The 56,312-nt window shown below is 38.8% G+C and carries 63 protein-coding genes (2 of these 63 running past the window's edge); 37 read left to right on the forward strand and 26 right to left on the reverse strand.

What is annotated here, in order from left to right; translation table 11 throughout:
- Positions 1–972 carry the 3' portion of an efflux transporter outer membrane subunit gene (locus FA584_RS05865; protein ID WP_167750511.1) on the forward strand. 453 nt of this gene lie to the left of the window's left edge, so only the last 972 of its 1,425 coding nucleotides appear in the window; its start codon lies beyond the left edge, outside the window; it ends in the stop codon at positions 970–972.
- A 419-nt stretch (positions 973–1,391) separates the two neighbouring features.
- Here the strand turns inward: FA584_RS05865 and FA584_RS05870 are convergent, their stop codons facing one another.
- The 5 genes from FA584_RS05870 to FA584_RS05890 all read right to left on the reverse strand — a co-directional run bounded on the left by FA584_RS05870 (position 1,392) and on the right by FA584_RS05890 (position 6,532).
- Positions 1,392–2,135: a TIGR03915 family putative DNA repair protein gene (locus FA584_RS05870; protein WP_167750709.1), complete on the reverse strand. Its 744-nt coding sequence runs from the start codon at positions 2,133–2,135 to the stop codon at positions 1,392–1,394.
- Positions 2,135–3,367 carry a putative DNA modification/repair radical SAM protein gene (locus FA584_RS05875; RefSeq protein WP_087438518.1) on the reverse strand — a complete coding sequence of 411 codons (1,233 nt, stop codon included), beginning with the start codon at positions 3,365–3,367 and terminating at the stop codon, positions 2,135–2,137. The genes FA584_RS05870 and FA584_RS05875 overlap by 1 nt, the downstream gene beginning before the upstream one ends.
- A gap of 153 nt (positions 3,368–3,520) precedes the next feature.
- Entirely contained in the window at positions 3,521–4,150 is a 630-nt protein-coding gene (locus FA584_RS05880) for an NAD(P)H-dependent oxidoreductase (RefSeq protein WP_167750512.1), read from the reverse strand.
- A gap of 82 nt (positions 4,151–4,232) precedes the next feature.
- Positions 4,233–5,582 (reverse strand): cryptochrome/photolyase family protein, encoded by a 1,350-nt coding sequence (locus FA584_RS05885; protein ID WP_167750513.1) that lies wholly within the window; start codon positions 5,580–5,582, stop codon positions 4,233–4,235.
- Positions 5,583–5,584: 2 nt separating this feature from the next.
- Positions 5,585–6,532, reverse strand: coding sequence for a YbgA family protein (locus FA584_RS05890; protein WP_167750514.1), 948 nt, complete (start codon positions 6,530–6,532; stop codon positions 5,585–5,587).
- Positions 6,533–6,663: 131 nt separating this feature from the next.
- Between FA584_RS05890 and FA584_RS05895 the strand changes: the two genes are divergently transcribed.
- The 3 genes from FA584_RS05895 to FA584_RS05905 all read left to right on the forward strand — a co-directional run bounded on the left by FA584_RS05895 (position 6,664) and on the right by FA584_RS05905 (position 8,917).
- The gene (locus tag FA584_RS05895; RefSeq protein WP_167750515.1) at positions 6,664–7,215 is read left to right on the forward strand and encodes a biosynthetic peptidoglycan transglycosylase; all 552 of its coding nucleotides are present in this window, start codon (positions 6,664–6,666) and stop codon (positions 7,213–7,215) included.
- A gap of 14 nt (positions 7,216–7,229) precedes the next feature.
- Positions 7,230–7,709, forward strand: a complete 480-nt coding sequence (locus FA584_RS05900; protein ID WP_167750516.1) for a hypothetical protein — start codon at positions 7,230–7,232, stop codon at positions 7,707–7,709.
- A gap of 212 nt (positions 7,710–7,921) precedes the next feature.
- Positions 7,922–8,917 (forward strand): virulence RhuM family protein/type II toxin-antitoxin system death-on-curing family toxin, encoded by a 996-nt coding sequence (locus tag FA584_RS05905; protein WP_167750517.1) that lies wholly within the window; start codon positions 7,922–7,924, stop codon positions 8,915–8,917.
- A 44-nt stretch (positions 8,918–8,961) separates the two neighbouring features.
- Here the strand turns inward: FA584_RS05905 and FA584_RS05910 are convergent, their stop codons facing one another.
- Genes FA584_RS05910 through FA584_RS05930 form a run of 5 tightly spaced genes read right to left on the reverse strand, consistent with a single transcriptional unit; the run spans position 8,962 to position 14,354 of the window.
- Complete coding sequence (locus FA584_RS05910; RefSeq protein WP_167750518.1) at positions 8,962–10,260, reverse strand: phenylacetate--CoA ligase family protein; 1,299 nt, start codon at positions 10,258–10,260, stop codon at positions 8,962–8,964.
- Positions 10,261–10,275: 15 nt separating this feature from the next.
- The gene (locus tag FA584_RS05915; RefSeq protein WP_167750519.1) at positions 10,276–10,710 is read right to left on the reverse strand and encodes an ACT domain-containing protein; all 435 of its coding nucleotides are present in this window, start codon (positions 10,708–10,710) and stop codon (positions 10,276–10,278) included.
- Positions 10,707–12,008: a phenylacetate--CoA ligase family protein gene (locus tag FA584_RS05920; RefSeq protein WP_191342089.1), complete on the reverse strand. Its 1,302-nt coding sequence runs from the start codon at positions 12,006–12,008 to the stop codon at positions 10,707–10,709. Before FA584_RS05920 ends, FA584_RS05915 begins: the two co-directional genes overlap by 4 nt.
- Positions 12,005–12,541 carry a 2-oxoacid:acceptor oxidoreductase family protein gene (locus FA584_RS05925; protein ID WP_167750520.1) on the reverse strand — a complete coding sequence of 179 codons (537 nt, stop codon included), beginning with the start codon at positions 12,539–12,541 and terminating at the stop codon, positions 12,005–12,007. The genes FA584_RS05920 and FA584_RS05925 overlap by 4 nt, the downstream gene beginning before the upstream one ends.
- A 1-nt stretch (position 12,542) precedes the next feature.
- The gene (locus FA584_RS05930) at positions 12,543–14,354 is read right to left on the reverse strand and encodes a thiamine pyrophosphate-dependent enzyme (RefSeq protein ID WP_167750521.1); all 1,812 of its coding nucleotides are present in this window, start codon (positions 14,352–14,354) and stop codon (positions 12,543–12,545) included.
- Between the two features lie 210 nt (positions 14,355–14,564).
- Between FA584_RS05930 and FA584_RS05935 the strand changes: the two genes are divergently transcribed.
- Positions 14,565–14,738 carry a symporter small accessory protein gene (locus FA584_RS05935; protein WP_167750522.1) on the forward strand — a complete coding sequence of 58 codons (174 nt, stop codon included), beginning with the start codon at positions 14,565–14,567 and terminating at the stop codon, positions 14,736–14,738.
- A complete protein-coding gene (locus FA584_RS05940; protein ID WP_228448602.1) occupies positions 14,738–16,360 on the forward strand; it encodes a sodium:solute symporter family protein in 1,623 nt (540 codons plus the stop codon). Before FA584_RS05935 ends, FA584_RS05940 begins: the two co-directional genes overlap by 1 nt.
- 42 nt (positions 16,361–16,402) lie before the next feature.
- On the opposite strand, the gene FA584_RS05945 is transcribed toward FA584_RS05940, so the two are convergent.
- Genes FA584_RS05945 through FA584_RS05960 form a run of 5 tightly spaced genes read right to left on the reverse strand, consistent with a single transcriptional unit; the run spans position 16,403 to position 19,131 of the window.
- Entirely contained in the window at positions 16,403–16,666 is a 264-nt protein-coding gene (locus FA584_RS05945; RefSeq protein WP_228448166.1) for a hypothetical protein, read from the reverse strand.
- Positions 16,641–17,018: a flagellar export chaperone FliS gene (gene fliS / locus FA584_RS05950; protein ID WP_167750523.1), complete on the reverse strand. Its 378-nt coding sequence runs from the start codon at positions 17,016–17,018 to the stop codon at positions 16,641–16,643. The genes FA584_RS05945 and fliS overlap by 26 nt, the downstream gene beginning before the upstream one ends.
- A 20-nt stretch (positions 17,019–17,038) precedes the next feature.
- Positions 17,039–18,268 (reverse strand): flagellar filament capping protein FliD, encoded by a 1,230-nt coding sequence (gene fliD / locus FA584_RS05955; RefSeq protein WP_228448603.1) that lies wholly within the window; start codon positions 18,266–18,268, stop codon positions 17,039–17,041.
- A 10-nt stretch (positions 18,269–18,278) separates the two neighbouring features.
- A complete protein-coding gene (locus FA584_RS14450; RefSeq protein WP_228448604.1) occupies positions 18,279–18,764 on the reverse strand; it encodes a flagellar cap protein FliD N-terminal domain-containing protein in 486 nt (161 codons plus the stop codon).
- A gap of 16 nt (positions 18,765–18,780) precedes the next feature.
- Positions 18,781–19,131, reverse strand: a complete 351-nt coding sequence (locus FA584_RS05960; RefSeq protein WP_228448605.1) for a flagellar protein FlaG — start codon at positions 19,129–19,131, stop codon at positions 18,781–18,783.
- Positions 19,132–19,250: 119 nt separating this feature from the next.
- Between FA584_RS05960 and FA584_RS05965 the strand changes: the two genes are divergently transcribed.
- From FA584_RS05965 to FA584_RS06055, 19 genes are all read left to right on the forward strand, one after another.
- On the forward strand, positions 19,251–19,613 hold the full coding sequence (locus FA584_RS05965; RefSeq protein ID WP_167750524.1) for a hypothetical protein: 363 nt from the start codon (positions 19,251–19,253) through the stop codon (positions 19,611–19,613).
- Positions 19,603–20,190 (forward strand): 16S rRNA (guanine(966)-N(2))-methyltransferase RsmD, encoded by a 588-nt coding sequence (gene rsmD, locus FA584_RS05970; protein ID WP_167750525.1) that lies wholly within the window; start codon positions 19,603–19,605, stop codon positions 20,188–20,190. The genes FA584_RS05965 and rsmD overlap by 11 nt, the downstream gene beginning before the upstream one ends.
- Positions 20,180–20,884 (forward strand): DUF1003 domain-containing protein, encoded by a 705-nt coding sequence (locus FA584_RS05975; protein WP_167750526.1) that lies wholly within the window; start codon positions 20,180–20,182, stop codon positions 20,882–20,884. Before rsmD ends, FA584_RS05975 begins: the two co-directional genes overlap by 11 nt.
- Positions 20,885–20,941: 57 nt before the next feature.
- Positions 20,942–21,994: a flagellar basal body P-ring protein FlgI gene (locus tag FA584_RS05980; protein ID WP_191342090.1), complete on the forward strand. Its 1,053-nt coding sequence runs from the start codon at positions 20,942–20,944 to the stop codon at positions 21,992–21,994.
- Positions 21,994–22,302 (forward strand): rod-binding protein, encoded by a 309-nt coding sequence (locus tag FA584_RS05985; RefSeq protein WP_167750527.1) that lies wholly within the window; start codon positions 21,994–21,996, stop codon positions 22,300–22,302. Before FA584_RS05980 ends, FA584_RS05985 begins: the two co-directional genes overlap by 1 nt.
- 61 nt (positions 22,303–22,363) lie before the next feature.
- Positions 22,364–22,564 (forward strand): flagellar biosynthesis anti-sigma factor FlgM, encoded by a 201-nt coding sequence (locus FA584_RS05990; protein ID WP_167750528.1) that lies wholly within the window; start codon positions 22,364–22,366, stop codon positions 22,562–22,564.
- Between the two features lie 26 nt (positions 22,565–22,590).
- On the forward strand, positions 22,591–23,019 hold the full coding sequence (locus tag FA584_RS05995) for a hypothetical protein (protein ID WP_087438538.1): 429 nt from the start codon (positions 22,591–22,593) through the stop codon (positions 23,017–23,019).
- A gap of 3 nt (positions 23,020–23,022) precedes the next feature.
- Positions 23,023–24,870: a flagellar hook-associated protein FlgK gene (gene flgK / locus FA584_RS06000; protein WP_167750529.1), complete on the forward strand. Its 1,848-nt coding sequence runs from the start codon at positions 23,023–23,025 to the stop codon at positions 24,868–24,870.
- Complete coding sequence (locus FA584_RS06005; RefSeq protein WP_167750530.1) at positions 24,870–25,682, forward strand: ABC transporter permease; 813 nt, start codon at positions 24,870–24,872, stop codon at positions 25,680–25,682. Before flgK ends, FA584_RS06005 begins: the two co-directional genes overlap by 1 nt.
- A complete protein-coding gene (locus tag FA584_RS06010) occupies positions 25,672–26,424 on the forward strand; it encodes a TIGR02757 family protein (RefSeq protein WP_167750531.1) in 753 nt (250 codons plus the stop codon). The genes FA584_RS06005 and FA584_RS06010 overlap by 11 nt, the downstream gene beginning before the upstream one ends.
- An 8-nt stretch (positions 26,425–26,432) precedes the next feature.
- Entirely contained in the window at positions 26,433–28,127 is a 1,695-nt protein-coding gene (locus FA584_RS06015) for a SulP family inorganic anion transporter (protein WP_167750532.1), read from the forward strand.
- 4 nt (positions 28,128–28,131) lie between these two features.
- On the forward strand, positions 28,132–28,338 hold the full coding sequence (locus FA584_RS06020) for a 2-hydroxymuconate tautomerase family protein (RefSeq protein ID WP_087438542.1): 207 nt from the start codon (positions 28,132–28,134) through the stop codon (positions 28,336–28,338).
- Between the two features lie 59 nt (positions 28,339–28,397).
- Positions 28,398–29,075, forward strand: a complete 678-nt coding sequence (locus FA584_RS06025) for a F0F1 ATP synthase subunit A (RefSeq protein WP_087438543.1) — start codon at positions 28,398–28,400, stop codon at positions 29,073–29,075.
- A gap of 14 nt (positions 29,076–29,089) precedes the next feature.
- On the forward strand, positions 29,090–29,368 hold the full coding sequence (locus FA584_RS06030; protein ID WP_228448606.1) for a hypothetical protein: 279 nt from the start codon (positions 29,090–29,092) through the stop codon (positions 29,366–29,368).
- Positions 29,343–29,900: a thiamine phosphate synthase gene (locus FA584_RS06035; protein ID WP_087438545.1), complete on the forward strand. Its 558-nt coding sequence runs from the start codon at positions 29,343–29,345 to the stop codon at positions 29,898–29,900. Before FA584_RS06030 ends, FA584_RS06035 begins: the two co-directional genes overlap by 26 nt.
- 15 nt (positions 29,901–29,915) lie before the next feature.
- Positions 29,916–31,346, forward strand: a complete 1,431-nt coding sequence (gene gatB, locus FA584_RS06040) for an Asp-tRNA(Asn)/Glu-tRNA(Gln) amidotransferase subunit GatB (protein WP_167750533.1) — start codon at positions 29,916–29,918, stop codon at positions 31,344–31,346.
- 12 nt (positions 31,347–31,358) lie between these two features.
- Positions 31,359–32,246 carry an NAD(P)H-dependent glycerol-3-phosphate dehydrogenase gene (locus tag FA584_RS06045; RefSeq protein ID WP_167750534.1) on the forward strand — a complete coding sequence of 296 codons (888 nt, stop codon included), beginning with the start codon at positions 31,359–31,361 and terminating at the stop codon, positions 32,244–32,246.
- Positions 32,246–33,343 (forward strand): glycoside hydrolase family 3 N-terminal domain-containing protein, encoded by a 1,098-nt coding sequence (locus FA584_RS06050; protein WP_228448607.1) that lies wholly within the window; start codon positions 32,246–32,248, stop codon positions 33,341–33,343. The genes FA584_RS06045 and FA584_RS06050 overlap by 1 nt, the downstream gene beginning before the upstream one ends.
- Positions 33,333–34,565 (forward strand): amidohydrolase family protein, encoded by a 1,233-nt coding sequence (locus FA584_RS06055; RefSeq protein WP_167750535.1) that lies wholly within the window; start codon positions 33,333–33,335, stop codon positions 34,563–34,565. The genes FA584_RS06050 and FA584_RS06055 overlap by 11 nt, the downstream gene beginning before the upstream one ends.
- Positions 34,566–34,584: 19 nt before the next feature.
- On the opposite strand, the gene truA is transcribed toward FA584_RS06055, so the two are convergent.
- From truA to glmU, 6 genes are read right to left on the reverse strand one after another with little or no spacing between them, the layout of a single operon-like run.
- Positions 34,585–35,319 (reverse strand): tRNA pseudouridine(38-40) synthase TruA, encoded by a 735-nt coding sequence (gene truA / locus FA584_RS06060; RefSeq protein WP_167750536.1) that lies wholly within the window; start codon positions 35,317–35,319, stop codon positions 34,585–34,587.
- 6 nt (positions 35,320–35,325) lie between these two features.
- A complete protein-coding gene (locus FA584_RS06065; RefSeq protein WP_167750537.1) occupies positions 35,326–36,351 on the reverse strand; it encodes an LptF/LptG family permease in 1,026 nt (341 codons plus the stop codon).
- The gene (locus tag FA584_RS06070; protein WP_167750538.1) at positions 36,344–37,072 is read right to left on the reverse strand and encodes a prepilin peptidase; all 729 of its coding nucleotides are present in this window, start codon (positions 37,070–37,072) and stop codon (positions 36,344–36,346) included. Before FA584_RS06070 ends, FA584_RS06065 begins: the two co-directional genes overlap by 8 nt.
- Positions 37,073–37,078: 6 nt before the next feature.
- Positions 37,079–37,801, reverse strand: a complete 723-nt coding sequence (locus tag FA584_RS06075) for a hypothetical protein (protein ID WP_167750539.1) — start codon at positions 37,799–37,801, stop codon at positions 37,079–37,081.
- Entirely contained in the window at positions 37,798–39,009 is a 1,212-nt protein-coding gene (gene coaBC, locus FA584_RS06080; RefSeq protein ID WP_167750540.1) for a bifunctional phosphopantothenoylcysteine decarboxylase/phosphopantothenate--cysteine ligase CoaBC, read from the reverse strand. The genes FA584_RS06075 and coaBC overlap by 4 nt, the downstream gene beginning before the upstream one ends.
- Positions 38,999–40,303, reverse strand: a complete 1,305-nt coding sequence (gene glmU / locus FA584_RS06085; RefSeq protein WP_167750541.1) for a bifunctional UDP-N-acetylglucosamine diphosphorylase/glucosamine-1-phosphate N-acetyltransferase GlmU — start codon at positions 40,301–40,303, stop codon at positions 38,999–39,001. Before glmU ends, coaBC begins: the two co-directional genes overlap by 11 nt.
- A gap of 123 nt (positions 40,304–40,426) precedes the next feature.
- Here glmU and fliP point away from each other — a divergent pair, with 123 nt between their 5' ends.
- The 3 genes from fliP to FA584_RS06100 all read left to right on the forward strand — a co-directional run bounded on the left by fliP (position 40,427) and on the right by FA584_RS06100 (position 42,667).
- On the forward strand, positions 40,427–41,161 hold the full coding sequence (fliP, locus tag FA584_RS06090; protein WP_096047813.1) for a flagellar type III secretion system pore protein FliP: 735 nt from the start codon (positions 40,427–40,429) through the stop codon (positions 41,159–41,161).
- Complete coding sequence (locus tag FA584_RS06095) at positions 41,115–41,969, forward strand: D-hexose-6-phosphate mutarotase (RefSeq protein WP_096046565.1); 855 nt, start codon at positions 41,115–41,117, stop codon at positions 41,967–41,969. Before fliP ends, FA584_RS06095 begins: the two co-directional genes overlap by 47 nt.
- Before the next feature lie 107 nt (positions 41,970–42,076).
- On the forward strand, positions 42,077–42,667 hold the full coding sequence (locus FA584_RS06100) for an NAD(P)H-dependent oxidoreductase (protein WP_096046566.1): 591 nt from the start codon (positions 42,077–42,079) through the stop codon (positions 42,665–42,667).
- Positions 42,668–42,703: 36 nt separating this feature from the next.
- On the opposite strand, the gene FA584_RS06105 is transcribed toward FA584_RS06100, so the two are convergent.
- Genes FA584_RS06105 through FA584_RS06120 form a run of 4 tightly spaced genes read right to left on the reverse strand, consistent with a single transcriptional unit; the run spans position 42,704 to position 46,611 of the window.
- The gene (locus FA584_RS06105; protein WP_096046567.1) at positions 42,704–43,222 is read right to left on the reverse strand and encodes a diacylglycerol kinase; all 519 of its coding nucleotides are present in this window, start codon (positions 43,220–43,222) and stop codon (positions 42,704–42,706) included.
- Positions 43,223–43,273: 51 nt separating this feature from the next.
- Complete coding sequence (locus FA584_RS06110; RefSeq protein WP_096046568.1) at positions 43,274–43,585, reverse strand: thiamine-binding protein; 312 nt, start codon at positions 43,583–43,585, stop codon at positions 43,274–43,276.
- A gap of 21 nt (positions 43,586–43,606) precedes the next feature.
- On the reverse strand, positions 43,607–44,854 hold the full coding sequence (locus FA584_RS06115) for an MgtC/SapB family protein (protein ID WP_096046569.1): 1,248 nt from the start codon (positions 44,852–44,854) through the stop codon (positions 43,607–43,609).
- A gap of 41 nt (positions 44,855–44,895) precedes the next feature.
- The gene (locus FA584_RS06120; protein ID WP_096046570.1) at positions 44,896–46,611 is read right to left on the reverse strand and encodes a YgiQ family radical SAM protein; all 1,716 of its coding nucleotides are present in this window, start codon (positions 46,609–46,611) and stop codon (positions 44,896–44,898) included.
- A gap of 115 nt (positions 46,612–46,726) precedes the next feature.
- On the opposite strand from FA584_RS06120, the gene FA584_RS06125 reads away from it, so the two are divergent.
- Complete coding sequence (locus FA584_RS06125) at positions 46,727–47,992, forward strand: glucose-6-phosphate isomerase (protein ID WP_096046571.1); 1,266 nt, start codon at positions 46,727–46,729, stop codon at positions 47,990–47,992.
- A gap of 28 nt (positions 47,993–48,020) precedes the next feature.
- On the opposite strand, the gene FA584_RS06130 is transcribed toward FA584_RS06125, so the two are convergent.
- Positions 48,021–48,410, reverse strand: a complete 390-nt coding sequence (locus tag FA584_RS06130; RefSeq protein WP_226372290.1) for a tellurite resistance TerB family protein — start codon at positions 48,408–48,410, stop codon at positions 48,021–48,023.
- 115 nt (positions 48,411–48,525) lie between these two features.
- Here FA584_RS06130 and FA584_RS06135 point away from each other — a divergent pair, with 115 nt between their 5' ends.
- From FA584_RS06135 to FA584_RS06170, 8 genes are all read left to right on the forward strand, one after another.
- Complete coding sequence (locus FA584_RS06135; protein WP_338055413.1) at positions 48,526–49,116, forward strand: TetR/AcrR family transcriptional regulator; 591 nt, start codon at positions 48,526–48,528, stop codon at positions 49,114–49,116.
- Positions 49,113–50,003 carry an NADH-quinone oxidoreductase subunit B family protein gene (locus tag FA584_RS06140; RefSeq protein ID WP_096046574.1) on the forward strand — a complete coding sequence of 297 codons (891 nt, stop codon included), beginning with the start codon at positions 49,113–49,115 and terminating at the stop codon, positions 50,001–50,003. Before FA584_RS06135 ends, FA584_RS06140 begins: the two co-directional genes overlap by 4 nt.
- Positions 49,990–51,333 (forward strand): nickel-dependent hydrogenase large subunit, encoded by a 1,344-nt coding sequence (locus FA584_RS06145; protein WP_167750542.1) that lies wholly within the window; start codon positions 49,990–49,992, stop codon positions 51,331–51,333. The genes FA584_RS06140 and FA584_RS06145 overlap by 14 nt, the downstream gene beginning before the upstream one ends.
- A gap of 242 nt (positions 51,334–51,575) precedes the next feature.
- Positions 51,576–52,733 carry a hydrogenase small subunit gene (locus FA584_RS06150; RefSeq protein WP_087438565.1) on the forward strand — a complete coding sequence of 386 codons (1,158 nt, stop codon included), beginning with the start codon at positions 51,576–51,578 and terminating at the stop codon, positions 52,731–52,733.
- Positions 52,734–52,748: 15 nt separating this feature from the next.
- Complete coding sequence (locus tag FA584_RS06155; protein ID WP_167750543.1) at positions 52,749–54,497, forward strand: nickel-dependent hydrogenase large subunit; 1,749 nt, start codon at positions 52,749–52,751, stop codon at positions 54,495–54,497.
- A gap of 20 nt (positions 54,498–54,517) precedes the next feature.
- Complete coding sequence (gene cybH, locus FA584_RS06160) at positions 54,518–55,195, forward strand: Ni/Fe-hydrogenase, b-type cytochrome subunit (protein WP_087438567.1); 678 nt, start codon at positions 54,518–54,520, stop codon at positions 55,193–55,195.
- A gap of 12 nt (positions 55,196–55,207) precedes the next feature.
- Positions 55,208–55,747: a HyaD/HybD family hydrogenase maturation endopeptidase gene (locus FA584_RS06165; protein WP_087438568.1), complete on the forward strand. Its 540-nt coding sequence runs from the start codon at positions 55,208–55,210 to the stop codon at positions 55,745–55,747.
- On the forward strand, positions 55,744–56,312 hold the 5' end (the start) of the coding sequence (locus FA584_RS06170) for a hypothetical protein (protein ID WP_167750544.1). 1,105 nt of this gene lie beyond the right edge of the window; 569 of the gene's 1,674 nt are visible here — the first part of the coding sequence; its start codon is at positions 55,744–55,746; its stop codon lies off the right edge, out of view. The genes FA584_RS06165 and FA584_RS06170 overlap by 4 nt, the downstream gene beginning before the upstream one ends.

Genomic DNA, 56,312 nt, shown 5'->3' on the forward strand with positions numbered 1-56,312 from the left:
TTGATTGCTACATATGCGGCAAAAGACACGGTAAAAATCTCTTTAGCTGCCAGTGTTGCCGATAGTTACTTTACACTCATTAGTCTGTATGAGCAGCTCGACATCACCAATGAGACAATCAAAGCAAGAGAAGAGGGGCTTAAACGCAATGAGGCGAAGTACACTCTTGGTGCTATTTCTAAAGGAACTCTTGCCTCCGATCGTGCAGAGCTGAACAGTGCTCAGATCACGAAAGATGCGTTAGAGCAAGCGATTTTACTCCAACAAAGTGCGCTGGCTGTTTTAGTGGGTAAATCACCTGAAGCCATAGCGGCATTTAGCAAAGACGGCTTACCGCGCGTTTTACCAAGCGATGTCAACGTCCCTGCTAATTTGCCTTCTGAGCTTTTAAGTAAACGTCCTGATATTACCCAAGCCGAAGAGAATTTAAAAGCAGCCAATGCCAACATCGGTGTGGCACGTGCTGCTTATTTTCCAAGTATTAGCCTCTCAGGTGCACTTGGATTTGAGAGCACACAGCTTTCTAATCTGATGAAATCCCAATCAGGGATGAACAGCTTTGGTGGAAGCCTTGCCTCACCACTGTTTAATATGGGAAAAACGAGTTCCAACGTAGAGAGTGCAAAGGCAAATAAAGAGCTAGCAGAGATTGCGTATGCAAAGACGGTTCAACAAGCGTTTCAAGATGCCTATGATGCCCTTAACAAACGACATACGCTCACTCAAAAACTAGAGCATCAGCTCTCCTATGAGAAGAATATTGAGCAAGTGTACTTACTGGCTAAAAAACAGTATGAAAATGGCTATGGCGATTACCTTACGCTTTTAGACGCAAAGCGTAATCTGCTCTCAGCTAAACTTGCTACATCTCAAACGAAGCAAGCCTTGCTTAGTTCGGGTGTTTCTCTTTACAAATCACTCGGTGGTGGTTGGGATAAAGAGGTGTTTGACAGGCACGCTGATACCCTTTAATATCGTTACATGTAAACGTCCAAACCTCGTGTTTGGGCGTTTACATTTTTACTCAAAACTTCTTTACATGTAAACGTAAAAAGCGTTTACATCGCTTCTTTTTCACCATTTTTCTATAAACCTTACATAAATAGTTATGATTGCATCAATACTAAAAATAAAAAATGAACAAATATGCAAAAAAAGACTCTTTGAAGAACCTTTATTTGATTAGAATTCTTTTGAAAATTCAAATAAGGTTAAAAAATGAAATTCAAGCTTTTTATTCTGAGTGTTTTTGCATTATGGTGTTTTACTGTTAATTTTGTTTTTGTAGGAAGTTGTCATACATGTAATGAAACAATTCAATTTCATACACAAAATTTAATTAGTACAAATGTGATTAGTACCAATATAAATTAGGGAAATCATTCGATATTCTATGTGGCGTTTGTGATATTAAATTCGCTCATATACGTTCTATAAAGTAGGGGAACCCAGCTTTTTTGGAGCTTTGGATTGTACCTACTTTCTACGGCGGCTGATTTGAAGAACACTTTCCACAGTGATTTAAATTTTTCCTCTTCGCTAGAATAGGTTGGAGTATCAAATGTGGCGATTGAGCGAATTTCTCGCAGTTCATCGTTTTTCACAAAGGCAAGGGCACGTTTGACATCGTGGATGATAAAAGGGATGTTTCCTAAGCGTTTGCAAAAATGATCCCCTAAAAAAGGGACAATGTTAAATTTTGTCTCAATTTTGGCATACAATGTACCATCTTCCAACTCTTCAAAGCGGGTAAATCCGTACATCTTATGCACCAAACACAACAGCTCTTTTTCGAGATTTTGGATGTAAAAAAGGGAAGCATTCGTAATGTTTCGAAGCTCTTTAGGGTTTTTAAACCCGATGCGAATATACTCTAACAGTGCCATCTCATAGTCTCGAGTGTCGCATAATACACTATGAAAAATGGTGCGTTGTTGTTCTTTGGTAAAGTGCCTAGTCATGGCATCTAAGACTTTATGCGCTTTTATTTCATCGGTAAAAACTTCATGAAAACGCTCAAACAGAAGCGTTTCTGGCATTTTTTTGACAATGGTGCTTACCTCTAGTTTCTCATAATAAACTTCATACACTAAGCTCAAATACCCTTCAAAACTGCCATCGTACAGCAAAATCATCACAGCTCTCCCGTGTAGATGGAGGTATCAAAAAGTGTTGGCTGAATGACGTTTGAGCCTTGGTGTATGAGAGCAAGTTTGATCTTTTCGGTATATAAGCTTGTGCTTCGATGAAAATCTTTACCAGCGATGATGAAATAACGTGCTTTTTTGAGCGATATTTTAAGATTGACGAGGTCTTCGAAGCTGAGTTTCTTAAACCGTCTTGCTTGTAAAATTTTTAGTGCACCCCGTATGCCTATACCGGGGATACGCACTAAAATCTCTTGGGGTGCATGGTTGACATCAATCGGGAAAAGATGCAGGTTGGAAAGTGCCCAAAAGGTTTTTGGGTCAAACTGAATGTCAAGGTTTTGGTTTTCGCTCAAAATTTCATCGTATGAAAAGCCGTAAAAGCGCAACAACCAATCGGCTTGATAGAGTCTGTGTTCCCGAAGCAAAGGAGGTTTGGAAAGTTCAGGAACGGGCAAGTGTTTATGGTTGTTCACCGCAATGTACGCAGAGTAATAGACCCGTTTGAGCAGTGCCTTTTGATAGAGTGATGACGAGAGTTTTAATATCTCAAAATCGCTCTCGCTCGTTGCACCAATAATCATTTGGGTACTCATAGAGATGGGTTTAGCACTTCGTTGCAGTGTAATGTCACGCGCGTGTTTCAGTGGTGAGAGGAGCTTCTCTTTGGTTTTATCGGGTGCGAGTAGGGCAAGGCTTTTAGCACTTGGAAGTTCGATGTTGGAGCTAACACGATGGGCTAAAAGCGTGGCTTCTTCGATGAGTTCTTTTGAAGCTCCGGGAATAAGTTTGACATGAATGTAGCCATTAAATCGATACTCATGGCGTAAAATACGCAAGGTTTGAAGGAGCAAGCTCATCGTATGGTCTTCGTTTTTGATGATGCCAGAGCTTAAAAAAAGTCCTTCGATGTAATTGCGTTTGTAAAAGTTAATCGTCAGATCGGCAAGTTCTCGTGGTGTAAAAGCAGTACGAGGAGTGTCATTGCTTACACGGTTGATGCAGTAGGCACAGTCGTAAATGCAAACATTTGTCAACAATACTTTCAAAAGTGAAACACACCTGCCATCGCTCGTAAAACTGTGGCAAATACCACTGTTATGGGCACAGCCAAGCTCGCCTGTTTTGTAGTTGTTCTCACTGCCACTGGAAGAGCATGAGACATCGTACTTGGCACTGCCTGCTAAGAGGGAGAGTTTATCTTCGGTTGTAAGTTTCATGCAAGCATGGTACGATTTTTTTACATGTAAAGACTAAAATATTTCAAAATGAAATGTGAGAGAGTTTATTTTTGCCTCGTATGAAGTAAGCTTGAGTGCCATAGTGGCTAATGTAGTCTCTTGAGCTTTGCCCAAGAGACGCGTAAAAATAGATTATTTAATAAATTCAACCGCTTCGTTAAACGGTACGCGAAGTTGTGATGATTGTGGGTTGATGCGATATCCAAAAGGAAGCACCATAGAGACTTGGTATTTGCTTGTATCGAGTCCCAAAACTGTCTCGACTTTCTCTTTTTCATAGCCTTCAATCGGACAAGAATCAATACCAATAAACGCCGCTGCAGTCATCATGTTGGAGCACGCAATATAGCTTTGTTTTGATGTCCAAGCGTAGATGTTTTTATCTGAACTAAGGGTTTCTTTGAGGTGATTGGCATACAAATTGATATAAAAATCTTTTTTCTCTTGTGGCATTTCTCGCCTTGCAAAACGCTTCATAGGAATCCCACTCTCCACTTTGACAGCATCAATTGCCGCTAGAATAATGACAAGATGTGAGCATGTCGTAATTTGCGGTTGATCCCAGCATACGGGGCGTAGTTTTGCACGAAGTTCATCGTTGGTGATGACTAAAAACTTCCAAGGCTCCATACCAAATGAAGAGGGTGACTTGCGACCTGCTTCTAGGATAAAGTGCATCTGCTCTTCACTGATTTTTTTTGTTTCGTCAAATAGTTTGCACGCGTGGCGAAAGTCCATCGCTTTTGAAAAGTCGTTTTGCATTGTATGTTCTCCTAATATATTTTCAAAATAATAACGTTAATAAACTTTATTTTCTCTTACATTACTTTTGGTAAGTATTGAATTAAGAAAAGGTATTTAAAAACCGTTTTCTAGCACTCTCATGCCCTATGATGGGCTTTGGATAACCAGCAATATCATGGCTCATCAAGTACGTTTCTTTGTGCAGACATGCGGATGGAACATCGTGTAAAATGGGAAGAAACCGTTTGATGTAGCGTGCTTCCTTGTCAAACTTTAATGACTGCGCGTAGGGATTGAAGATGCGAAAATAGGGCTGTGGATCGATGCCAGTTCCCGCACACCATTGCCACGAAAGGATGTTCGCCGATGCGTCATAATCCAAAAGATATTTCGCAAAAAATGCTTCTCCCTTTTGCCATGGCAACATCAAATGTTTTGTAAAAAATGAACCTACCACCATACGCGCGCGGTTGTGCATCAGACCTGTTTCTAAAAGCTCCGTGATCGCCGCATCGACCAGCGGATAGCCCGTTTGTGCCAAGATAAAACGCTCATAGGCTTCTGCATCGTTGGAAATGGGCGGCGTGTATTTGTAATTTTCCCATGCGAGCCTTGGAAAATGGTAAAGCAAGTAAGCATAAAATTCACGAAAAATCAGCTGTCTAAAAAAAGGCTCTGTGGTGTGACCTTGCTGTTTGAGCGCGACCAAATAACGCACCACTTCACGAATCGAGATCGTTCCAAAACGCGGATGAACACTCAGATGTGATGTGGCATCCATGTTCAAAAAATCACGGTTTTCTTCATACAAATCGATTTTATATGTAAAGATTTCGAGGTTTTTTTGAGGTTCTAAAGTGTTTACATGTAAAGGCTCAAAACCGATACTTTCAATCTTTACATGTAAAGGCGTTTGAGCGTGACCTTTGATGCTTAGAAGCTGGTTGTAGTCAAAGTGTGCAAGGCTTTGGTTGCCTCTTGTGTATTTTAATGCGTAAAATTGTGTGTAAAGTGCTTGACAAGCGTGGTAATATGGAGTGAAAACAAGGTAAGGCGTGCCATCTTTTTTGAGCACTTCATTGGGTTCAAAAAGGTAACAGTCATTCAAAAAATGAAAACGAAGCATCTCAGCGATTTCGCCATCGCGCTCTTTGGCGTAATCATCGTAATCCACACTGCCATAAATATCTTCAAAGCCGAGTGTTTTAAGGTAGGCAAAGACATCAAAAGGCGTGCCATAAAACAAAGCAAGGTCAAGTCCAAGCGCTTTCAGATCGGCTTTGAGTTTAAGCACCTGCTCAAATATAAACGAGACTCGTCGATCTTTTGTATCAAGACCCCGTAAAATCTTCGTATCGAAGATAAAAATGGGCAAAACTTCGCCATCCTGCGCTAAAAGCATCGAGTCATGAACACGAAGATCGCGTCTAAACCAAAGGACTTTTTTCATGATTATTTTCCTTCTTGAATGGTGGAACGCAGTGCCAAATCTTTAGGGTAGGGGTTTAAAAACTTCTGTCCTAAAAGGTAATGTACTTCATACTTTTTAGCCAAAAATTCGATGGTATTCATCACAGCAATGAGCGGAACGATCTCATCGCGGAATGCTTCGATCTGAAGGTGAAGCTCCTGTTTTTCGGCACTGCTTAACTCTTTTTTGAAAAATCCCACCAGATGTTGAAGCACATTGACCGTTTTGCCGATGGAGCCTTTGTACGCAATCGTCTTTTTAAACAGCGCAAGGTACTCATGTGTCACGACATGCAGGCTTTTTTTCTCATGGTTAGCGACGATTTTGCCCAAAAGTCGGTAGTTTGCTTCATGCTTGCTTTGCAGTAAAAACTTATACGCGGTGTGAAAACTCACAAGCTCTTGCATGGTTTGGATGGTGTGTTGAAGTTTCATTGCATCTTCGTACGCAAAAAGTTGCATCACAAAGTTTTCCCGTAGCCAAGGGTCAAGCAAGCGTGCCTCTTCCTCAATGGGAAAATCCTTAAAATGCGCTTTACATGTAAACGCGAAAAGCCCATCTTTCTTCCCCTCACTCATCGCACCGCTGTAATACTTAGCACTGCCAAGCCCACAACTCGGTGACTTGGACTTAAGGATAATGCCGCAAATTGCTTCATTTTGAATCTTACGTAGTTCATGTTCCACCGCTTCATTCATCGCCTCTGTGACATCGTTTTTGGAAAAAACAGTGATGACCTTTTTTTGCTCGCTTTCTTGCACAATGCGTATGGTTTCACGCGGTGTTCCAAACGCCAAATGCTCAGGACAAAAAGGCACAAACGAAGCATACTTGCCAAGCTTATCGGTAATAAAACGATCTCTTTGCGCTGTCTTGTCATAACGAATTTGCTCACCCAGCAAACAAGCGGAAACGGCGATTTTGAGCATGGTAGTCCTTTGAGAAAAGCTATGACTATTATAGCCAGTACATTTGATAAAATGCTTATTGGGAATGTGTTAAACTATGCGAATTTATCCAATGTAGGATTTTAATTGAGCGAGAAAGAGATCACGAAAATATGAGTTTGCATAATAAATGGGAAAATCTACTTGACAAAATTAATAAATCTAAAGAGAATATATGTATTGTTCCTGAAAATAGCGAATTATTAAGATTACTAATTGCAGGGGAAGACCATCGATTTAAATTTCATAGTGGAGTAGATGTTATTGCATTATTGAGAGCTTCTTGGAAAACACTAATCTTAAATAAAAGAGAAGGTGGCTCAACTATCGCTATGCAACTTGTTCGAGTAGTAACTGGTAAGTATGATAAAACATTGCTTCGAAAATTGGAAGAAATATTTTTAGCATATAAACTTACTAAACATATTTCCAAACAAGAAATTTTGTCTTTATACTTATCTATTGCATATTTTGGATGGAATATGCATGGACTTAAGCAAGCATGTAAATCATTGAAATTAAATTTAAATAATTTAACATTGGAAGAATCTGCGGGTTTAATTGCTCGCTTAAAGTATCCCGAACCAAAAAATACTTCCAAGAATAGAAATATTCAAATTGAACATAGAACTAAATATATATTAAAAACGATACGATACACTTAATATCAAGGATAGATATGATTCCCTTTAAAGTACCATCAATATTTCAAGATTTTTCTGAACAATATCCAGAAGCACATAAGATTCAAGCTGTTGTAAAAAATGGAGGCAATATGGCGAGAAATTCAATAGCTAGATTATGGCTTTCAGAAGGTATTCCATATGCATTTAAAGAATCCCCTATATTATATGATGAAATTCGCTCATGGCTTTCTGTAAAATTAGATGTTGATCCAAAAGAAATAAGCATGACAGGAAGTGGTCGTATTGGGCAATCTCTCGCACCTTCAAAACTTGGAACAAATTTTAATGAAAAGTCGGATTTAGATCTTTTTATTATTTCGGAAAATCTACTTGAAAGATTGAGACAAGATTTTAATGCTTGGTCTTTTAATTTTGAATCTGCTCGTATTCAACCAAGAAATGAAAGAGAAGAAGGATTTTGGAAAGATAATTTATTAAGAGGACACTCTTATTTTTCTAAAGGATTTTTTTGATGCAAAATTAATCCCAAATCATAAAGATTATCCATGTGCTTCAACTATAGCAAATACGATGTGGATGTTAAAAGCTAAGTTAGATGTAACTCCAAATGCACCAAAAGTTTCAGAGGCTAGTGTTCGTTGTTATAAAACATGGGCAGATTTTGTGAGACAAGTATCACTCAATCTTGCATAAATTAATAGAGAAAAATAGAGTAGGCAATAAAATGACCAACACCACACCAACATCAAATATCCTTATTTATCAAAGTGAAGATGGCAATACTAAAATAGAAACAAGGCTTGAAAATGAGACGGTTTGGCTCAATAGAAATCAACTTTCAGACCTTTTTGGGCGTGATGTCAAAACGATAGGAAAGCATATCAATAATGTATTTTCCGATGATAAACTTGAAAAAACTTCAGTTGTCGCAAATTTTGCGACAACTGCCAAAGATGGAAAAACATATACTGTTGAATACTACAATTTAGATGTCATTATTTCTGTGGGTTATCGTGTCAAATCTGCTAGTGGTGTTAAGTTTAGACAATGGGCAAGTAAAATTCTAAAAGAGTATCTCATTAACGGTTATGCCCTCAACCAAAAAAGATTGGAGCAAAAAGGGCTTCAGTCTCTCAATGACACCATTGCTCTTTTGCAAGACACCATATCTAAAAGTGAACTGGAACTAAGCGAAGCTAAGGGCTTACTCGATGTCATTTTGAACTATTCTCGTACATGGACGCTTTTGCAAGGTTATGACGAAGATTCTTTACATGTAAATATCGTGCCAAAAGTTGCCAAGTTTATTTTAGACGTTGACGAAGCGAAAGACGCTGTTGTGCAGTTGAAAAAGGAACTTATCAAAAAAGGTGAAGCGACGGAACTTTTCGGGCATGAAAAAGCAGGGGAGTTTGGTGGTATGGTGCGCAACATTTATCAAACGTTCGGCGGTGTGGATTTACTTCCCAGTGTTGAGGAAAAAGCGGCAAATCTTCTTTACTACATTATCAAAGGGCATCCGTTTAACGATGGCAACAAACGCATCGGTGCTTTTATGTTTATTCTCTTTTTATCAAAAAACAATATGTTGTATAAAAAGAGTGGTGAGCTTAAAATAAACGACAACGCGCTTGTGGCTCTTTCTTTAATGACTGCTAAGAGCGATCCCAAGCAAAAAGAGACTATCATCCATCTCATTGTCAATCTTTTAGAAGGATAGAAAACATTTTACATGTAAAGCCAAAAGACTTTACATGTAAAAGATTATTTAGGTCTCTTATCCAAAACGCGAGTGGCTTTTCCCTCACTTCTTTGAAGCGATTTGGGTGCGACGAGTTTGACTTCGACGTTGATGTAGAGATTGTTTAAAAGAGAATGTTGGAGCTCTTTTTTGAGGTTTCCGAGGTAGCTCACGTCATCGCTGATGAGATGCTCATCCAGTTCCACATCGATCTCTAGTTTATCGAGGTAGCCTTTTTTGTCGGCGATGATTTGGTAGTTGAGTGTGATGCCTTCTTGTTTGGAGAGCACGTGTTCGATTTGCGATGGGAAGACGTTGACGCCGTTGATGAGAAGCATATCGTCACTTCTGCCGACGATGCTCTCTATCCTGCCAATGGTTCTGCCACAACGACACGGAATGCGCGTTAAAGAGGTGATGTCACCTGTTCGGTAGCGAATGATCGGCAAGCCTTGTTTGGTAAGCGTGGTAATGACAAGCTCACCACGTGTTCCCTCTGGCAAGACTTCGCCTGTTTCAGGGTTGATGATCTCAGGGTAGAAATGGTCTTCGTGAATGTGCAGTAGGTTTGAGTGTTTGCAGTTGCACGCCACACCCGGTCCTATGATCTCGGAGAGTCCATAAATCTCGTGGTAATCTATGCCCCAGATATGGGCTATCTCGTTTTTGAGTCCTTCGCTGGTCGGCTCTGCTCCGAAAAATCCCACGCGCAGTTTAAAATCTTTTGCTATATCGTAGCCCTCAGCCTTGGCGACTTCTGCCATGTGCAAGGCAAATGAAGGTGTTGCTGTCAGTACCGTTGCGCCAAAATCTTTGAGTAACAAGAGTTGACGAGAAGTAAAGCCAGTGGAGCTAGGAATAATGGCGATTTTCATGCGTTCTGCGGCGTTATGAAAGCCTAGACCGCCCGTGAAAAGTCCGTATCCGTGGGAGTTTTGCATGATGTCTTGGCATGTCACACCGCCCATCGTAAAAGCGCGTCCCATCACTTCCGCCCAGATGTCCATATCGTGCTCTGTGTAGCCTACAACAGTGGGTTTGCCTGTGGTTCCACTACTGCTGTGGATGCGGACGATCTGGTCCATATCGACCGAGAACATGCCAAAAGGGTAGTTGTCTCTGAGGTCGTGTTTTTTGGTGAACGGAAGCTTAGCGATGTCTTCAAGGGTTTTAATATCTTCAGGTAAAACGCCATGCTCATCAAATTTCTTTTTGTAAAATGGTACAAGATGATAGACGCGAAGCAGGGTCTCTTTGAGGTGTTTGAGCTGCCAAGCCTGAAGCTCGTCACGGCTTAGGCTTTCATTTTTACTAAATGTCATGGGTTTTTCCAACCTTTACATGTAAAAGTGTTTGGCTTGAACAATCTCAATATTTTGAGCTTGAAGTGCAGCAATCGCGTCGTCAAATCGGTCTTTATCGACACTGAAAATAAAAATGCCTGTATTGGCTTCATAGAAACTATAGGTATAGAGAATGTTAATGCCTGCCTTTGAAAGGGCTCTCACAGCTTTATCAAAGCTTCCTACGACATCTTCGATCTTGACACCAAAGACATCGGTGAAACGTACGCTAAAGCCTTCATCTTCGAGTACCGTTTTGGCTTTTTCAGGATTGTCCACGATGGTGCGAATGAGACCAAAATCGGTTGAGTCTGCGAGTAAAATCGACTTAATCGAGATATTGTTTTTAGAGAGAACGCCTGTAAATTCAGAGAGTTCGCCTGCTTTATTTTCTAAAAAAATGGAGAGTTGTTTGATGGTGTAATTCATGAGAGATTCCTTTTGTCGATGACGCGTACGGCTTTTCCGACACTGCGTTCTATGGTTCTAGGCTCAACCAGTTTGATCTCAGCGTTAATGTAGAGGTTGTTGAGCAGTTCATGTTGGATTTTTTTCTTTAAAGCTTCGAGTGAACCGATGCTATCCAGTGGCATATTTTCAGTCACTTCCACCATGATTTCGAGTTTATCAAGATAGCCTTTTTTATCGGCGATGATTTGGTAATTCAGCGTAATGCCTTCGATGTTGGAGAGTACATGCTCCACTTGAGAAGGGAAGACGTTGACACCGTTGACGATGAGCATGTCATCCACTCGTCCCATGACGCTTTTCATGCGCACATGCGTTCGTCCACACTTGCATGGTGTGCGATCGAGAGAAGTGATGTCACCTGTACGGTAGCGAATGATCGGAAACGCTTGCTTGGTAAGACTGGTGATGACCAGTTCACCTTTTTCACCCAATGGCAAGACTTCGAGTGTTTTTGGGTCGATGATTTCTGGATAGAAATGGTCTTCAAATACATGCAGGTCACTGCTTTCAAAACAATTCGCTGAAACACCAGGTCCTATGATCTCAGAGAGTCCATAAATCTCGCAGTAGTGAATGCCCCAAACGCGCGCTACCTCTTCTTTGAGCCCAAGACTGGTCGGTTCTGCACCAAAGATGCCGCATTTGAGTTTAAAATCTTTTTGGATGTCATAACCCTCGGCAATGGCTGCTTCTGCCATATGCAAGGCAAACGAAGGTGTTGATGTGAGTACGGTTGCTTCAAAGTCTTTCATAAGCATGAGTTGGCGTGAGGTAAAACCACCTGAACTTGGAACAACCGTTGCACCGACAGTTTCAGCGCCATAATGAAGCCCAAGACCTCCTGTGAAAAGACCGTAACCATACGCATTGTGTGAGGTATCTTCGCTTGTGACGCCTGCCATCGTAAAGACACGCGCCATCACTTCGTTCCACGTATCAAGATCCGCTCGTGTATAGCCAACAACGGTGGGTTTGCCTGTTGTTCCACTACTACTATGAATGCGTACGACCGCATCTTTTTTCACGGCAAAAAGCCCAAAAGGGTAGTTGTCACGCAAATCTTTTTTCTTTGTAAATGGAAGTTTGACAATGTCATCGATAGACGTAATATCAGCAGGCGTAATGCCAAGCTCCTCAAACTTTTTTTGGTAAAACGGTACATTGGTATACACGCGTGCGACGGTGTCTTTAAGTCGTTCTGTTTGAAGTTCAGTAAGTTTATGACGAGGTAATGTCTCTTCTTTTGACCAGATCATTTCTTCGCCTTTGTATCGTTGATGCCTTGGTGAAGTACAGTGATATTTTTCTCCGCTACTTTCGCGTTCATCATCGTAATCGCCTCTTCAATCTCTTTACATGTAAACGGAAAATGTGCATCAAGTGCGAGTGTAACGCCTAGCATATAGACGTTGAGTGCATCGATGGGAAACTCTTTAGCTTTGGCTTTTTTAAACGCATCAATGCTGTGGGTTTCAAAGTCAACTTTGGGAAAGTTCTTCGGTGCATTCATCACGATGACACCTCTTTCTTTACTCAAATACTGAATGTTGCGAAGTGCTTCATTACCCTCAAGTGCGATTAAAAGATCGGCTTGCCCTTCATCAATCGCAGGAGCGTAAAAATCGCCAATTTTGACATAACATGAAACGGAACCACCCCGTTGGCTCATTCCGTGATTTTCAGTTCCTAAACATTTTTGGTGTGTAATTGCAGAAGCGATGCTGAGCACTTTAACCAAAAAGACCGCACCTTGTCCGCCAATTCCTGCGATAACAATTTGATACTTCATCTTACTTCTCCTCTTTTTTCACAAATGCATCGGTCGGACAGACTACGTCAAGGCACGAGCCGCATCCTGCACATAAGAATGGGTCAATTTCCATTTTTCCTGCATCGTTGTAGTGCATTGGTGGGCATTTGTAGTTAGTGATGCACGAATCACAGGCGACGCATTTGTCTTCATCAACTTCTACAACGACATTGCCAAGGCGTCCTAGCGCATTGTCTTTATCAAGGACACAAAACTCTCGTACGACAGCAACGACAGGTGAAGTGGCTGTTTTGTAGGCTTCTTGAAGTGACTTCATGAAGTCAACCGTTTTCGTGAGGTCTTGCTCGTAAACATATTCGTGACATGCGATGCCACAGCCTTCAATGATGCGTTTGATGTCGATTTGGTTTGGATTGGTTCGCTCAGGTGTCGTTTGACGACCTGTCATTGCGGTGGTGGAGTTGTCTAGGATGATCAGTACAAATTTATGGTTTTGATAGACGGCATTAATGAGTGGCGCAACCCCTGAGTGCATAAAGGTACTATCACCAATCGTCGCAACAACGGTTTTATCAGGATCTGAGATGCTAAAACCACTCGCCATCGAGATGCTTGCTCCCATACACAAAATCGTATCGATGGCTGCTTGATTGAGCCCTAATGTGTAACAGCCGATGTCGGATGTGTAGATAGATTTTTTCTTTTTAAAGACTTTGGTGATGGCGTAATGTACATCACGGTGTGGACAACCTGGGCACATATTGGGCGGACGCTTAGGAAGCTCTTGATCGTACTTTTCACTTTGATACGCATGACTTGGCGCTATGACGTCTGCTTTTGCCAGCGCAGCAAGGACTTTATCTTTGGAAAATTCATCGATGAGATGTACATGTTTGGTTAGTTTCCCGTAGAGTTTTACAGAGCTCAACTGTTCTTCAATGCAGGGGAAACTCTCTTCAAAAACAATAATTTTATCGTAATTGACAAAAAGGGCTTCGAGCTTTTCTTTGGGAAGTGGGTAGGGCATATCAAGTTTCAAAATATCTGCTTTGATCTCTAATTCACTCATAGCTTCTCGTACATAACCATCACCCGTTCCACTGGTAAGACAGAGAATAGTTTCACCTTTGAGTGCATGGGTTTTAGGTTTAATGAGATGATCCCAGTTCCAAGCTTTAATGGCTTCCAAACGATCAATTTGTTCTAAACCTTGTCGAAATCTTCCCGCAGGAGGAACAGCGCCCCATCGGGGAATATTGCGCTCAAAATTGCCTTGATTTGCCTTTACATGTAAAGCATCATCTACATCGCAAATTTCCCTAGCATGGCTGACACGCATAACAGGGCGAAGCATGACAATCGATTCAAATTCATGTGAGAATTCAATACCCAGTTTGACCATATCGTAGGCTTCTTGAGGTGTAGAAGGATCAAGGACAGGAATACGTGCAAATTTAGCGAAACTGCGGCTATCTTGTTCAGTTTGTGAGGAGTAAAATCCTGGATCATCACATGAAATCAACAACATTGCACCTTTAAGTCCAATGTAAGAGGCACTCATCAACGCGTCACTCGCCACGTTGAGTCCCACTTGCTTCATGGTTGCACAGGTACGTTTGCCAGAAATTGCTCCAGCATAAGCAACCTCAAAACCGACCTTTTCATTGGTTGCCCATTGTGCGTAGGCTTCTAGTTTGTTTTTATCGCGAAATTTTTGGAAATTTCCCAAAATCTCACTCGAAGGCGTCCCTGGATAGCCTGAAACCATATCTACACCCGCGTGAATCAATCCCAAGGCAATCGCTTCATTCCCCATCAAAATCTGTTTCATATCGTTATACTCCATCGCTTTTACGTAGTAATTTTAAAGAGTATTGAAACTTAGTTTATAAAATACTTATCTAAGCTATTGTGTCAAAAACGTTACTTGTAAAGTGGGCAATTTTGAAACTAATCACTTTTTTATAATCTATTAATGAAAGAAATAAAGTTTCATTAAAGCTTTTTATATTACTTTTAAGGAATTTTTAAAAGGAAAGGGATGGTATGGGAAACATTTGATGTAGGTGTTGGTTTAGCCTTTTGGTTAATGAATGCGAGTGCTCTCTTATGCGTTATTTACGGCATTATTTACTGGAATAAAGATAAAGAAGAGAAGGTGATTGAACGCAAAACGTGGGATAAAAATGAAGCTAAAATCAATAAGGATCTGTAATGAATTTAATTGAAAATATTGTCATTATACTTTACCTCGCAGTGCTTGCCTACCTAGGATTTGTGGGGTATAAGCAGACGAAAAGTTCAGCAGACTATCTTATTGCAGGTGGAAATACGCATCCATTTGTTATGGCACTGAGTTATGGTGCAACCTTTATCTCTACTGCTGCCATCGTTGGGTTTGGTGGTGTAGCAGCATGGCTTGGAAATTCACTCTTATGGCTTACGTTTTGTAACATCTTTATTGGTGTCTTTATCGCGTTTGTTTTTTTGGGCAATCCAACGCGAAAAATGGGCATTCGACTTAATGCACACACCTTTCCTGAATTACTGGGACGACGTTTTAATTCTAAGTTTATTCAGGTATTTGGTGGCGTTCTTATCACAATTTTTATGCCACTATACACTTCGGCAGTTTTAATTGGTGGAACAGAATTTTTAGTCGCTTACTTCAAAGTGGACTATCACCTTGCTCTTCTTGTGATGTCGGTGATTGTAACAGGCTATGTTTTAGCAGGCGGACTTAAAGGCGTTATGTTAACCGACGCGCTTCAAGGGGTCATTATGTTTGTAGCGATGATCATTTTGATGGTGATGGTGTTTAATGCCATCGGTGGCGTTGACGTGGGACTTTCAAAGTTGGAGATGGTTTGGGATAAAACCGTTGCACCGCTTTCCACTGTTCCAATCAAAGAGCTTGTCGTGGGAAGTCCTGATTTTTTAATGAAACTCTCGATGAATTGGGGATTTCAAGGGTGGAATAAAATGCCTGTTTTCCTTTCAGAGGGATGGCTATTTATTATCACAACCATTGCAATGGGTGTGGGTGTAGGTGTTTTGGCACAACCACAACTCGTGGTTCGTTTTATGACTGTTAAAAGTAAAAACGAACTCAATCGTGCGGTTTTGATTGGCGGTATTTTTATCATTGCTATGACGGGAATTATCTATTTGGTTGGTTCAGTGACCAATGTGTGGTACTATGAGTTTAATGAAGGTAAAAATGCACTTCAAAGTACCGGTGGTGTGGGAAAAGTGATTCCTCATTTTATCAATGCTGCAATGCCAAGATGGTTTTCATTTATTTTTTTATTTGCATTAATATCAGCGGCTATGAGTACACTTTCCAGTCAGTTTCATGCAATGGGGACGGCAATAGGTCGTGATGTTTTTGAACAACTAGCAGGAAAGCATAATCCAAATTCACTCCTCATTACACGGGTAGGTATTGTAGTGATGATCGTCATTTCAGTCACATTAGCTTACTTTTTCGATAAACAACCTGCTATTATTGCCCGCAGTACCGCCATCTTCTTTGCGCTTTGTGCGAGTATATTTTTGCCAACTTATTTTGGTGGACTTTTTTGGAAACGTATGACTAAAAAAGGTGCGATTGCTTCTATGTTTGTAGGTACGATTATCACAACATTTTGGTTGGTTTTCGTTCATTTTCAAGAGGCAAAAGAGTTAGGTCTGTGTAAAATGCTTTTTGGAGTCAATAGTCTTTTAAGCGGAAAAAATTACCTTTGTGGATGCAATGATGGTTGCTTTACCTCTTTCGCTTTTAACTGCAGTGGCTGTTTCGCTCATGACAAAGCCAGAGAGTCCAGCATTAATTAAAAAATGTTTTGAAGATTAGAAAAGAGAAGAGGGTAGAGAGTTTTACCCTCTGTACTCTTGTATGTACGATTCTGTGGATGTATCAATAAATTGACGTGTTTTTTTAAGTTTTTGCATCGCTTCAAAAGTGCTTTCTTTTTCTCTTTGTATCATTATTAAAGCTTCTTGGATTAGCGCACAAGCGGTGATTGCTTCATCAACCGTTTCAAATTGAGGAACACTTTCAATAAGATCCCCAATGTGAGTATAATTTTCTTCAATAATAGCGATTGTAAAAGATTCAATCCACGACATTATCCGTCTCATCTTTCCATGCTTGTAATAATTCTTTGGCAACGCTAATAACTTCATCTAATTTAGAGGTATCATTGTTGAGATTTGCTTCAGCAAGAAGTTTAACTTGGTGAACATAAAGACCACTGAGGTAATAAGCAATTTGCCCACCATCGTAATTAAGCGAGTTGATAAGCTCCGTAAAGATTGCGGACGTACGATTGATCCAATACGTTCGCTTTTCGATGCTACCATCTTCAATGGCTCTTTTAGCTTGTGATGCAAAGCGTAAAACGCCTTCATATAGCATCCTGATCAACTTTTCAGAAGATTCAATTGAGGCGTTATTCTGTGAGTAAGTTGAATATGCTAAGTTTGAATACATTATTAATTCCTTTATTTTAGTTACGATTTAGAGGTCATGGACTGTTTGATGATAGTAGAAAGACTGCTAAACTCATTGTTTAGTTTGCTAATCATACTGTCATAAGCAGCAAATTTTGTTGCCATTGCGTTATATTTAGTATCTAAACGTGAAACGGCGGTTGCTCTGGATGTTGTTAAAGCTGTTTTGAGCGTTGTTAAGCTTGTGTTGTACTGAGTCAGCGTTCCATCCGTGGTATTGACGTAACCATTCATGATGCTATTAAACGTTGAAAAGATACCATCTTTGATAGTCGGGGAAGAGTAAACATTATTTGCAGCAAGTCCTAAAGAAGCAAGAGCTGTAGTGTCACCCTTAATAACAATATCCGCACCTGCAGTACCTTTTAAAACAATGTTATTATTTGTGCCAATACTTGCAGTAATGCCTGAAAGTCCAGCATTATTAATGGCTGTTTTAATGGCAGCCAAATTATCTGCTGTCGTTGAACTAGCACCTGTTGTAAGGGTAATGGCCTTGCCATTAATTGAAAAGGCACTTGAACCGATGCTCAATGCTCCTGCTGCAACAGCCGAACCATTGTAAGAAGTGCTACTGTAGGTTGTTGAACCTTGAAAATAGTCTTTAATATCAGCAGGATTAGCAGCTACTTTAGCATCAAAGGTCGCTGAATTAAATGACAATACGCCTTTACTATCCATGGAAAGACCATAATCACTCAATCCTCTGCCTTTACTATCAACACTTAACACTTCTTTACGAATAGCAGAACTCAAAGAATTTACTTGCGATACTCCTTGAAATGTCCCTGCTGTTTTTGCAGTTGTATCATAAGTGGTTGCACTTTTGAGTTTGGTCATTAAATCATTGTAACCAGAGACAAGTGATTTAAGATTGGTCGTTATATTAGTCCAGTCTTGTGTAATGGCAACTGTTGTATTCGTTGTTGCGTCTGTTTGTTCTTTATTTAAAGTTAGGCTTAGTCCAGAAACAAGATCCGATACTGTATTGGATGAACGATTGATCGTAACGCCATTGTAGACAAAGGAGGCATCTGTTGCCGTTTGAAGATGATTAGCCACTGTATTCAGACCTAAATCAGTAAGTGCCGTTCCTGTACCAATGGAAGATAAGGTAATGGCATTATTTGCTCCCGTTGAAGTTGATTTAATGACAAGCTTATAAGGATTAGTTCCACCAACGTTAAGAATAGAAGCAGTGACTTTTCCGCCAGCCCTATCATTGATCATATCTTTAAGATCAGACAGTGTTGTTTGTTGAAGTTATATCAAGAGTATAATTGCTTGTTCCAATTTTGAGGTTAAGTGTGTCACTTGCTGATGTAAAAGAGCTTGTTTGGCTTGAAAAACTGGTTGATTGATAAATATCTTGTTTGGCTAATGTATTTACATGCAGTGTAAAGTTTTCTATCGCTGCACCACCAATTGCGGTGACGGATACTGCATCATTAGAGACGGTTGTCGTTCTTTTGAGATAATTATTTTCATCCGATAGTACATTGGTAGACGACTTCAACGCATTTGCGAGTGATAGAATCGATGCCAAATCCGTTTGTTTGGTTGCATTGGCAGTTAATTTATTATCAATAGGTGTTACAAGGCCTGATTCGTCAGCGGCACGTAATTTATCCAAAACATCGCTTGTTAATACACCACTACCAAGACCCAATGAACTCAAACTACCAGTCGTGCTACTTGTGGTGGTAGTCGTTGAAGTTGTTGCCATTATCTATCCTTTTTTATCAAAAATTATCCCTACAATCTCTTTCAATTTTTTCAGAAAGTTTCATTGCTTCATCGGTAGGAAATTTACGAATGACCTTGCCTGTGCTTTTTTCCATTACATTAACATACATTACATCAATTTTATCATTAAAACCAAAAGTGAGATTGGTGTCAAGCAAATCCATTTGCTTATTAAGCTCTTTAACGGTATCTGTTAATGTTTTTTTAGTATCTGTATTTTGGCTTTGTTGTTGGTTGACTTTAGTCGTGTCCGCCGTTTGCTCAACTTGTCTTGTTGGTATAGGATTTGATACCTTGGGAGCGGTTGCTGTTTCGACTTGTTTGCTGGTTGCGCTAAAAATGTCCATAATTGCCCTCCTTGACGTTTTATAATTTTCTATTAACCAAATCGACACATAATTGTTTTTGTTTAACAATTAAGACTTAGTGTGTTATATTTCGATATCTTTTATCCAAAGGGTTATCTATGAAAGTCGCATTAGTTTGTCAATCGCTATTGCTAAGTCGCGCACTTAAAAGTTTTTTAGGCGATTTAGTCGTTCCTTACAAACAGTGTGATTTTGTCATTAGTGATAAAAAAATTGAACTTGATAAACCTATTTTTTATATCTCCTCAAACGACGGCAATTTAATCATTCCATTTTCTAAATCCTCTTTACTTATTGAGCTTGATAAGTTTTTTCAACGCTTGATTATGTTTCAAGGCAATGTGGATGATATGATGCCTCAATCTAAACATGCATTGGATTTAGAAAAAAAAATTACAGTTTTAACCGAAAAATTCAGAGAAGAACTGATACAAACTATTCGAGGGTATTATGGCAATTAAGCCTCTATTGACAACCATTAGTGCGGGTAAATATAAAGGTAAAAAGATTATGCTTCCTTCCCTTGATAGCACACGAAGTACCAAAGCAATTCTGAAAGGTTCTCTTTTTGATAGCCTGCAATATGACATTGTGGATGAAGTTTTTGTTGAAGTGTTTGGTGGAAGTGGGTCAATGGGTTTGGAAGCGCTGAGTCGCGGAGCAAAGCAAGCCTATTTTATTGAGAAAGATAGAGCAGCATTTTCAGTGTTAAAAAATAATTGTAAAGAAATTGATGAAAAACATACAACACCGCTACAGGGTGACAGTTTTTTACTCTTTCCAACCCTTCTTTCTACGCTTACATGTAAAGCCTATTTTTATTTTGATCCGCCTTTTTCTATTCGTAATGGAATGGAAGATATTTACCAAAAGGTACTCTCCCTTATTGCTTTGATTCCTCCTCAAATGGCTCATTTGATCGTCATAGAGCATATGAGTAGTCTCATCCTTCCAGAAGTGATCGGCGTTTATGCCCTACACAAAACTAAAAAATTTGGGAATAGCACTTTGAGCTATTATCGTTCAAATGAAAACTAAGACATTTATTAGTGATATTTCTGGTAAATCATTTCCGCTAACGGAGCGGATCTCCTCTAAGGCTATTCGAGGATCCATTTTAAAATACATCCAAGATGCGAATCCCACTTTTAATGAACAAAGTTATTTAGCCAATACCGAACTCAATATTTTTCGAGAAAAATATATTACAGATTATTTGACTCAAGAGTTAGGCCAACTTACTACGCTAGAGCATAAGGTTATTGACTCTTTTCAAAATCACTCTATCCTGACCGACAATATAGAAGATGATGATAAAACTGTTTTGAGTTTTGGGCAGAGAATAGCCGATAAAGTAGCTACTTTTGGTGGCAGTTGGACATTTATTCTTTCATTTTGTTCTTTTCTCATTATTTGGATACTCGTCAATGTATATTGGTTTCACAACCAAGGATTTGATCCATATCCTTATATATTACTCAATTTGATCTTATCGTGTATTGCTGCATTGCAAGCTCCAGTGATTATGATGAGTCAAAATAGACAAGAAGAGAAAGATAGAATTCGTGCCAAAAATGATTATATGATCAACCTTAAATCCGAACTTGAAATTCGCATGCTTCATGAAAAAATCGACCATCTTATTATGCATCAACAAGAAGAACTCCTTGAAATTCAGAAAGTACAAATTGATATGATGGAAGATATTTTACAACGCGTTAATCAAAAATAACTCTTGGAACATTAATTGCTTTAGAATTGGCATGAATGTCAAATTTAAAGGAAATTGATGAAGATCGTCAAACTATCTTTCGTATTAATTTCAGCGCTCAGTACGCTTTATGCCCAAAGAATAGGCGATATTGCTAATGTTATTGGTGTGCGTGATAACCAATTAATAGGCTATGGTCTTGTCGTTGGACTTAATGGTACGGGTGATGGCTCGTCTTCACAGTTTACTTTGCGTTCACTTTCGAATCTTTTACAAACAGTGAATGTCAAAATTGATCCTGCTGATATTAAATCCAAAAACGTTGCCGCTGTTCTTGTTACCGCGAAGCTTCCCGCTTTTGCTAGACAAGGTGATAAAGTGGATGTTTCTGTCTCCTCTATTGGAGATGCGAAGTCATTACAAGGTGGCAATTTGATTCTAACACCTCTTAAAGGTGTGGACGGCAAAATTTACTCTCTCGCACAAGGTTCACTCACCATTGGTGGTATGAATGGTAAAGAAAAAGGACAACTCAACCATCCTGCTTCTGCCAATATTTTTGGTGGAGCGATTGTAGAGCGTGAAATCGAAAATAATCTGCACGACCAAGAGTATGTGAACCTCTCACTCAAAGAGGCAAATTTCAACACAGCAGTTTCAATTCAAAATGAACTTAACAAAAAATTTGGCAAAAAAGTGGCAGTAGCTACGGATTCAAGAACCATTCGTATGATGCGTCCTGAAAATTTAACAACGGTTGAATTTTTAGCGAAAACATTGGATGTTGATGTGAAGTATGAAAAAGAGGATAAAATTGTCATTGATGAACGTACTGGAACGATTGTTTCAGGTGTAAATATTAAAGTTGACCCTGTTGTGGTAACACATGGTGACATTACGATTAAAATTGAAGCCAGTGATGTGCCGCTTGATGATAAGAGTGTGGATATTGGTGGAGATGTACAAATTGCTAGCACTGAAAATCGCATCAAAATCAAAAAAGAGAGCATGACTGTTGCGAATATTGCACGTGCACTTACAAAGCTTGGAGCAAAGCCAAAAGACATTATTTCAATTTTGGAAAATATTAAACGCTCTGGTGCTATTACCGCTAGTTTGGAGATCATCTAATGCAAACAACCGATAGCAGTGTAGCGCTTATCAATGCCAATTATAGTGGAGCCATCAAGCATGTAGATACCAATGCTAAAAATGATGCCGCCCTTAGAGAACAAACCGATAAATTTGAAGCTTTTTTTGTGAAACAAATTCTTGATATTGCTATCAACAGCGAGGACAACAATGAAAATAGCCTTTTCCCGAAAGATGCGGGTGACAAGATTTATAAGTCGATGTATAACGATACAATGAGTAATGCTCTAAGTGGAAAATTGGGATTAAGCGAGATGCTATTTACATATTTAAAAGAAGGTCGTTAAAGTTTTATCATTTTGGACGATATGGTAGTTAAGAACTTCCAAACCAAAAAAAGGGTTTAAAATGATTTCAAAAATTCAGACGTCCAATGTGGCGTATATACAACAAAGTGCCCCCCAAGATGATTCATCTAAAGGGATAAATAAAACAGACAAAACTGAAGGTGTAGATAAAGTCTCCGCACTTAAAGAGCAGATCGCAAATGGAACCTATAAAGTCGATCTAGCAAAAACTGCTCAAGCAGCCGCGGAAGAGTTGATCTAAATCCTTACATGTAAAAGGATCATAAGATGTTGACACACTACTTACACAATGCGATTAAAGATATTGAAAACCTCATTGAACAAACACAAAAAGATATAGCAGCTATAAAAGTCGCAAATCATAGTGAGGTTTTTGAGAGAGCAAAAATTAAAAATGATTTAATTCAGTCTTTTGAAACAAAAAAGTCTCTTTTGGACAATGAATTGATGAAGATGCTCAAAGTAAGTGGTAAAACATCTTTAGAAGAGTTATTGAGTGTTGAACAAAAAGAGCTTTTAGCACAAATGAAAGTGAAACTTTCAGAATTAAAAACGTGTAATAAGCAGTACGCAAAATATGTTGTTACCATCAGTCAATTTTACAATGTTTTACTCGATAGTATTTTTCCAAGAGATATGGAAGGTTATAAAATATCAGATCATCAACCCGCATCTTTACTTAAAGTTAGGGCATAAGCTATGAGCAACTTATTTGGGATTTTAAACACAGGTAATTCTGGATTAAATGCTGCTCAAGTAGCGGTAGCAACCACGAGTCAAAATATTGCCAATGCCCAAAATACTTTTTATACACGCCAAAGAGTGAGTTTTAGTGCAAGTCCTGCGCTTAGTTCTCAAGGGGTGAGTGTGGGCTCTGGTGTGACTGTCACATCTATTGTACGTATTCATGATGAATTGGTTTTTTCTAAGCTCAGAAGTGCTGCTACAAGTCTTTCATACGATACAAATTCATCTCAATCACTTCAAGAAGTTGCAAAATATTTTCCAGATTTAAGTGATGCAGGTATTGCAAAAGATTTAACATCGTACTTTACTGAATGGAATAATCTTGCCTCCAATACCACAGCTGGTTCTCAAAAAATAGCATTAGTGCAAGCTGCTTCAACTTTAGGAGGAGATATTCAATCAACCAGAGAAACCATTCGAAACCTTCAAGACTCTGTGAATACTCAGCTTAAAAGTACAGTTGATGAAGTGAATAGTATTGGTCAGCAGATGGCTGACGTTAATAAACAAATTGCCACCATTGAATCTCAAAAAGGTAATTATGCCAATGATCTTCGTGATAAACGTGACCAATTAGAATTGACACTGTCAAATCTAATTGGTTTTTCTGTTTCAAAAGGTAATCTCATCAGTAATGACAGTGTCGATGCAAATATGACAGATACTGGGACACAGTATTATCTCAATATTGCAGGAGCAACGCTTGTGGATGGTTCAACGTTCCATCCGCTTGTGATTGACAATAGTTCTAATGGAAGTAGTTATTATTCTATTTATTCTGAAATTCAAGATGGAACACGTTATAACTTAACGGAGCAGTTATCGGGTGGTAAGATTGGTTCCATGTTGGATCTTAGAGGTCGCGTGATTGATCCTTCTGTCAATGGAGGCTATCCTCAAGATGGTACGATTCAAAGTTATATCAATAATCTTGATACCTTCGCTCAAAGTGTTATCACAGAAACGAACAATATTTACGCAAACAGTGCTCAAAAAAGTATGCAAACACCCAATTTAGACCTTAAAAGTAATACCTCGTTGCAAAATGCCTATAATAACGTTGAAAATGGCAGTTTTGATATGATTGTTTATGATAGTGCCGGTAAAGAAGTTGCTCGTAAAACGATTACCATTGACAATGCCACAACCATGGGTGATGATACTTTTTCAAAAAGTATATTAACTCAAATAAATACAAGTACCGATGATAATAAAGATAACAATTCGCTGAATGATGTTGATGACTATTTCAAAGCAACATTTGCAGACAATGGAGCATTCTCTCTTTCGCCTACAATCAATAATAACGGCTATACAATCGCAATTAAAGATAAAGGAACAAACTTTCCTGGTACTGTGGGTATAAGTCAATTTTTTACAGGCACAGACGCTTCCAATATTGATGTCAAAGCAGAATATAAAAAAGATTCTTCATTAATACAAGGCTATGGTGCACCAATCAGTGGTAATCAGGATGTTGCCAATGCTATGTTGCAATTACAATACAATAAAATCAATTTTTATGGGAAAAGTGGATCGGTATCGAGTGATACAATTTCAGGATATTACAGCGCTGTTACAACAAAAGTTGCAACAGATGCATCCGCTTCTAAATCAAGTTATGATACCAATGAAGCACTGTATAATACAATTAATACACAATTTCAATCCATTAGTGGTGTGAATAAAGATGAAGAGTTAGCAAATTTAATACAGTACCAAAAATCATATACCGCAGCAGCAAAAATCATTACAACCATTAATGAAATGTTAGATACTCTTTTAGGCATTAAACAATAGTGAAAAAATTTCCTTTTTTGAGCACTTTTATCTTGGTGCTCATTTTCCTATTCTGTTTTGTATTCCCTTCTTTCTATACAGGATCAGCTTATGATCTGAATCCTTCCGCAATTTTATTGCCCCCTAGTTTAGAACATTTTTTAGGTACGGATAGATTAGGGCGCGATCTTTTTGCTCGCTTGATGATAGGAGGACAAGTCTCTTTGATTATTGGTGTTTTAAGTGCATTGATTTCTAGTTTAGTGGGACTGATGATTGGGATTAGTGCAGGATTTTTTCAAAAAAATGTCGACAAGTTTAATATTATTGTAATTGATCTTTTTCTAACGTTTCCTACCTTTTTTCTTCTTTTAGCTTTGATTAGTTACATGAGTGCTTCTGTATGGGTGCTTATTTTTATTATCTCTATCACAGGATGGATGGGGATGGCAAGGATGATACGCTCTGAAAGCTTTGCTATTTCGAATGCTCCATTTATTAAAATTTTAAAACTATCCAATGTGAATACGCTGAAAATTATTTTTAAATACTTCGCTCCTTTGCTTGCACCTATTTTTTTTATTAGTTTTACCTTTGGTGTCAGTGGAGCAATTTTAGCAGAGAGTGGGCTTAGCTTCTTGGGTATTGGTATTACACCTCCTCAAATGAGCTGGGGTGTGATTATTAGTGAAGGAAAAGAGGTTATTGACATCGCATGGTGGCTTAGTTTCTTTCCAGGTTTTTTGATCTTTTTAGTCACTCTGTCGCTCATCAATCTCTCTGATTATTTGCAAAGCAAGAGTAATGAAAAAGATATTTTAAATGACATTTGATCAAATTGCAAAACGCCTCAAAGAAGAAGCTCTTAAACGTAATCATATAGAAGAAATATCCTTAGATCGCCCTGATCCTTTAATGATTGCTTCTCGTTATAATGATGAATTTAGTGCGTTAATCTGTGCGTTGTTTGCGTATGGTAATGTTCCAGCAATCATAAAATTTTTGGAAAGTTTAAATTTTTCACTCTTAGATAGTGATGAGACTACAATTCAGAAAACACTAGAGCATCATTATTACCGTTTTCAAAATTCTCAAGATATTCAAGCCCTTTTTATCACATTGCATCGTCTTAAAAAAGAAGGTTCATTGGAGTCCACTTTTGTTTCAGCGTACCAAAAAAGTGCTAATGTTATGGATGGTCTCCGCGCACTAATAGCCATGTTATATGATTTGAATCCTTACCGTTCACGTGGCTATCAGTTTTTATTGGGTACAATACCGTCTATAAATCCACACTCTCCTTATAAACGATGGCATATGTATCTTAGATGGATGGTGCGTAAAGATCATCTTGACCTTGGTCTTTGGCAGGGCGTTAATACCAAAGATTTGCTCGTACCTCTTGATACTCACACCTTCGCATTGGGAAAGAAATTAGGCTTAATTCAGCGAAAAACGTATGATTTTAAAGCTGTTTTAGAGTTGAGTGAGTCATTTAAAAAGATTGATCCAAGTGATCCTGTCAAATACGATTTTGCACTCTATCGCTTAGGACAAGAGAAAATTTTTCTTTAAGGTTCAGAATGAATATAAAGTATTGGCTTCCTAGGAGTTTTACTGTTTTAAGGGAGGGTTACTCTGTTGCAAAGTTATCGTCTGATATTGTAGCAGGGTCTACCGTTGCGATTATTGCCTTGCCTTTAGCAATGGCATTTGCAATAGCAAGTGGAGTTAGTCCCGAAAAAGGATTGTTTACAGCGGTTGTCGCAGGAATTATCATCTCTCTCTTTGGTGGGAGTAGGTATCAGATTGGAGGTCCTACAGGGGCTTTTGTTGTGGTACTTTATGCGGTTATTTTAAAACATGGATACGATGGTTTAGTCATTGCTACATTTTTAGCAGGTATCATGCTCTTTTTTATGGGAGTTTTTAGACTTGGTAACATTATCAAGTATATTCCTTATCCTGTTACAGTTGGTTTTACCACAGGAATAGCGCTGATTATCTTCTCTTCGCAGATCAAAGATTTTTTGGGACTTCCTATTGCCAAAATGCCAGCAGAGTTTATCGATCAATGGAAACTTTACTCTATTGAATTTTTACATGTAAACTATTATGCATTGGCTATTGGAGTCGTGAGTATGGCTCTTTTGATTAAATTACGTCATCGTTTTCCTCATATTCCAACGCCCATTATTGTTATTATTCTCTCAGCGCTAGCTGTGTATCTTTTTAAACTTCCTGTGGAGACGATTGGTTCTAAATTTGGTACACTCCCTGCTACTTTACCCTATCCATCTATTCCCGCTTTTTCACTGGAAAAAGTGCGTGCTGTTTTTCCAGATGCTATTACCATAGCGCTGTTAGGAGCCATTGAATCACTACTTTCGTGTGTTGTAGCTGATGGGATGACAGGAGATCGTCACCACTCCAATAAAGAGCTTATGGCTCAAGGTGCAGCCAATATTGCCTCTGTCCTTTTTGGTGGTATTGCAGCTACAGGTGCGATTGCAAGAACAGCAACGAATATTAAAGCAGGTGCTTATAGTCCCATTGCAGGTGTCGTACATTCACTAATGTTACTCATTTTTATGTTCTTGTTCTCCAAATTTATTGTGTTGATCCCTTTAGCAACATTGGCTGCTATCTTGATTGTTGTCGCATGGAATATGAGTGAATTTCACCATTTTAAAGCCATTGCTCTTAAATCCGAACGTAATGATATCGTTGTTCTTTTAATGACTTTTTTCCTCACAGTTTTGATTGATCTCAATACCGGTGTCCAAACAGGCATTATGTTAGCAGGACTGTTGTTTATTAAGCGTATGATTGATGTGACAGGAATAGTGGATACCAAAAATACCATTGGAATGCCTTTAGATGAAGATGATGAACCTTTAGAAGTTGAGGATACAAATGCCATCTCTAAAAAAATTGTTCCCAAAGATGTTGAAGTTTATGAAATTGATGGACCTTTCTTTTTTGGCGTTGCCGATCGTCTCAAAAATATCCTTAGTGAAGTAAGTCAAGCTCCCAAAGTCTTCATTTTACGCATGCGTCATGTACCTATGATTGATGCAACAGGACTTCATGCGTTGGATGAATTTTTTGATCTTTGCCAAGGCAATGGAACGATTCTTGTACTTTCAGGGGTTAATGAGCACATTAAGCTTAAAATACGTCGTCTTGGATTTGAGAAAAAAATAGGGACAGAAAACATCACAGACAATATTGATATGGCACTTAGCCGTGCACATAGATTATTAGAAAAGGAGTAAATAGATGCCTTATGTTAATATCAAAATCACCAAAGAGGGTGCAACGAAAGAGCAAAAAGAAGAGCTTATTGCAGGAGTCACGAACCTTTTGGTGAGTGTCCTTGGTAAAAATCCAGCCACAACGGTTGTTACAATTGACGAAGTGGATATGGATAATTGGGGAATTGGTGGGCAACAGGTCAGCGAACTTCGCAAAAAGCCGAAGCCTTAAACTACTATTAAATGATTTATCGGTACAATCACGCAAATTATTAACGAAGGAAATGTGTAATGGGCGAAATGTTTACATTTTTAGGTCTTATTAACCACACTCATGACTTCATCTTTGTATCACATGTTTTATTGGTTGGTGTTATCAGTCTTGCCTTGGCAAAACTGGCAACGTCTAAAATGCAACTGGTACCAAGTGGTGTTCAAAATGTCATGGAAGCATATCTTGAGAGTGTCGTCTCTATGGGTAAAGACGTCATTGGAGAAGAATTGGCGCGTAAATATCTACCATTAGTAGCTACTATTGGTTTAATGGTATTTATTGCAAACGTTATTGGTATTATTCCTGGTTTCGAATCACCTACGGGTAACCTTAATATGACATTAGCACTTGCATTGATGGTGTTTGTCTATTATAATTACGAAGGTATCCGTGTAAACGGTGTTGTTCATTATTTTGCACACTTTATGGGACCATTGAAAGTTTTAGCACCTTTGATGTTTCCTATCGAAGTTGTTTCACACTTTTCAAGAATTGTCTCTTTAACCTTCCGACTTTTTGGAAACATTAAAGGTGACGATCTTTTCTTAGCAGTTGTTTTGATGCTTGCTCCTTGGATAGCACCACTTCCTGCGTATGCGCTTTTAACATTCTCTGCATTCTTGCAGACATTTATTTTTATGATCTTAACATACGTTTATCTTGCAGGTGCTGTTTTAATTAGCGAAGAGCACTAAAAAGTATTCTCTTGTTGCACCAACAAACGCGTTTTGAAAAACTCCTCAGCTTTTTGCAAGGTGCCTCTTGGGCTCTTGCAATCGCTGGTGGAGGTTATACCTTCCTCCTTTTTCTTCCTTTTGGTTTTATCATTGCTTCCATTATTGCGCTTTTTATCTTTCTTGCAGGGTGCTTCTTTGCCATTATATGTGAGATGGCACAGCTTCAGTTGGATAAACTAGATGAACTTAAAAAACAGACGCATTTTTTAGAGAAACTTTCTCTCAATGATCAAACACTATCTCATCACTGATCCTGCTTTTTATACTTCCAATCCCGAAGAGGTTGTTCAAAAACTTTTACATGTAAAGACAAAATATCAGCCTGACTATATCTGTCTCCGCGATAAAATAACCTCAGATTATGCCTCCCTTTCCAAAGCTGTCGCAAACGCTTTCTTGCAAGATGCAAAAACGAAACTGTATTTGCATACTGATTTTAGATTAGCGCATGCATTAGGATGTAATGGTGTACATTTACCTTCTACTGCGTTACATGTCATTGAAAAAGCGAAAGCCTTAGGTTTAGAAGTGATTGTAAGTACGCATACCTTAGAGGAAATAGAAGAAGCTGAAAAAAGAGGAGCGGATGCAATCACATTTAGTCCAATTTTTGCGACGCCCAATAAGGGAAAACCGCTTGGTTTAGAGAAGTTAAAAGAAATAAATGATAGAATTAACATTAAATGTTTTGCGCTTGGTGGCATCATCAACATAGAACAAGTGAAAGCTTGTGAAGAGATTGGTGTATACGGTTTTGCCTCAATTCGCTTTTTTTTAGATTAATCCAAAGGGAAGTTAATGAAATTTGAAGTCGTTATTGGACTAGAAGTTCATGCTCAATTAAACACCAAAACCAAGATTTTTTGCAGTTGCCCCACCAGTTTTGGCGACGAACCCAATACCAATGTGTGTGAAGTCTGCTTAGGACTTCCAGGCTCACTGCCTGTTTTAAACAAAGAAGCGGTGAAAAAAGCTATCGCGCTTGGTACAGCTATCAATGCGACCATCAATCAAAAATCTATTTTTAACCGTAAAAATTACTTCTATCCCGATCTTCCAAAAGGGTATCAAATCAGCCAATTTGAGATACCTATTGTTGAAGCGGGTGAAATTTATATTGACTTTGAAGATGGTACAACAAAACGTATTGGTGTCACACGCGCGCACCTTGAAGAAGATGCTGGAAAGAATATCCATCATGGTAGTGTCTCTCATGTAGATTTAAATCGCGCGGGTACACCACTTCTTGAGATCGTTAGTGAACCCGATATGAGAAGCAGTGAAGAGGCAATTTTGTACCTTAAAAAATTGCATGCGATTTTGCGTTACCTCGACATCAGTGATGCAAATATGCAAGAGGGAAGTTTCCGCTGTGATGCGAACGTTTCCATTCGCCCCAAAGGTGATACGAAGCTTTATACTAGAGCAGAGATTAAAAACCTAAACTCATTTAAGTTTATTCAAAAAGCGATTGATTATGAAGTTGAACGTCAAAGTAATGCATGGGAAGATGGCGTGTATGAACGAGAAGTGGTTCAAGAAACGCGTCTTTATGACATTGATAAAGACGAAACACGCAGTATGCGTTCAAAAGAAGACAGTGCAGAGTATCGCTATTTCCCAGATCCTGACCTATTGCCAGTGCTTATTCCTGATGATATGCTCGCAGAGTGTATCCAAATTCCAGAACTCCCCGATCAAAAGCGTGATCGTTTCCTTAAAGAGTATGGTATTAAAGAGTACGATGCCAATGTAATTACATCCAGTGTTGAAATGGCTCAATTTTATGAGACAATGATCCAGGAGGGTGCAGGAGCCAAGAACTCTGTGACATGGCTCACCGTAGAGCTTTTAGCACGTTTGAGTCATGGTGTGACCCTTACCACTTCACCTGTTGATGCCGTAAAACTAGCCTCTATTGTCAAACGTATTGAAGATGGTACTATTAGCGGCAAAGCGGCAAAAGAGGTTCTTGATTATTTGATGCAAAATAGTACCCATGTTGATGACGCCATTAAAAAACTTGGACTGAAACAAGTAAGTGATGATGGTGCAATTTTGGCAATTATTGATGCCATTATCAGTGTCAATGCTGATAAAGTAGCAGAGTATAGAAGTGGTAAAGATAAACTTTTTGGTTTCTTTGTAGGACAAACGATGAAAGAGAGCAAAGGGACTGCAAATCCTACAAAAGTGAATGAACTTTTAAAATCTAGACTTGATGTATAAGCAGGTATTGGCGTGAGCATAGCAGTTATTGGGGCGGGGAAATGGGGGCAAGCACTTCAGTTTGCGCTCTCTCGCAATTTTACATGTAAGATTACTTCGCGCCAACAAAAACCTATTGAAAATTTTGTAAGCCTTGAAGAAGCATTAGCCTGTCAATATCTCATTTTTGCACTTCCTGCACAAGTGGTTCGCGGTTGGTTGGAAACGCATTTTAGCTTTAGTGGTCAAAAGATTTTGGTTGCTGCTAAAGGAATCGAGCAGGGAAGTGGGGCATTTTTAAATGAAATTTTTGCAAATTTTGTTCCTGAAGATCATCTCAGCTTCCTCTCAGGTCCTTCGTTTGCAAGTGAAGTGATACAAGGGCTTCCTACCGCTCTTGTCATCAATTCTACTAATGAAATACTTGCTAAAGAGTTTGCTTCATTTTTCCCTTCATTTATCAAAACTTATACTTCAAAAGATGTTATTGGTGCAGAAGTCTGTGGTGCTTATAAAAATGTTCTCGCCATTGCCAGCGGTATTTGTGATGGATTAAGGTTGGGAAATAACGCAAGGGCTAGTTTAATCGCCAGAGGGCTTGTGGAGATGCGCCGTTTTGGTAAGTATTTTGGAGCACAGGATGAAACTTTTTTAGGTTTGAGTGGCGCAGGCGATCTGTTTTTAACAGCTTCCAGTACACTTTCACGTAATTACCGTGTGGGTCTTTTTTTAGCTGAAGGCAAAAAACTTGAAGATATTTTGATCGCTCTTGGTGAAGTTGCTGAAGGTGTTTTTACCTCTGAAGCCATTTTTGAGCTCTCTTTGAAACATACCATTTATACACCCATTGCGCATGAAATAGCATTGATCCTCAAAGGTAAAGAGCCTCGTATCAGTGTTAAAGATTTATTGGCTGATTGATGATGTTTAAGCTTCTCCTTTCCTGCTTTTTTTTCTCCACGCTAATGTATGCAAAAACACCTTCGCTCGAAGAGATGATTGCTCAAATGATTGTGATTGGTTTTGAAGGGGTAAAAGAAGGCGATAAATGGGTGGATCAGATTGCTAAAGATATTAAGCGCGAAAAAATTGGTGGAATTCTTTTAACCGATAAAAATATCCAAAATCCAGCACAACTGAAAAAACTCAATGATTATTTAAAAGCTGAAGCACCAAAAGGATTGCCACTGATTGTTGCTGTCGAACAAGAGGGTGGTGAAAATAGTATATTGAGTGCTAAAAAAGGGTTTAGTGAAATTCCTTCTGCTGCTAGACTTTTTAAGACAAAAGATATTGCTGAGGCGGAAGATCTTTATAAAAAATTGAGCAGAGATCTTACAAAAGCAGGTATTAATGTAGATCTTGCACCGGTTTTAGATCTTCAACCTAAACGAGATAATCTCGATAACCCTAAGGTGCAACGCAGCTACTCTAGTTATGAAGAAATTGTGACAACCTATGCAATGCTTTTAATCAATGCTCTCTATGCGGATGGTGTGACACCTGTTGTGAAGTATTTTCCTACGGCGGGCGCTAATCTTTGGAATAATTTTTCCAGCGAAGAAGATGTAACGAATACATGGCGCTTTGAGCAGCTCAAACCCTATTATGATTTAATTGCTTTTGGAAAAATGGATGCTGTTTTGATCTCACATATTATGCAAAAAGAGATTGATCCTAAAAACCCAGCACTATTTTCAAAATTGCTTATTCAAGGATTGCTTAGAGATAAAATGCATTTTGAGGGAGTTGTCTTTGCTGATAATTTCCGAACAAGCTCAATTTCCAGCAGTATTGATTTTAAACAGCGTATTATTCGAAGTATTGATGCAGGAGTTGATATTATCATTATGCCTAATTATTTCTCTGAAAATGCGAGCACTCCTTTGACAATTCAAAAAATTATTACAGATGCTATTAAGAATGGTGAATTAAGCGAGGAGCGTATAGCGATTTCTTATGAGCGCATTAATCTTTTCAAACAAAAACTATTAAAGAGAGGAAGCCATGTTAATTAAAAATGCTTTAGTACACACGAATGAGGGACTTATTCCTAAAGATGTACTGATTAAAGAAGGTAAAATTGTTTCAATAGCACAAAATATTACCACTTCTTTAGGCGATGAAATGATTGATGCAAAGGGGCTTTACTTGCTTCCAGGACTCATTGATCTTAATGTACGTTTTGCAAATAGCACTCTTAACAAAGAACATATTGATAAACTCTCTTCTAGTTGCCTAAAAGGTGGTGTTACAACAGCTGTGGTTATGTCTGATTTTACACCACGGCTTGATAGTGCCACACTTTTAGAATTAGTCAAATTTAAAATTGATCAAGCCAAAATAAATCTTCATATGAGTGCTCCTTTGGCTGATGAAAAAGAAGACCAACTGCATAATATAGCAACGCTTCTTAATAATGGTGCTGCAGCTATTTTGGCAGATTCCCATCGTAATGCCAACCTTCTAAGACGTGGTATGCAATATGCGATTATGAAAAAAAGACCTCTTTTTGTACAGTGCTATGAACCAAACCTTGATGATAATGGTTTGATGAATGATGGCTTTAGTGCTTCAAAAATGGGGCTTTCAGGCATCTCCAAAATCTCTGAAACAGCTGAAGTGGCTAAAGTTTCAGAAATGGCACATTTTTACGGTGCCAAAGTGGTGTTAAAATCCCTTTCAACCAAACGCTCTTTAGAGATTGCCAAAGAACATAAAGCCCTAAAATCAGACTTGTATGCCGAGGTTTCAATTCATCATCTTGCCAAAAATGACACCAGTTGTGATGGCTTTAATACGTATGCTAAATTGATGCCACCCCTTCGTGAAGAAGATGAACGCAAAGCTTTAGTGGGCGCTTTGAAAGAGGGAATGGTTGATATTTTAACATCAGCCCACTCACCCAAATCAATTCTTTATAAAGACGTGGCATTTGAAGATGCGGCATTTGGTATTGGCTCCATTGAAGAGTTTTTAACACTGGTATACACCTTCCTCGTTAAAAATAAAGTGATTGATTTAGGTGAACTTATTCGTATTTGTTGTGTGAATCCTGCTCAAGTGTTAGGCTTAGAGCGTAAAGGGTTGATTCAAGAGGGGTTTGATGCAGATTTAGTGCTGTTTGATCCTAAAGAGAGCTATGAAGTAACCAATAAACACTCACTCTATTTTGGTGATACGCTCTATGGAAAAGTGAAAAAAGTAATTGTTGATGGAACGTTACTGTTAAATCAATAAATTCTATGTTATGACTCAATCAGTAAAATACCTTTGAAAGATAGAGTCCACACGCTGGTATCAATGTTGTGGACACTTTCATTTTCCGTTCGCGTTGGGCTATCAAATCATCTAGCGAGAGTTCGTTATGACATACTTTGAGTAAACTACCACACATCATTCGTACTTGCGAACGTAAAAAAGCATCTCCTAAAAAATAGATAATAATCAAATTTTTATACCGATAAGCGCCTGCTTTAAAGATGGTGCGTTCATCTTTAGTTGTCCCACCACCAAGCTTTTTAAAGTATTCAAAGTTATGAAATCCTACAAAAACTTGTGCATATTCATTTAATTTCATCACATTCAGTGCTTTTACATGTAAAGCATAATTGGCCAAAAATGGCTGATATGCACCATCGTAAAGTATGTAACGGTACAATCTTTTCTTCGCATTAAAGCGGGCATGAAAGGAAGCATCAACGGGGATGATACTTTGAATAAAAATATATGGCGCTAAAAAACCATTTAAATGCGATTGGAGTTTTTCAAGATCATTCCAAAAAACTGGAAGGTCTATATGTAAAACTTGATGCGTTGCATGCACACCCGTATCGGTGCGTCCACTTCCAACAACTGTCGCATCAATATTGACACGTCTAAGTGCACGGGTAATAACTCCTGCAACGCTTTGACATGTTTTTGTCTCATTCTTTTGAATTTGAAAGCCAACAAAAGCGCTTCCATCATAGCTTAGAGTGATTTTAACACGCATAAGAGTTTAAAAGATGGCACGAATGCGTTTTTGATATATGATGTAAGCAATGAAAAAAGTCAGTACAAAAACAATGATCGGTGCAAATTGTGGTTGCCATGTTGAGACTAACGTTGTCAACAGAAGGTACGTTGAGATCGTGACAAACATAGCAACATAAATACCACTTTTATTATAACGATAGGTCACAATACCAATGCTCAGTGCAATCAATGTTGAAGCCATGGGGAAGAGGGCTATGAGGAGGAAAAATGCAAGGTCATAGGCACGTCTTTGGTCGACAAAAACGCCACTCCAATACTCTTCAATACTCTGAATCGCACCAACAGGTGTTTTCGGATTAGAATTAAGATGCATCTCATCAAAATTGATCTGCTGAATGGTGTCTTTTGAAAATTCAAAAATCTTACCTTTGTCAAGATTAAGTCTTAGAATACCTTTTTCATTATCGATCGCTGCTGTGGTAGCGACGATCAATTTTTCATCTTCATTTTCCATAGGTGCTTGGTAGAGTGTAACCCCGCTGTAGAGTTTAGTGTCATCGCTGTGTTCAATGTAAACGAGCCAATCAGCGAACTTTTGACCAAATTCATTGGCTTTGATATTAAATTTAGCTTCAGCTTTTTTGTATTCAATAAAATTGTTATTCAGTTGCTTTGAAATAGGAATCAGCACAAAAATATCCAGTAAAAGCACCAAGGAGAGTCCTGATGCGAGCGTTAAAAAGAGCTGTGCTATTTTTTTAGGATTGTAGCCAAGGGTAAAGAGGACAATGGTCTCATTCTCTTTTGAAAGATTAAAAAGAGTAATACACAGTGCAATAAAAAAAGTGATGGGAAGTGTGTAAACCATCGTTCTGGGTAAAAGATAAATATAGAGCGTGCCAAGTTCCAAGAAATTCATTTTAATAATCGCAGTAAGCGCTGCAATCTTAATGAAAAAGACAACGGAAGTGATAAAAAAAAGAATAAAAAATAAAGAGCTGAAGAGCTCACTGAAGTGTTTTAAAAGATAACGACTGACTCTATTCATAGATAAATTCCATTACATGTAAAATTGGTAGATCAAAAAACCACGTGATTAAAAGCCCTAAAGAGAGAAAGGGGATAAAGGGCAATTCATACCCGCGTTTACGTACAATAACAAAAGCAACAAGTGCAATTACGGCTGCTAGATAAATTGCCACAAGCCCAAGCTTGATACCAAGAAGTGCTCCTATGATACCCGCAATAATACTATCTGCTTCACCCATTGCCTCTTTTTTTGTCAGTGCTGAAACTAAGAAGCGTAAAAGGGTAAATGCACCCATCAATAAAAGTCCATTTTGAAATGATTGTAACGGTATAGCTGTACAAAAAGCAATCAAAAGTGCTGGTAAACTTAAGCTGTCTGGAACGGCTTTATAGCGAAGATCAATAATACTAAGGGCAAGTAAAAGTGAAAAGATAGAACCCACCAAAAGAGTTTGTGTAAGATTTTCTAAATGAACATAGCAGAGTCCGTATATTACGGCTGAACTCAGTTCAACGAGGGGATATTGCATAGAAATTGAACTTTTGCAAAAAGCACATTTCCCCCGTAGTGCAAGCCATGAAACAAGGGGTATGTTGTGATACCATTTAAGGGGATGCAAACAGTGTGGGCAGTGTGATGCAGGAAGAGAAATGCTCTCACCTTTGGGCAAACGCAAAATGGCTACGTTGAGAAACGATCCAATGCAGAGTCCAAAAAGTGTGATTAAAATAACTTCCATTACCTACTAGCCCTTTAAATCTAATACTATATCGCTCAGATCAAAAAGAGGTGAAATCTCTTCTTGAAGAGTAATGTGTGTAATCATACCCAATTTAGGGCTCTCTTTTTGTAAATAATGGAAACTTTTTTCATACATCGTTGCCATCTGAAGTTTTGTTGGGCTTAAAATTCCCCGTAAGGGTCCAAGATGTTCCAATGCCATATAAAACAAAAGTGTTTCATCGCCTTGAACTTGGAATTGCAACATGACTTTTTTACCATCATGAGACAAAGGAAGATGAATCGTGGCTTTTGAAAGGGCGAGTAGCATGTAGCTTAACGTTTTAAACAGCGTTTTGGAAATGGTGTCATCACTCAGTTGTTTGAGTAAAAATGATTTAAAATCGTTATAGGAAAACGTTTTTGAGTCAAAAAAATGCTTATAATCAAGTGGCAAAAAATACTCATCCTTTTCAAACAGTTGGGGCTGTTTATAAAGCGCTGAGATGGTAAGGATGCCCCCTTGTTTTTCTGAAAAATTTGCCCAATATTTTTGTCCCTCTTTGAGGTTCTTACTGCTTTTCGTTGTCAGCTCTTTGCGCCCAAGTTTGAGACGATAACGTGTAGCATCGATCTGTTTCATGACTTCGATGCTGACGGGTAAATTGGCATTAAAATTAATGCTTGAACTACTTGTGTGCCCGATGTCTGAGCCAAGACCCGCTAATTTTTGAAGTGTGGAGATCATAGATGGCTACAGTGCTCCACAATCTGTTCAGCAATTTCAAATTTGCCAGCGAGTGAAAATTTTTGGACATGAGAGGGAGTAATAAAACTGATCTCATTTTTAGTGCTTCCAAAGTTATTTTGATCTTTTAAAACGTTGAGACACACGGCATCCAGCCCTTTTTTCTCCAGCATTTTTCCTGCATTTTCAAGTGCTTTGCTTTCGTCTATTTCTGCTTTAAAGCCAATGACTTTAAAATCGCGTTTGGGAAGCGAAGCAAGGACATCGACATTGCGTTTAAGCTCAAGGCTATAAGTTTCACCTAATTCTTCTTTTTTGAGCTTACCTTCATGTACTTTGATGGGTACATAATCACTGACTGCTGCAGCCATGAGCAAATACGGAGTTTTATCATTTTTGGTGACATATTGCATTTGTGAAAGTAGGGCACTTTGAAGCTCGGTGGTACTCTTTACATGTAATGTGTTGATTGCGTTTATTTGGGGTGTTTCTCCGCTGCTAATGAGCGTCACATTGGCTCCCCTTAGGAAAAAAGCGAGTGCAAGTGCTGAAGCTTGCTTTCCACTGGAAAAATTGGTGAGGCATCTTACATCATCGATCTTTTCCATTGTGCCACCACCGGTAATAATGACTTCTCGATCAGTCCAAAAAGCTTCTTTCAGAAGTAGTCTTGCACAGTGATAGAAAATTTGCTCAATGTCAGCAAGCGCACCTACCCCTTCATCGTTACAGGCAAGCAATTTGGATTGCGGTGCAACAATTTCGTATCCAAGAGAAGTGAGCTTTAAAAGGCTTTCCTGGGTAATGGGATTTAGCATCATATTGGTGTTTGCTGAAGGGGCAAGCACGATCGTTTTGGTAAAAGCAATCGCCGTTTGGGTTAAAAGATTGTCGGCAATGCCATGGGAAAGTTTATTGATAGTGTTCACCGAAGCGGGAGCTATGAGAAAAAGGTCTGCCCATTTGCCCGTATGAATGTGGCTAAGCCCTTCACTCCAGCTTTCGGTGTCTACATGTAAAACCTTGTTTTGACTGATGGTCTCAAAGGTAAGGGGAGCAATAAAACGTTTGGCATCTTCACTCATCAGTACCTTAACCTCAGCACCCGCTTTGATAAAAAGTCGAGTTAGCTCTAAGGCTTTGTAAATGGCAATGCTTCCCGTCACACCTAAAAGGATTTTTTTTCCTGCAAGTTGATTATTTCGCATCTTTTTTCCCGAAGAATTTGTAGAAGAATCCCTCAATAATTTTAAGAGGTTCACGGTTGATGGCTAAAGCGCCTTTTGGGATATTCTTTGTGACGGTAGTCCCTGAAGCGATGAGCACATCATCTTCAATGGTAACAGGGGCAACCAGTTGTGAGTCGCTACCTACAAAGACGTTTTTGCCGATGATTGTTTGGTATTTTGCTTTGCCATCGTAATTACATGTAATCGTTCCACATCCAATGTTCGTTCCCTCATCAATGATGGCGTCACCTAAGTAGCTGAGATGCCCCGCTTTGACGCCTTTGAGCGTTGATTTTTTGATCTCAACAAAATTTCCGATGTGCGTATCTTCGATATGTGAGTCAGGGCGAACACGTGCCATTGGCCCAATGTCAGAATTTTTGATGACACTTTTTTCAATGACGGAGTGCGCTTTGATGTGCGCATTTTCAAGCACGGTGCCTTTAAGTAAAGTCACACCGTTTTCAAGTTTGCATTCTCCGCTCATCTGCACATCTGTTTCAATGTAGATGGTGTGAGGTAAGCGCATACTCACCCCTTGCTCCATAAAACGGCGTTTAATGCGCTCTTGCATGAGCTCTTCCGCTTGGGAGAGATGGTACTTGGAGTTGACACCCATAAAGGTTGCTTCATCGACGAACAGCGCTTTAACACTTTTTTTCTCGGCATTGGCTAAAGCAATAAGGTCGGTGATGTAATACTCTTTTTGGCTGTTGTGATTGGAAAGCTTTGGAAGATTTTCGTTTAAAAAGTTGGTTTTAAAAAGATAAACGCCTGCATTGACCGCCGTTACTTTTTTCTCTTCCGCACTAGCGTCTTTCTCTTCAACGATCTTTTGCACGTTTAAAGACTCATCCATGATGACACGCCCATAACCAAAAGGTTCTTTACATGTAAACGCACTCATTACAACGTCCGCATCCAAATATGTAAAATTTTGCATATTTTGAGCTTCCAAAAGTGGCATATCGCCATTGAGTACGAGTAAATGCTCATATTTTGGTTTTACGCCACGAATTGCACCGCCCGTACCTGGGAAGTTTTGATGGTCTTGTATGCTATAGTGGATATTGGAAAAGTAACGATTCATTTTTTCTTGGACAAGGTCTGCTTGGTGGTATAAAATGACATGAATGTCGTCACTGACCTTTTGAGATTCTTTGATGATGTGATACAGCATTTCAAAACCGCTGATCTCATGAAGGACTTTAGGTAAGCTTGATTTCATCCGTGTTCCAAGCCCAGCAGCCATAATTGCAATCGAAATATTCATAAAGTGTGTTCCTAACAATCAGATGAAATCTATTTTAACGAAAAGTTGTTTAAAGATTAAAACGTTTTTAACGCAAAACCAACTAAAATCATAAATCTACTACGAGGAATCTATTTGAAGAATATGAAGAGAATTTTACTTTTACTATTGATCTGTATGACACCGATGGCTTTTGGCGCCGATACAATCCCTACAGTCAATCTCTCTTTAAGCGCACCTAATTCGCCACAACAGTTAGTTACAAGTCTTAACCTTCTTGTTGTTCTTACCATTTTAGTTCTCGCACCTTCACTTATTTTTATGATGACCAGTTTCTTACGCCTTTTGATCGTCTTTTCTTTCTTGCGTCAAGCACTGGGAACACAGCAAATGCCACCTTCTCAAGTGATGGTCTCTCTAGCGATGATTTTGACGTTTTTCATTATGGAACCGGTGATGAATGAGTCCTATGAGAACGCAATTAAGCCTTATTTGGCGGAGAAGATGAGCTATCAAGAGGCCTTTGAAAAAGGCTCTGCTCCTTTTAAAGCCTTTATGATTCGCAATACACGTGAAAAAGATTTGGCGCTTTTCTTTCGTATTCGTAACCTTGAAAATCCCAAAAATATTGAAGATGTCCCCTTAACCGTTGCCATGCCTGCGTTTATGATCAGTGAGCTTAAAACCGCTTTTGAGATCGGCTTTTTACTCTATTTGCCATTCCTCGTCATCGACATGGTTGTCAGTTCCGTTTTGATGAGTATGGGTATGATGATGTTACCGCCTGTTATGATCTCCTTACCGTTTAAATTGCTTATTTTTGTCCTCGTTGATGGTTGGAATTTGCTGGTGCAAAAACTCGTGGAGAGCTTCCATTAACACGCAATACCTGACAACCACAGCGTTGGGGTTTGAACTTCACCATCCTTTGTTTGATGCGACTATTTTAAAACAAGGTGCGCAACTGATCCATTTTCAGCCTAAAGAGGGCGAACCACTCTTTTGGTGTGCCGATCTTTCTACCTTTGAAAAAGGCAAGGCTTTTCGTGGTGGCGTTCCTCTGTGTTGGCCATGGTTTGGAAAAGCAGGTATTCCCTCTCATGGATTTGCACGTATTGTTGAATGGACATTACTCTCGTATGTCGAAAAAGAAGAGGGTATCAAGCTCGTGTTTGAACTGTGTGATACAGCGTTTACACGTACTATTTGGCCTTACGCGTTTAACACACACCTTACGATGGTATTAGGAGAAGAGGTTGAACTCTCTTTACATGTAAAGGCAGATAAAGAGAGCACCGCAGCACTTCATTCTTATTTTACATGTAAAGATATTAACGATGTCAATGTGAGGGGACTCGGTCTCACCTACATTGACGCTTTGCTCGGTGGAAAGCCGTGTGAAGAAGACAATACACCTTTACATGTAAATTATGCGATTGATCGTATCTATACCCATCCTGATGCCAAAACGACTCTCCAAGAAAAAGAGCGGACGATCACCATTACGCATAAAAATCACAGTGATGTGGTTGTGTGGAATCCATGGCTGGAAGGTAGTGCAAAACTTTCTGATATGAATGAAAATGACTATACGAAAATGCTCTGCATTGAGAGTGCTCGAATCACAAAACCTTTAATGTGCGATGATCACTTACATGTAACGATACAGGTTGAGCGTTTTTCCTAATCTCCAATGCAAATATTTTACAATACTTACCTAAAGTATTGTAAAGATAAATTAAGTATATTACGTCTATAATATTCCTCAATAAACAACAAAAAAAAGGAAATGCGATGAAAAATGTACTGATCATCAACGGTCATCAATACTATGAACATGTAGCAGAGGGAAAACTCACACAGTTTTACATCGATACGGCGACAGAATTCTTTCACAAAGAGGGCTATGCCATCAAGCACAGTGTTGTCGAGAGTGACTATAGCGTTAAAGAAGAAGTCGAAAAGTTTGCATGGGCCGATATTATCCTTTTTCAATTTCCAACGTATTGGATGGGCGTGCCTTGGATGACAAAAAAATATATCGATGAGATTTTTTCAGCAGGGCAAGGAACGGTGACGTATGAGAGTGATGGCAGAACCAGAAGTGATGCAACAAAACGTTATGGAAGTGGCGGTTTGATGCAAGGTAAAACGTATATGCTCTCCATCACCTATAACTGTCCAACGAGTGAATTTAGCAATAAAGAGGGCTTTTTTGAAGGGCTTAGCCTTGATGAAGCCAATGTTGCCACGCACAAAACCTTTCAATTTTGTGGCGCAGAACCTTTAAAAACTTTCTCAGTTCATGACATTTTCAAAGGTGATTTGGATTTAGCAAAAGAAAAAGTACGTTTTCACGCGCATTTAGAAAAAACCTTCAAATAACGCTTAGGGTGGCGTGATTTCATGCCACCATCTTCTTTACATGTAAAGATCAAACCCCTGTTGCTGCTTTAAAATACGATCAAACAATTTTTGTGCTTTTTGGAGCATTTTTTCGTTTTGATTGTGCGATTGTTCTAAAATTTTGTCCAACGATTTAAGTAGACTATCATTGAGGTAATTTTGGGTATTGAGATCTTTTGTTTTCGGTAAGATCGTGTTAATATCAAAAGCGGTATTGGTGGTGGTTGCATCTTCTGAAGAGGAAGATTGAACTGTTTTAAAGTATTCGTCCAGTTTAGGTTGAATGGTTTTCATCGCAGCATCAATCTCTTTTTGATCGTTAGCATCAATGCCATTTCCTTTGTAATGAAACTGATAGCCATAGGCATGAGAAAGTGACAGAATCGTCGTTTGCGTGGTATCACTCTGTTCTTGGGAAACACTCATTGAGCGATCATCATACAAACTAAGGTCAATGACATCACCACTGCTGGTTTGAAATGAAAAACCAAAATGGTTTGAACTGTTGTAATTATTTGCCCCTATGGTTTGCATAAGTTGCCCCCTTATTTAAACGTAATAGCAAATCGGCATAATGAAAATTTTTTAAATGGTAATAAGACAGTCGAGTTTATTCTGTACGGATTCAATTTTTTGGTGCATACCATCTTCTCGGTTGGGTCTTATGTCAAATTTCAAACAGGCATACACGCGTCCACAGGCTTCTAAGAGCGCATAAGCCTCTTCAATCAGTTTAAGCGCTTCACGCATTGTTGGTGTCTCAACCACCGTACTCATCGGTGTAAGCTTGTAACTATAACCACTTTCATGAACCATTTTGACGATGCGTGCGACATCACCACTTTTACTGCCTTCTCCCTCTAGAGGGAACATACTAAATTCCATTAAAACGGACATATTTTTTCCTTTACATGTAAACTACAATACTGCATAATAAACACCACAAAATGTACCAATCGTCAGCACGAGATAGCCCGCAACATAAGAGGCAATACTCCTCGTACCCAATAGAAAAACAATCAGACTTTTAAGCAATGAATTCGCAATGATCGCAAGTGTGATGGCGTTTAACGCGGTTGTGCCATTGAGCCCATTTTGGGACAAAGATGCAAGTGAAAGTGCTATGGCATCAGTGTCGGTTAAGCCTGAAATAAACGAGATAATATAAACGCCTAATTCGCCAAAGGAGGTATCTGCAAATTTGACAAGAGCGATGACAACACCAAACAAAAGTCCTAAAATAAGTGCTTCAGAGAGTTGAAAGGGATTTTTAAACACGGTCTCTTGAATGATGGTTTCTTTTGCAGTGATCATATAGAGAACGCCAAGATAGAGATACCCAACACCAGAAGCGATCAAAACAGGGTATAAAATCTCGTGTGCTAACACGGCATTGATGATAAAAAGCTCTATGTAAATACGAAAAAGCATAATGGAGCAGGCAAGCCCTATACCAATCGCTAGATTTTTGGAAAGGGAAGGATTCTCTTTTGAGCGTCTTGCAAGACTAAGAGCAACAGCGGTGGAAGAGACAATACCGCCTAGTAAACCTGCTAAACCAATACCATGTTTGACGCCCACAAGACGTACAGCGATATAACCTAAAAAAGAGATGCCTGCAACCAAAACAACCATCAGCCAAATTTTGTAAAGATTGAAATAACCCCAAGGATCAAGCGGTTCATCGGGGAAAAGCGGCAAAATAACAAAGCTCATCATTAAAAAAAGAATCATAGCGCTCAGATCTTGCTTCTTAATCACTTTTTCATAGGTTTGGATCTTCTCTTTAAGATTGAGGATAAAAAGGACACTCATGGCGACAAACACAGCCAGCGTTATTTTCTCATAAGCAAGCAGAACCCCTAAGAAAAAAACCACCAGTGCTGAAAATTCTGTGGTCATGCCATTTTCAGTGGGTGTTCGATTGAGCATATACGCACCCATCAACAGAGCCCCTAAAACGCAGACAGAAGCAATGAGGACATAAGGAACAGACGCATTCAGCCACGCAGAGAGATACCCTATGAGCGAGATGAGTGCAAACGTGCGTGCTCCTCCAAAATCCTTCTTGCGGTTGGCATACAAAAGATTCATTTCACGCTGTAAACCAATGAGTAGTCCAAGAACAATAGCGATAATAATGTTTTGAAAAACAAGCGTATCCATTGTTGACCTCTTTGGCGTTATTTTACCTCAATTTGGTTACATCAACTGTCAAGTCCACTGCGAAATTTATGCTCTTTTGCCACCACAATCTCTTTTTGTTTCTCTTTTTTGAGAGTATCTTTTTCGACAAAAAGCGGTTGGCGTGTTTTAAAATGAAGTCCTGTGTAATACATAAGCGTAGAGTACGTCGAAGGGGTTGGCGTAAAGACTTGCGCTTGCTCAGGATTGATTTTGAGTACGTTGCTCGCAAACTGTTTTAAGGAGTGCATATGTTTCTCTTCACAACCGGGGTGTGCGGCAATAAGATAGTAAGTCAAAAACTGTTTTTTGCCTGACTCATGTGTCAGCCTGTCAAAGAGCGTTTTAAATTCAACCAAAGCTTCTTTGCCCGGTTTGCCCATTAACCCCAAAATTTCATCATCAATATGTTCCGGTGCAATCTTCATCTGTCCACTGATATGATATTCCACAATCTCTTTAAGATACTCGTAGCCATACGCTTTATCTTCACTAATAAGATCATAGCGAATGCCTGAAGCCACAAATGCTTTTTTAATCCCTGGAAGCGCTCTTACTTTTCGCAGCAAATCCAGCTGTCTTTTATGCGTAGGTCTAAGCGCCTTACAGAGTTTAGGGAACATACAGCTTTTATCTTCACACGCACCTTTGGCAAGTTTTTTAGCACATTCATAACCGTACATATTGGCCGTTGGTCCTCCAAGGTCGGAGATAATGCCTTTGAAATCTTTATACGTCGTAAAGTGTTTTGCCTCGTTGAGAATAGAACTCTCACTACGACTTCGAATTGTTTTGCCTTGATGGACTGTAATGGCGCAGAAGTTGCACTCACCATAACAGCCTTGATGCGTAGAAATGGAAAATTTGATGGTCTCCAGTGCTTTAACCGCACCCTCTTTTTTGTGATAAGGATGGACATCGCGCATAAAAGGTAAACGACTCACTTCATCCATCTCTTCTGTGGTAAGGTAAAGTGCAGGTGGGTTTTGGATGAGGTAACGATCATCTACTTTTTGGCAGAGTCCTTTGGCTGAAATTGGATCATTATTATGGTAAAACAGGTCGAACATATCCATAAATTTAAGTTTATCAGCAACTGTTTCAGCATGGCTTGGAAGGGCGATATACTCAGCCTTTGGCTCTTTGGAAATGTACGAAAGTCCTTTTACATGTAAAGGCTGGGTACCTTCTTTAAGCGCATCGGCAAATTCAACAATGCTCTTGTCGGACATACCGTACAAAAGGTAGTCCGCCTTGGCATCAAACAAAATGGGTTTACGAAGTTTATTACTCCAAAAATCATAATGCGTGACACGTCTTAGGCTGGCTTCAATGCCACCAAGCATAATAGGCACGGTATTTTTAAAATATTGGCGGATGAGGTTGGTATAGACCAAACTGGCGCGATCAGGTCGTTTGTTGTTGATGCCACCTGGTGTATAATCATCACTATTTCGAAACTTCTTTGTCGCCGTATAGTTGGAGACCATAGAGTCCACACTTCCACCACTCACGCCCCAAAAGAGTTTGGGCTCACCCAGACGGGTAATGTCAACATCACTTTTGACATCCGGCTGACCGATAATACCCACCTTATAGCCCGCATGTTCGAGCACACGCCCTACAACCGATACACCCATATAAGGGCTATCTATATAGGCATCGGAGGTGATAAGAATGATATCGAGTTGCTTCCATCCTCTTTGGTACATCTCTTCACGTGTTGTAGGTAAAAACATAACGCTCCCATCGGCTTTTTTTAGTCTTATTACTATAACAAAATCTCCATTTTGTTTGGCTTTCTTTAAGATTCTTCGTAGTAATATCACACCAATTATCATTTGGAGGATACGTTTGAAAAATTCACTCTATTTTAACATTAAAGTAGAAGAGGGCATCTTTGAAAAAATCATAGCCGAACAAAATACTATTGGCTACTATGCACTGCCCGATCAAGAGATCAGTTATCTCGAAGACTACTTAGCAGATTTTAAATCTAAAAATGATTACGATGCGATTAAAGATATCGCAATTATCGGTATTGGTGGAAGTTCCTTGGGACCAAAAGCAATTTTTAGAGCGTTACAAGGTATTCGTGATTTTGACAAACGCTTGCATTTGTTTGAGAGTACCGATCCTGCATCCATTCGCTCTACGCTCAACAAATTAGATATCAAAAATACGCATTTTTTTGTCATTAGCAAATCCGGTACAACCATTGAAACAGTTTCTGTTTATAAGTATGTTCTTTCTTTGTTAAAAGCTAAAGACATTTCTCTCGATTATCGCTTTACATTTGTGACCGATGATGGCTCAAAACTGGAAGCACATGCCAAAACATTTAACTCGTTTGTTCTGCATATTCCTCTTAATGTCGGTGGACGTTTTTCTGTTTTAAGTGCAGCAGGACTTGCACCATTACTTTTGGTTGGTGTCGATATTCAACGATTACTCGATGGTGCTAAAGCGATTAAGAAAAGCTTTTTTGAAGATGGTTATATCAAAGAGACGATTCTCAAAAAAGCAACCTATTACGCTAAAAACTCCATGCACTACAACATCAATACCCTTTTTGCTTATTCTGAAAGTTTAGACAGTTTTACCGATTGGTATGTACAACTTTGGGGTGAGAGTTTGGGTAAAAAACAGAAACAAAGTAGTATCAACGTTGGTCTTACACCGGTTGGTTTGATTGGCCCCAAAGATCAACACTCTTTCTTACAGCTTATCGTTGAGGGACTTCGTGATAAAAGTGTTACGGTGCTTAAAATCGAAAATTTTGACGATAAAATCAAAATCCCTGCAATAACGCTTAAAGAGTTAGAGGGGTTAGATTTGATGAATGGAATTGCATTTTGTGACCTCATTAACTTGCAAGCCGATTCAACGATTGAAGCGCTTTTAGATAAAAAAGACATTCCTATTGACACGATTACCCTTCAACATATTGATGAAGAGAACATTGGTAAATTGATTTTTTATTATGAACTTTTGACCTCACTGGTAGGACAAATGATGAATGTAAATACGTATGATCAACCCGGTGTTGAGAGTGGTAAAAAGATTCTTGAGGGTAAATTAATCGAAGAGAAAAAAACCTTTCCTAAAAAAGGTAAATAAAAAAGAGGTTGGGATTTCCCCAACCTTTCTAAACGGCTGTAAAGACAAGTGCTTGTTCATACAAGGCTGAACCCATTTTCCCCCACATTGAAAAAAGATTGATTTCTTGTTCTGTAAGATTGAAATGTTGTGCAATTTTATCGATGACTCTGTTTTCATTAATACCAAATTTATCATCTACATGGACTAATACCATCAACGCGAGTAAGATAATTCTTTGACTTTGGGATGATCTAAAAATTGTTAAAGTATCCTCTAACACAAAATGCTTTAAATCAATTTCTATATTTTCAATGCCCATTTCAGTGCAGTATTCTTCAACAATCTCGCGTTCTTTAGGACCATACTCGCCATCGAGATTGGCAACATACTGAGAAAGCTGTAAAAAAGCAAATTTTTCTTCAGATTTGAGTTTCATAAGTAACAATTTGTACTCCTTTGGTAATGGATCAATGAAATTATAGTAAAACATTTTAAATAAATATTAATAAACATGATAGAATTAAAAAAATCCATTTTGAAGGATTTATCCCGTGGATAAAAAAATTCGAAAAAGTGAAAAAATTTTGGATGCAGCATTACTGCTCTTTTCAACACGAGGTTTTTACGCCACTACAATTCCTGATATTGCAAAAGCTATGGGGATGAGTGTTGGAAATCTCTACAATTATTTTTCTTCCAAAGAGATTCTTGCTAAGGAAATCATTAAATACTCTTCCGATATTTTGGGTGCTGCAATACGTACCGTCAATGAAGAAGAAGGGAGTGCGAAAGAAAAAATACGTAAAATCGTTGCGATTTATTTTGAAATGGCAACCTCTAAACCACAGCATATTAATTACTTTCTACGTGTCTATCTTGCGAATAAAGAGGTTTTTAAAGATGGTTGCGAAGGGATGCTCTGTGTCTCTTCTTTTGTGACAGAACTGATGATTTTTTTTGAAGAGGGCGTTGCCTCTGGTGAGCTTCGAAACCAAGATTTTTTCTCAGCATTTGGACTGTTTATGGGCTATCTTGGTGGATTTGTTTTTCTCAATGGTGAAGGCGTCTTGGAAAAAGATCTTAATTATTACGTCGATGATATTGCGTTGAATATTTATAACGCACTCAAAAAGAATCAATGAAACACAAATCAACCATTGTTTGGCTTCAAGGTCTTACATGTAATGGTAACAGTCACTCTTTTTTGAATTACCCTCAGATGCCAAGTTTTGCCTCTTCTTTTGAGATGATCTATCATCCATTAATCTGTGGTGCACAGAGTTTTAGTACAGTACTCGAGAGTAATGAGCACTTTGATTTTTTGATTATAGAAGGTGCTTTAAGCCATGATGAGCGTTTACTTCAACGTTTTGGTATCCCTTTTTATGAGATTCTTGATAATTTTGCGAAAAGAGCCAAGCATATTATTTGTGCAGGTAGCTGTGCGAGCTTTGGTGGTATTTTTAGGCTTCGCGATCCTGAAAAAATTACGGGAGCATTATTTAGCGGTAAAGAGAAAGGTGGTTATTGGTTAGAAAAGAGCAATGTTGTTAATATTCCAGGTTGTCCACTGCATCCAAGATGGCTTGTTGAAACACTGTTCGCGTTACGAGATAGAGACACACTCCTTTTAGATGAATTTTTGCGTCCTAAAGAGGTCTTTGCGTATCTTGCGCATCATGGTTGTTTACGTAATGAATATTTTGAATGGAAAGTGGATAGCAAACAGTTAGGCGAAAAAGAGGGGTGTTTGTTCTACGAACATGGTTGCCAAGGACCGATGAGCCATGCTAATTGCAATAAAATTCTTTGGAATGGGGTTAGTTCTAAAACGAGGGCAGGTTCACCTTGTCTTGGATGTACAGAATTTGACTTTCCTCGTCGCGCTCTGTTTGAGACACAAAAAAATATGTCATTACCTCAAACGCCTTTTGGTATCAGCAAACGTGCTTATTATACAGTAGCAGGTGTTGCTAAAAGTTTTAAGATAGAGAGACTTGAAAAGAAGCTGATAGATGAAAATCACTAAAGAGATTATCGAACGAATAGAGGGTGAAGCTACCTTAGAACTTGAATGGGACAACGAACAGGTCACCTTTGCCAAAATCAAATTTTTTAATTACCGTGGAATTGAAGAGATTTTGAAAAAGCGACCTTTGCTCGATGCATTGGCTTTGACACCACGCGTATGCGGTATCTGCTCGCATTCTCATGCTATTGCCTCTGTATTAGCGATCGAATCTATTTTTGAAAATCAAGGTGAATCTTTACATGTAAGCCAAAAAGCCAATGATATTCGTGAAATCGCACTGAATGCTGAGAAGATTCACAATCATATCAAATGGTATTTTTTCTCCATTTTGCCAGAACTTAAACGAGTTGCCGATCCAACGTATCACGGCAATGCTTATAAAGAGAAGCAGTGGTTTCAAGCGCAAAATGCCATTATGGAAAGTCTAAAAATGGGGGCACATTTTACGGGACAATGGCCGCATGGCTCTTTTGTAATGGCAGGTGGCGTGACATGCGATCCGCTCCAAAGTGATGTTGTAAGCGCGATTGGATGTTTAGATTCTGTGATTTCATTTTGTGAAGAGCATTTTTATGGCATGCCTTTAGAAGAATTTTTGAGTTTTGATTCAGCTCTTCAAGTCATGTCAGTACCTTCTGCACTCTCTTATGGCATTGATGAGATGCTCAAACAGGGATTTGATCGTTTAGGCAGAAGTTATGACCGCTTTTTAGCTTTGGGAAAATCTTATATGTACGAAGGAAGCCTTAAAGCTTCCAAAACAGCTGTTCTAGGGGCAGATGTCAAATATGTACAGGAAAGTTTAGAACACACCTTCTTTGAAGACAAGCACAAAGGGTATACGTATTCAAAAAGTGCTCAATACAAAAAAAGCTATTGTGAAGTAGGACCATTGGCGCGCTTAATGGTAGCAAAAGAGCCACTCATGCGTGATTTTCATAGACGCTTTAAAGATGCAGCGCTCACGCGAGTGGTGGCTCGTGCGGTAGAATGTGCCCATTTGATTGCGCGTACCAAGCAACTTCTCTCTAAGCTTAATCTAAAAGAGCCCTCTTTTTATCCTCCCAAAAAAGATATTCATAGTTTAAGTGGAGAGGGTGTAGGGATTATTGAAGCACCAAGAGGAACGCTCATTCATCAGGTGGATGTTCGCAACGGAGTCATTGAGTTATACAATATCATCACACCAACCGTTTGGAACCTTGGAAATGGTAATCGTGAAAATCCTTCCACCGCACAAAAGGCAATTATTGGTCTAAATTCATTTACCAAAGCCGATTTTATCCTGAAAAGTTTTGATGTATGTTCGGTTTGTACGACCCAATAATCAGGTCATTATCGGTGTGACAATTTAGCCATTTTTAATATAATACACTTTTTATCTTCTTTCTTTGTTACATTTTTACTCTATTACTTTAAATTGCACTTAATATTGTTTGTTTTCTGCTGATTGTGAAACGTTTTTTGATTTAATTCTAAGTGAATAGTCATTCAGGTAAATAACTATTGTCTATTTACTGAATAATGCCTTAACTTTTTGATCTTGGAAAATTTACACAGGAGAGATTTATGGAACATGCTAAACTGTACGAAAGGCTTGCTGAGCGACTTAGCAATCTTGAGAAGTTCCCCCGTATTAAGGAGGACAAATCTATTGCGGCACTAATGGAAGAACATGGAATTAGCCGTAGAGATTTTATGAAGTGGGCAGCAGGTGTCACTGCAATGTTGTCTTTACCTTCAGAATTTACACCACTTATGGCGCAAGCTGCTGAATTGACAGATCGTTTGCCTGTTATTTGGTTGCATATGGCAGAATGTACGGGCTGTAGTGAGAGTTTGCTTCGAACAGACGCTCCAACAATCGATAGTTTGATTTTTGATCATATCTCATTAGAGTATCATGAAACTTTGATGGTTGCTTGTGGTTGGCAGGCTGAGCACAATTTAGAGAGTGCTATTGAAAAATATAAAGGTAAATACATTTTAATGGTTGAAGGTGGTATTCCTGCAGGAAGCAGTGAATTCTTCTTAACCGTTGGACCACATGGCCAAACAGGTCAAAAAAGTGCACAAAAAGCAGCAGATTCTGCAGCAGCTATTTTTGCTATTGGCTCTTGTTCAAGTTTTGGTGGTATTCAAGCGGCTCATCCAAATCCTACCAATGCACAACCACTTAGTAAAGTAACCAATAAACCTGTTATTAATGTTCCAGGCTGTCCTCCAAGTGAGAAAAATATTGTCGGTAACGTACTTCACTATATTCTTTTTGGCACACTTCCAGCACTTGATGCATACAATCGTCCAAAATGGGCTTATGGTTTTAGAATTCATGACCTTTGCGAAAGACGTGGTCACTTTGACGCGGGCGAGTTCGTACAAGAATTTGGCGATGCTGGTGCAAAAAAAGGTTTCTGTCTTTATAAAGTAGGTTGTAAAGGTCCTTATACTTTTAATAACTGTTCACGTGAGAGATTTAACCAACATACTTCTTGGCCAGTTCAAGCAGGTCACGGCTGTATTGGCTGTTCAGAACCAGGTTTCTGGGACAATATGGGACCATTTGAAGAGCCACTAGGTGATAGACTTTATAAAACAGTTTATGGCGATGGTGCTGATAAAACTGCTGATAAAGTTGGTGTTGCGCTTCTCACTGCAACTGCGGTAGGTATTGCGGCTCATGCGGCAATTGCTGCGGTTAAGGGCAGTGGAAAAACTGAAGAATAAGAGAAGGATAAGTAAATGAGTAAAAGAATCGTAGTAGATCCAATCACCAGAATTGAAGGACACTTAAGAGTTGAAGTTATTGTAGATGATAACAACGTTGTTACAGAAGCATACTCTTTTTCAACACTTTGGAGAGGTATTGAAACTATCCTTAAAGGCAGAGATCCAAGAGATGCTGGTTTTATGGTACAAAGAATTTGTGGTGTTTGTACATACTCTCACTATAAAGCAGGTATTATGGCAGTTGAGAATGCTCTAGGAATTGAGCCTCCTCTTAATGCAAAACTAACACGTACATTGATGAACAATGCACTTTTCTTGCATGATCACGTTGTACACTTCTATCATCTTCATGGACTTGACTGGGTTGATGTTGTTTCAGCGCTTAAAGCAGATCCACGTAAAGCTGCGGAAGAGGCATTTAAATACACAGACTCTCCTGTTGCATGCGGTGCAGACATCCTTATGGCAACTCAAAAAAGAGTAGCGGAATTTGTTAAAAAAGGAAATCTTGGACCATTCGCTAATGCGTATTGGGGACATGCAACCTACAAATTAACACCAGAGCAAAACTTAATTGCTGTTTCTCACTACCTTAAAGCACTTGAACTTCAAAGAACTGCTGCACAAATGATGGCTATCTTTGGTGCAAAACAACCACATCCACAAAGCTTAACCGTTGGTGGTGTAACGTGTGTTATGGATCTTCAAGACCCAGCTCGTTTGGGTGAATATATGACGAAATTTAAAGAGATGGCAGACTTTGTAAATCATGCTTACTATCCTGATGTTGTTATGGCTGGACTTGCTTATTCAAAAGAGCCAAGTGTCACAGGTGGTTTGGGTGTTGCAAATCTCTTTACTGAAAAAGAGTTCCAAATTAATGCTAAAGACTTCTTGTTTGAGAGTGGTGTTATGATGGGTGAAGATGTGGTTAATTTAATCACTGGCAAACCATTTAAAGTTCAAACATTGGATGAGAGTAAAATCACTGAAGAAGCAACACGTTCTTGGTATAAAGATAACGCTGCATATCATCCATACGAGGGTCGTCAAGAGCCTAATTATACTGGCTTTAAAGATGCACAAACTGTCAATGATAAAGGTGAGCTTGCTGCAACTAAAGTTATTGATGAAAATGGTAAATATACATGGGTTAAAGCTCCTCGTTATGATGGTAAACCACTTCAAGTTGGACCATTGGCAAATATCGTTATTAACTATGCGCTTGGTAACAAACGCGTTAAAGTTGTCGTTGATAAATTCTTGAAAGATACAGGACTTCCTATTACTGCTGTAGCTTCAACACTCGGTCGTACAGCATGTCGTATGATTGAAGCCAAAGTTGTAGCTGATAACGGTATGGAAGCATTTACCGCATTGATTAATAATCTTAAAGTTGATGATGCTACCTGTGCAAGCTATAAAATCGACAAAAATAAAGAGTACAAAGGTCGCTATATTGGACATGTTCCTCGTGGTGTTCTTAGTCACTGGGTTAAAATCAAAAATGGCGTGATTGAAAACTACCAAGCAGTTGTTCCAACAACTTGGAATGCAAGTCCAAAAGACGCTAAAGGTGTTAGAGGATCTTATGAAGAGTCTTTAATTGGTTTAAAGATCACTGATCTTTCTCAACCGCTTGAAATTGTAAGAATCATCCACTCTTATGATCCATGTCTTGCATGTGCTGTACATGTAATGGATACAAAAGGGAATGAGATGAGCAGTTATAAGGTCAATGTTAACGGCGCGTCTTGCTAAAAGCGAAAGGGAGTCTAACAATGAAAAGAAATGTAGAATTTGAGTTCTCAGCAGGGCTTCGTTGGACGCACTGGCTAAGGGCAATCGCTATTTTTGTATTAACGGTGACAGGGTTTTATTTGGCCTATGTATTCATCGCTCCTGAATCATCAGATGAGCCTATCCTCTTCTTGAATGCAAAGTTCAGAATGTGGCATGAAATTGCAGGGTTTTTATTGATTGCAATTACACTCTACAAAACGTACCTTTTTTGCCTTGATGGTATCAGTTCAAAAGAGAGAGTATCGTTTGTAGATTTCATCAGTCCAAAGATATGGTTTCAACAGCTTAAATATTACCTTTTTATGGGAGAACATCCTCATTTAAAAGGTGTCTATAATCCGTTGCAATTTATCGCTTATGTGGGACTTTATGCAATGATTTTTATCATCAGCTTAACAGGTCTCATTTTGTATGTCAATTGTTATCAAGGTGGCGGTATTGGTCTCTTCTTATATGACTATATGCGTCCAATCGAAGCAATGATGGGTGGACTCGCAATGGTTAGAGAAATTCACCACATTGTTATGTGGGGTATTTTGATCTTCTTACCAATTCATATCTATATGGCAATCTTTAACTCAATCATGGGTAAAGAGGGCTCTTTGGATGCGATTTTCAGTGGTTATAAGTTTCTTAAACACGATCCAAAACACTAAGAGAGTTTTTACTTGAAAGTGTTGATTTTAGGCATTGGCAATGTAATGTTCTCCGACGAAGGCGTCGGAGTTCATCTTTGCCGTCTTGTTGAACAAAAATATGCGTTTTCTTCTCCCGAACATACCCTTACCTTTATTGATGGTGGTACACTAGCGGAGCGTTTAATTCCCATTATTGCTGAGTATGACTATGTCATTGTATTAGATTGTGTTGATACAAGAGATGGAGAAATTGGAGATGTTTATTTCTTCGATTTTGAAAATGTTCCTAATACAATCACATGGCAAGGGAGTGTTCATGAAGTCGAGATGCTTCAAACACTTAATATGATGGATATGGTAGGAGATCGTCCTCCTACAAAAATTATTGGTATAATTCCAGAAGTTATAGAAGATACAACGTTACAACTTACAGATGCTGTCGTCAAAGGCAGTGGTATTATGGAAAATGTTTTACTAAAACATTTGAGTGAACTTGGATTTACATATCAGCAAATCAGTGATATTGACATCCAAAGTGTGGCAAATACGTCCTGTTTGGGGGATCGATGATTTTAGCATTTGAGTTTAATTATATATCATATAATGGTATTTTAGAAAATTTATTGAAAGAAATTGCAAATGATTTTGGTATTGTACATAAAATTATACGTAAAGAATCGATTGTAACACTGTTTATTGATGCCGATGAAGTTCGTTTAGGCACTTTTGCAGATACTCTTTCTTCTTCGCTTCCATTGTCTATCTTTTTTAAGTCTTCCAGTGTTGAAGTTTTAGAAAGCATGCCTGAGGAAGAAGAAGTATTGCCATCAATGGCATATACCGTAGAATTTACACCTAAAATTTTAGCTTCAGTGGATGCACCAAGTTCTCCTCAGTATCTTTCTCCTTTTGTTGTTGTACCAAAAGATGCGTCTATTCATCTTGTACATGAGGGAAAAAATCTTTTACATGTAAACATGACAGAAGGCTATGAATCGCTTTATGAAAAAGTTTCTGAACTGATTGTTGCAGGTGAAAATATAGCCATCCAAACTAAAAATGGCCATTTTGTTTTTGGCAAAATTGAAAACATCTCTGCATGTTCTCATGTTGTATTTCCTGAAGTGATTGCAAC

The sequence above is a fragment of the Sulfurospirillum diekertiae genome (genome assembly GCF_011769985.2).
In the GTDB taxonomy this organism is placed as follows: domain Bacteria; phylum Campylobacterota; class Campylobacteria; order Campylobacterales; family Sulfurospirillaceae; genus Sulfurospirillum; species Sulfurospirillum diekertiae.

What these genes read in the sequence shown, in the direction of transcription:
- FA584_RS05870 (WP_167750709.1), bottom strand. Translation starts at nt 2,135, where the DNA reads ATGATTTTGCTGTACGATGGCAGTTTTGAAGGGTATTTGAGCTTAGTG.
- FA584_RS05875 (WP_087438518.1), bottom strand. Translation starts at nt 3,367, where the DNA reads ATGAAACTTACAACCGAAGATAAACTCTCCCTCTTAGCAGGCAGTGCC.
- FA584_RS05880 (WP_167750512.1), bottom strand. Translation starts at nt 4,150, where the DNA reads ATGCAAAACGACTTTTCAAAAGCGATGGACTTTCGCCACGCGTGCAAA.
- FA584_RS05885 (WP_167750513.1), bottom strand. Translation starts at nt 5,582, where the DNA reads ATGAAAAAAGTCCTTTGGTTTAGACGCGATCTTCGTGTTCATGACTCG.
- FA584_RS05890 (WP_167750514.1), bottom strand. Translation starts at nt 6,532, where the DNA reads ATGCTCAAAATCGCCGTTTCCGCTTGTTTGCTGGGTGAGCAAATTCGT.
- FA584_RS05895 (WP_167750515.1), top strand. Translation starts at nt 6,664, where the DNA reads ATGAGTTTGCATAATAAATGGGAAAATCTACTTGACAAAATTAATAAA.
- FA584_RS05900 (WP_167750516.1), top strand. Translation starts at nt 7,230, where the DNA reads ATGATTCCCTTTAAAGTACCATCAATATTTCAAGATTTTTCTGAACAA.
- FA584_RS05905 (WP_167750517.1), top strand. Translation starts at nt 7,922, where the DNA reads ATGACCAACACCACACCAACATCAAATATCCTTATTTATCAAAGTGAA.
- FA584_RS05910 (WP_167750518.1), bottom strand. Translation starts at nt 10,260, where the DNA reads ATGACATTTAGTAAAAATGAAAGCCTAAGCCGTGACGAGCTTCAGGCT.
- FA584_RS05915 (WP_167750519.1), bottom strand. Translation starts at nt 10,710, where the DNA reads ATGAATTACACCATCAAACAACTCTCCATTTTTTTAGAAAATAAAGCA.
- FA584_RS05920 (WP_191342089.1), bottom strand. Translation starts at nt 12,008, where the DNA reads ATGATCTGGTCAAAAGAAGAGACATTACCTCGTCATAAACTTACTGAA.
- FA584_RS05925 (WP_167750520.1), bottom strand. Translation starts at nt 12,541, where the DNA reads ATGAAGTATCAAATTGTTATCGCAGGAATTGGCGGACAAGGTGCGGTC.
- FA584_RS05930 (WP_167750521.1), bottom strand. Translation starts at nt 14,354, where the DNA reads ATGAAACAGATTTTGATGGGGAATGAAGCGATTGCCTTGGGATTGATT.
- FA584_RS05935 (WP_167750522.1), top strand. Translation starts at nt 14,565, where the DNA reads ATGGTATGGGAAACATTTGATGTAGGTGTTGGTTTAGCCTTTTGGTTA.
- FA584_RS05940 (WP_228448602.1), top strand. Translation starts at nt 14,738, where the DNA reads ATGAATTTAATTGAAAATATTGTCATTATACTTTACCTCGCAGTGCTT.
- FA584_RS05945 (WP_228448166.1), bottom strand. Translation starts at nt 16,666, where the DNA reads ATGAGACGGATAATGTCGTGGATTGAATCTTTTACAATCGCTATTATT.
- fliS (WP_167750523.1), bottom strand. Translation starts at nt 17,018, where the DNA reads ATGTATTCAAACTTAGCATATTCAACTTACTCACAGAATAACGCCTCA.
- fliD (WP_228448603.1), bottom strand. Translation starts at nt 18,268, where the DNA reads ATGATCAATGATAGGGCTGGCGGAAAAGTCACTGCTTCTATTCTTAAC.
- FA584_RS14450 (WP_228448604.1), bottom strand. Translation starts at nt 18,764, where the DNA reads ATGGCAACAACTTCAACGACTACCACCACAAGTAGCACGACTGGTAGT.
- FA584_RS05960 (WP_228448605.1), bottom strand. Translation starts at nt 19,131, where the DNA reads ATGGACATTTTTAGCGCAACCAGCAAACAAGTCGAAACAGCAACCGCT.
- FA584_RS05965 (WP_167750524.1), top strand. Translation starts at nt 19,251, where the DNA reads ATGAAAGTCGCATTAGTTTGTCAATCGCTATTGCTAAGTCGCGCACTT.
- rsmD (WP_167750525.1), top strand. Translation starts at nt 19,603, where the DNA reads ATGGCAATTAAGCCTCTATTGACAACCATTAGTGCGGGTAAATATAAA.
- FA584_RS05975 (WP_167750526.1), top strand. Translation starts at nt 20,180, where the DNA reads ATGAAAACTAAGACATTTATTAGTGATATTTCTGGTAAATCATTTCCG.
- FA584_RS05980 (WP_191342090.1), top strand. Translation starts at nt 20,942, where the DNA reads ATGAAGATCGTCAAACTATCTTTCGTATTAATTTCAGCGCTCAGTACG.
- FA584_RS05985 (WP_167750527.1), top strand. Translation starts at nt 21,994, where the DNA reads ATGCAAACAACCGATAGCAGTGTAGCGCTTATCAATGCCAATTATAGT.
- FA584_RS05990 (WP_167750528.1), top strand. Translation starts at nt 22,364, where the DNA reads ATGATTTCAAAAATTCAGACGTCCAATGTGGCGTATATACAACAAAGT.
- FA584_RS05995 (WP_087438538.1), top strand. Translation starts at nt 22,591, where the DNA reads ATGTTGACACACTACTTACACAATGCGATTAAAGATATTGAAAACCTC.
- flgK (WP_167750529.1), top strand. Translation starts at nt 23,023, where the DNA reads ATGAGCAACTTATTTGGGATTTTAAACACAGGTAATTCTGGATTAAAT.
- FA584_RS06010 (WP_167750531.1), top strand. Translation starts at nt 25,672, where the DNA reads ATGACATTTGATCAAATTGCAAAACGCCTCAAAGAAGAAGCTCTTAAA.
- FA584_RS06015 (WP_167750532.1), top strand. Translation starts at nt 26,433, where the DNA reads ATGAATATAAAGTATTGGCTTCCTAGGAGTTTTACTGTTTTAAGGGAG.
- FA584_RS06020 (WP_087438542.1), top strand. Translation starts at nt 28,132, where the DNA reads ATGCCTTATGTTAATATCAAAATCACCAAAGAGGGTGCAACGAAAGAG.
- FA584_RS06025 (WP_087438543.1), top strand. Translation starts at nt 28,398, where the DNA reads ATGGGCGAAATGTTTACATTTTTAGGTCTTATTAACCACACTCATGAC.
- FA584_RS06035 (WP_087438545.1), top strand. Translation starts at nt 29,343, where the DNA reads ATGATCAAACACTATCTCATCACTGATCCTGCTTTTTATACTTCCAAT.
- gatB (WP_167750533.1), top strand. Translation starts at nt 29,916, where the DNA reads ATGAAATTTGAAGTCGTTATTGGACTAGAAGTTCATGCTCAATTAAAC.
- FA584_RS06050 (WP_228448607.1), top strand. Translation starts at nt 32,246, where the DNA reads ATGATGTTTAAGCTTCTCCTTTCCTGCTTTTTTTTCTCCACGCTAATG.
- FA584_RS06055 (WP_167750535.1), top strand. Translation starts at nt 33,333, where the DNA reads ATGTTAATTAAAAATGCTTTAGTACACACGAATGAGGGACTTATTCCT.
- truA (WP_167750536.1), bottom strand. Translation starts at nt 35,319, where the DNA reads ATGCGTGTTAAAATCACTCTAAGCTATGATGGAAGCGCTTTTGTTGGC.
- FA584_RS06065 (WP_167750537.1), bottom strand. Translation starts at nt 36,351, where the DNA reads ATGAATAGAGTCAGTCGTTATCTTTTAAAACACTTCAGTGAGCTCTTC.
- FA584_RS06070 (WP_167750538.1), bottom strand. Translation starts at nt 37,072, where the DNA reads ATGGAAGTTATTTTAATCACACTTTTTGGACTCTGCATTGGATCGTTT.
- FA584_RS06075 (WP_167750539.1), bottom strand. Translation starts at nt 37,801, where the DNA reads ATGATCTCCACACTTCAAAAATTAGCGGGTCTTGGCTCAGACATCGGG.
- coaBC (WP_167750540.1), bottom strand. Translation starts at nt 39,009, where the DNA reads ATGCGAAATAATCAACTTGCAGGAAAAAAAATCCTTTTAGGTGTGACG.
- glmU (WP_167750541.1), bottom strand. Translation starts at nt 40,303, where the DNA reads ATGAATATTTCGATTGCAATTATGGCTGCTGGGCTTGGAACACGGATG.
- fliP (WP_096047813.1), top strand. Translation starts at nt 40,427, where the DNA reads ATGAAGAGAATTTTACTTTTACTATTGATCTGTATGACACCGATGGCT.
- FA584_RS06095 (WP_096046565.1), top strand. Translation starts at nt 41,115, where the DNA reads ATGGTTGGAATTTGCTGGTGCAAAAACTCGTGGAGAGCTTCCATTAAC.
- FA584_RS06100 (WP_096046566.1), top strand. Translation starts at nt 42,077, where the DNA reads ATGAAAAATGTACTGATCATCAACGGTCATCAATACTATGAACATGTA.
- FA584_RS06105 (WP_096046567.1), bottom strand. Translation starts at nt 43,222, where the DNA reads ATGCAAACCATAGGGGCAAATAATTACAACAGTTCAAACCATTTTGGT.
- FA584_RS06110 (WP_096046568.1), bottom strand. Translation starts at nt 43,585, where the DNA reads ATGTCCGTTTTAATGGAATTTAGTATGTTCCCTCTAGAGGGAGAAGGC.
- FA584_RS06115 (WP_096046569.1), bottom strand. Translation starts at nt 44,854, where the DNA reads ATGGATACGCTTGTTTTTCAAAACATTATTATCGCTATTGTTCTTGGA.
- FA584_RS06120 (WP_096046570.1), bottom strand. Translation starts at nt 46,611, where the DNA reads ATGTTTTTACCTACAACACGTGAAGAGATGTACCAAAGAGGATGGAAG.
- FA584_RS06130 (WP_226372290.1), bottom strand. Translation starts at nt 48,410, where the DNA reads ATGAAACTCAAATCTGAAGAAAAATTTGCTTTTTTACAGCTTTCTCAG.
- FA584_RS06140 (WP_096046574.1), top strand. Translation starts at nt 49,113, where the DNA reads ATGAAACACAAATCAACCATTGTTTGGCTTCAAGGTCTTACATGTAAT.
- FA584_RS06145 (WP_167750542.1), top strand. Translation starts at nt 49,990, where the DNA reads ATGAAAATCACTAAAGAGATTATCGAACGAATAGAGGGTGAAGCTACC.
- FA584_RS06150 (WP_087438565.1), top strand. Translation starts at nt 51,576, where the DNA reads ATGGAACATGCTAAACTGTACGAAAGGCTTGCTGAGCGACTTAGCAAT.
- FA584_RS06155 (WP_167750543.1), top strand. Translation starts at nt 52,749, where the DNA reads ATGAGTAAAAGAATCGTAGTAGATCCAATCACCAGAATTGAAGGACAC.
- cybH (WP_087438567.1), top strand. Translation starts at nt 54,518, where the DNA reads ATGAAAAGAAATGTAGAATTTGAGTTCTCAGCAGGGCTTCGTTGGACG.